Origin of the sequence: Rhodococcus koreensis (assembly GCF_900105905.1) — a bacterium.
GTDB lineage: Bacteria > Actinomycetota > Actinomycetes > Mycobacteriales > Mycobacteriaceae > Rhodococcus_F > Rhodococcus_F koreensis.
In genome coordinates this window covers 8,955,557-9,010,230 of record NZ_FNSV01000005.1, presented here as the reverse complement: position 1 = coordinate 9,010,230, position 54,674 = coordinate 8,955,557, and the positions used below count along the sequence as shown (strand labels likewise).

Genomic DNA, 54,674 nt, shown 5'->3' with positions numbered 1-54,674 from the left:
GGTCAGCGCGGCGACACCCTGGTGAGCGGCGATCGCCAGCCCCGCCTCGATGAGCTGTCCGCGGCGAACATCTGCGGGAAGCGTCTGCGACATCACCAGATCGTATGCGCCCGAGCCCCACCGGGAGACGCATCGGACCACACAAGGGCTACCGGTCGTCGGCCGTGACGGCGAGTCCTATGGTGCCGGTCTTCCCTCGGCGCACGAGGCTGCCTTTCATCGTGAGCCAGCCGAGGATGCCGTACTTGCGGGCGATCACGTCCCGGGTGTGATCGGTGTCCGCGGCGTCGAGGATGACGGCGCGGGCCGGTACCTCGGGGCCCTTCGGCTTGCCGCGCGCATCGCACGCGGCCACCGTCACCTCCGGATTGCGGCGGATGCGTTTGACCTTGTAGGAGTCGGTGACCGTCCACATCAGCAGACGGTCACCGTCGGCGGCGGCCCACAGTGGCGTCGCCACCGGGGTGCCGTCTTTCCGAAACGTGGTGAGCAGGACATACTTCGCGGACGACACCCGATCGAATTCTGTGGTCACCCGGCCCATGCTAGCCCCGATGCCGGTCAGTCCCCTTCGAGTTCGCCTTCGGTTTCGAGGTACACCTGCCGCAGGCCGTCGAGGGTCTGCTGCTCGGGGTGCTCCCACATGTCCCGCTCGGCCGCCTCCAGGAGTCGTTCGGCGATGCCGTGCAGGGCCCACGGGTTGGACTGTTCCATGAACTTGCGGTTCTGCTCGTCCAGCACGTACGACTCGGCGAGTTTCTCGTACATCCAGTCGGCGACGACGTTGGTGGTGGCGTCGTATCCGAACAGGTAGTCGACGGTCGCCGCCATCTCGAACGCGCCTTTGTAGCCGTGGCGGCGCATCGCCTCGAGCCACCGCGGGTTCACGACCCGGGCCCGGAAGACGCGGGACGTCTCCTCCGACAGGGTCCGGGTGCGCACCGACTCGGGCCGGGTGCTGTCGCCGATGTACGCCTCGGGGGACTTCCCGGTGAGCGCCCGCACGGTCGCGACCATCCCGCCGTGGTACTGGAAGTAGTCGTCGGCGTCCGCGATGTCGTGTTCGCGGGTGTCGGTGTTCTTGGCCGCCACGGTGATTCGCCGGTACGCCGTCCGCATGTCGTCGGCGGCGGGTGCGCCGTCCAGTCCGCGGCCGTACGCGAACCCACCCCACGTGGTGTACACGTCGGCGAGGTCGGCGTCGCCGCGCCAGCTCTTGGAGTCGATCAGCTGGAGCAGTCCGGCCCCGTAGGTGCCCGGCTTGGACCCGAAGATGCGGGTGGTCGCGCGACGTTCGTCGCCGTGCTCGGCGAGATCCGCCTGCGCATGGGCGCGCACGAAGTTGCTCTCGGCCGGTTCGTCCAGTGCGGCGACGAGCCGGACGGCGTCGTCGAGCAACGCCAGGACGTGCGGGAACGCGTCCCGGAAGAAGCCGCTGATCCGGACGGTGACGTCGATGCGCGGACGGCCCAGTTCCTTGAGGTCGATCACCTCGAGGTTCACCACGCGGCGGCTCGCCTCGTCCCACACCGGGCGCACGCCGAGGAGCGCGAACACCTCGGCGATGTCGTCGCCGGACGTGCGCATCGCGGACGTGCCCCACACGGACAGCCCCACCGACCGCGGCCATTCGCCGTGATCGGACTTGTAGCGGTCCAGCAACGATTCGGCCATCGCCTGACCGGTCTCCCAGGCGAGCCGCGACGGCACGGCCTTCGGGTCGACGGAGTAGAAGTTCCGGCCCGTCGGGAGCACGTTGATCAGCCCACGCAGCGGCGACCCGCTCGGCCCGGCGGCGATGAAACCGCCGTCGAGCGCGTGCAGCACCTGGGCGATCTCGTTGTCCGTCTCCCGCAGCCGGGGCACCACCTCGGTGGCCGCGAACCGCAGGATCTTCGCGACCGTGGCGTCGTCGGTGAGGGTGTCGGCGGCGTCCGGGTTCCAGTCGGCGTCGTGCATGCCCTGCACCAGCCCGTGCGCCTGCTGCTCGATCTCGTCCACACGGGTGCGGGATTCGTCGCCGTCCTCGCTGAGGCCGAGAGCCTCACGGAGTCCGGGGACGTTCTGCTCGCCGCCCCACATCTGCCGGGCGCGCAGCATGGCGAGCACCAGTTCGACCTCGGCGGCGTCTCGGGGCGCCGCACCGAGCACGTGGAGCCCGTCCCGGATCTGGACGTCCTTGATCTCGCACAGCCAGCCGTCGACGTGCAGCAGCATGTCGTCGAACACGTCCTCGTCGGGACGTTCCTCGAGTCCGAGGTCGTGGTCCATCTTGGCGGCACGCATCAGCGTCCAGATCTGCTGGCGAATGGCGGGCAGCTTCGACGGGTCGAGTGCGGAGATGTTCGAGTGCTCGTCGAGGAGTTGCTCGAGCCGCGAGATGTCGCCGTAACTCTCGGCGCGGGCCATCGGCGGGATCAGGTGATCGACGAGGGTCGCGTGGGCGCGGCGCTTGGCCTGCGTGCCCTCCCCCGGGTCGTTGACGAGGAACGGGTAGATCAGGGGCAGGTCGCCGAGCGCGGCGTCGGTGCCGCACGAGGCGGACATGCCGAGTGTCTTGCCGGGCAGCCACTCGAGGTTTCCGTGCTTGCCGAGATGGACGACGGCGTCGGCGCCGAAACCGCCGGCCGCGGCGTCCGCCGCGATCCACCGGTATGCGGCGAGGTAGTGGTGGCTCGGCGGCAGGTCCGGGTCGTGGTAGATCGCGACCGGCTTCTCCCCGAATCCGCGGGGCGGCTGCACCATCAGGACGAGGTTTCCGAACTGCATTGCGGCGATGACGATTTCGCCGGCGGGATCCTGCGATCGGTCGACGTACAGTTCGCCGGGCGCGGGTCCCCAGTGTTCCTCGACGCCCTCGCGCAGTTCCGCGGGCAGCGCCGAGAACCACTCGCGGTAGCGGGCGGCGGAGATCCGGATCGGGTTCCCCTCCAGCTGCTCCGCGGTCAGCCAGTCCGGGTCCTGGCCGCCTGCGGCGATGAGGGCATGGATCAGCGCGTCGCCGTCCTGGGCCGCGAGGCCGGGCACGGAGTCCGGCCCGTCCGCGGGGCCCAGGTCGTAGCCGGCGGCCCGCATCTCGGTGAGCAACCTGATCGCGCTGGCCGGGGTGTCGAGACCGACGGCGTTGCCGATGCGGGCGTGCTTCGTCGGGTACGCCGACAGCATCAGGGCGATCCGGCGTTCGGGTGCGGGGATGTGCCGGAGCCGGGCGTGCCGGACGGCGATGCCCGCCACCCGGGAGGCGCGCTCGGCGTCGGGAACGTAGGTGGACAGGCCGTCGGCGTCGATCTCCTTGAACGAGAACGGCACCGTGATCAGCCGGCCGTCGAACTCGGGGACCGCGACCTGGGTGGCCACGTCGAGGGGGGACAGTCCGTCGTCGTTGGACTCCCACGACTCCCGGCTGCTGGTCAGGCAGAGCCCCTGCAGGATCGGCACGTCCAGCGCGGCCAGCGCGGCGACGTCCCATGCCTCGTCGTCGCCGCCGGCCGACGCGCCCGCCGGCTTGGTGCCGCCGGCGGCGAGCACGGTGACCACCATCGCGTCCGCTCGGCGCAGCGTCGTCAGCAACTCCGGTTCGGCGGTGCGCAGCGACGCGCAGAAGATCGGCAGCGGAGTGCCGCCCGCCGCGTCGACGGCCTCGCACAGGGCCTCGATGTAGCGGGTGTTCCCGGCCAGGTGCTGGGCGCGGTAGTACAGAACGGCGATCGTGGGGCGGTCCGCGTCGGCGTCGGGGGCGAACGGCGCGACACCCCAGCTCGGCAGGTGGACCGGCGCCTCGAAACCGTGACCGGTCAGCAGCACGGTGTCCGACAGGAAGTGGTGCAGATGGGCGAGGTTGTCGGCGCCGCCCTCGGCGAGATAGTTGTGCGCCTCCGCCGAGACACCGGCCGCGACCGTCGAGCACTCCATCAACTCGGCGTCCGGGGCGTGCTCGCCGCCGAGGACCACCACGGGCAGTCCGCTGGCCAGGACCGCGTCGAGTCCCTCTTCCCACGCCCGCTTGCCGCCGAGGATGCGCACCACGACCAGGTCGGCGCCGTCGAGCAGTCCCGGCAGATCCTCCTCGACCAGCAGCCGTGCCGGGTTGGCCCAGCGGTAGTCCGCCCCGCTGGCGCGTGCGCTGAGCAGGTCGGTGTCGGAGGTGGAGAGCAGCAGGATCACGTGTGGAGCCTTCCTGGGGGTGTCGCGCCCCGTGGCGGTGGTTCTGTGCGGAACCGGAGGTCGGAGGACGGCAGGCGAGGGTCTGGCTCGCCCACCGGTTTCGGCGAGCTCACAGTGGCGCGACCGCACCGGATTCGCACCGGCTTCCTCTCCTGCTGTCGCAAGTGCTGGTGATGCTACCCGGGGCCGGACGTAACCTGGGACCATGGTCGACTACCGTTCCCGCCCCGATGCATGCCCCGGCGCGCTGCAGGTCCATCAGGCGGCCGACGGTGCGCTCGCCCGGGTGCGCCTCCCCGGCGGTGTGCTGACCTCCGCCCAGCTGCAGACACTCGCGGAATCGGCGCGCGACCTCGGCAACGGCGAGATCGAATTGACGTCCCGCGGTAATGCGCAACTGCGGGCGGTCCGCGATCCGCTGGAGTTCGCCCGGCGCCTCGCCGACGCGGGCCTGCTGCCCTCGGAAACGCACGAGCGGGTCCGGAACATCCTCGTCTCGCCGCTGACCGGCCGGATCGGGGGTCTGACGGACCTGCGCGATCTGATCGGTGTACTGGACCGGACGTTGTGCGCCGACCCCACGTTGGCGGACCTGCCCGGCCGCACCCTGTTCACCCTCGACGACGGCCGGGGCGACGTCTCGGCGCTCGGCGGCGATTTCGGGGTCCACGCTGTCGGTGGGTCGGAGGTCGCGCTGATCCTCGCCGGTCGCGACAGCGGCGTCCGGATCCCGACAGCGGACGCGGTGTCGATGCTCGTCGATGCCGCCCGCGTCTTCCTGGAGCTGCGCGAGCGGCACTGGCGGCTGTCCGAGATCGCCGACGGGGTCGAACGGACGCTGTCGGCACTGACGCTGGCACCGACCGCCGACCCGGTTGGCGGGTTCGACGAGCACCGGCCGCCGATCGGGTGGCTCGACCAGCCGGACGGCAACGTGACCCTCGGCGGCGGTCTCGCATTCGGGGTCCTCGACGCCCGGCTGGCGGAATTCCTCGCCGCGGTCGAGAAGCCGGTAGTCGTCACGCCGTGGAAAACGGTGCTGCTGTGCGATCTGGACGAGTGGTCCGCCGAGCAGGTGGTCCGGGTCCTCGCCCCGATGGGCCTGATCTTCGACGAGAACTCCCCGTGGCTGAACGTCAGCGCCTGCACCGGGCAACCCGGGTGCGAGAAGGCGCTAGCCGATGTGCGGACCGATGCGCGGGACGCCGTCGCGAGCGGCGAACTCCCGGTGGAGGGCCGACAGCACTGGTCGGGCTGCGAGCGGTGCTGCGGCCGCCCCAAGGGCGAGGTCGCCGACGTCGTCGCCACCGAGACGGGTTACCGGGTGGAGGAGCGGTGAACCCGGAGCCTCTATCGTGAGCGGATGATCGAGTACATCCGAGACGGCGCGGAGATCTACCGCCAGTCCTTCGCCACGATCCGCGCCGAGGCGGATCTCAGTGCCTTTCCCGAGGACGTCTCACAGGCCGTGGTCCGCATGATCCACGCGAGCGGTCAGGTCGATCTCGTGGACGACGTCGCGTTCACCCCCGGCGTCGTGAAGGCCGCCCGCGCGGCGCTGGCGGACGGCGCCCCGATCCTGTGCGACGCGCAGATGGTCGCCGCCGGCGTGACCCGCAAGCGTCTCCCGGCGGACAACGACGTGATCTGCACCCTGCGCGACCCCCGGGTTCCGGTGCTGGCGGAGCAGATCGGGAACACCCGCTCGGCGGCCGCGCTCGAATTGTGGGGCAGCAAACTGGAGGGGGCCGTCGTCGCGATCGGCAACGCCCCGACCGCCCTGTTCTACCTGTTGGACATGATCGAATCCGGTGCACCCCGGCCCGCCGCGATCGTGGGCGGCCCGGTCGGGTTCATCGGCGCGGCGGAGTCGAAGGAAGCGTTGATCGAGCACCCGAGCGGACTCGACTATCTGGTGGTCCGCGGCCGCCGCGGTGGCAGTGCCATCACGGCTGCGGCGCTGAATGCGATTGCGAGCGAAGTCGAATGAGTTCCAACGAGCAGTCGACCGGCAAGCTGTGGGGCGTCGGCATCGGACCGGGCGACCCGGAACTGGTGACGGTCAAGGCTGCGCGGGTCATCGCCGAGGCCGACGTAGTGGCGTTCCACAGCGCCAGGCACGGCAAGAGCATCTCCCGCGCGGTCGCGGCGCCGTACCTGCGTGAGGGCCAGATCGAGGAGCACCTCGTCTACCCGGTCACCACCGAGACCGTCGACCACCCGGGCGGATACCAGGGGGCGATGGACGAGTTCTACGAGGAAGCGTCGCAGCGGCTCGCCGCGCACCTCGACGCCGGCCGTACGGTGGCGCTCCTCGCGGCGGGCGACCCGCTCTTCTACAGCTCGTACATGCACATGCACAAGCGGCTGGCGCAGCGCTTCGAGGCGGAGGTGATTCCCGGGGTGACGTCGATCAGCGCCGCCTCGGCCGCGCTGGCGATGCCCCTCGTCGAGGGCGAGGAAATCCTCACCGTCCTGCCCGGCACCCTGCCGCGCGGCGAGCTGACGCGGCGCCTGCGGGAGACCGACGCCGCCGCCATCCTGAAACTCGGACGCACCTACCCGGCGGTGCGGCAGGCGTTGAAGGACTCCGGTCGCATCGACGAGACGTGGTACGTCGAGCGGGCCAGCACGACACGGCAGAAGATCGACCACGCGGACGACGTGTCGGACAGCGACGTCCCCTACTTCTCGATCGCCATCGTGCCCAGCCCGTCGAACGCCCGCCGCGACGATGCGCCTCCGCAGGGCGAACTCGTCGTCGTCGGGCTCGGCCCCGGCGATCAGGCCTGGACCACCCCGGAAGTGCAGCACGAACTGTCGCTGGCCACCGACCTCGTCGGATACGGGCCGTACATCGACCGGGTCCCCGAACGTCCGGGACAGCGCCGTCACTCCAGCGACAACCGGGTCGAGGCCGAACGGGCCGCGATGGCGCTCGACCTCGCCAAGAACGGGGCCCGCGTCGCCGTCGTGTCCTCGGGCGACCCGGGTGTGTTCGCGATGGCCGCCGCGGTGCTGGAAGTGGCCGCCGAGGAACAGTGGCGGGGCGTCCCCGTCCGCGTGCTGCCCGGCATGACTGCCGCGAACGCCGTGGCGAGCCGGGTCGGCGCACCCCTCGGCCACGACTACGCCGTGCTGTCCCTGTCCGATCGACTCAAGCCGTGGGACGTTGTGGCGCAGCGTATCTCGGCGGTCGCGAGCGCCGACATGGCCTTCGCCGTCTACAACCCGGCGTCGAAGTCACGGACCTGGCAAGTCGCCGCGATGCGTGACCTCGTTCTCGAGCACCGCTCCCCCGACACCCCGGTGATCATCGGCCGCGACGTGGCCGGCGCGCAGGAGTCGGTGCGGGTCGTGCGGCTCGCCGACCTCGACCCGGCCGAGATCGACATGCGGTGCCTGCTCATCGTGGGCTCCTCCATGACGACCGTCGTCGAGAACGAACACGGGACGAGGGTCTTCACGCCCCGGCGCTATCCGGGTTGAGTGGATCGAGCTCCACCAGGATTCCGCTCTCCCGGATCCAGGGACCGTCCCGCGGCGCCACCATCTCGACCCAGCCCGTTCCCGCGAACGGCCCCGACACAGGTGGCGGCGCGGGAACCAGACCCGTGCGGAGGCCGGCCTTTCCGTCGGGAACCTCGCTCAGCGTGTAGGTGCCTGCGGAGCGGTACCGCCCGTCGGGATCGGCGTGACGCGTGTGCGTGATCAACTGCCGGCGCCGGATTGATCCCGTCACTCGTGCGGACTCGGGGAGCAGCGCGGCGAAATCCGCCTCGAAGTAACCACGGAGGTGGACCGGACCGCGCAGCTCGTCGGCCGATTTCACGAATGCGGTGAACCCGGCGCCACGAAACAACATCGAACGCACCGGCCTGTCGTCGAGATTCTCGATCTCTCCCGTCACGTCCGATCCGAAGTCCGGCAAGTCGCCCGGACCGGTATCGGTATCTCCGCGCGGGTAGAACCTCAGCGCGTACTCCGCGACATCTCCGACCACGGGAAACGCGCACTGGCCATCCATGATCAGGTCCTCGGGAACGACGATTCTCAGTGCCATGTCCTTGCTGTTCCCGATCGAAAGTGTTTTCACACCGATCAGGCGACGCGGCCGGAGCGGAGTTCGGTCACCGCGATCCGGGCGACGTGCCCGATCGCGGCATCGACCACCGGCAGCACCGGGTCCGTCCGCGCGGCGCGGGTGAAGACGGCGACCGCGACCGGAATCTCACCGGGAAACGTCACGACGGCCACCTCGTTGCGGATGGCGCCGATGGTCCCGGTCTTCCCGGCGACGTCCACCCCGGAGTGCGGAAACCCGGAACGGATACGGTGCTGCCAGATCTGCGCGGACATCACCTGCCGGACAAACTCGCCCTGCGCGCCGGGCACCGCCCGTCCGGTCCAGATCGCGTCGAGAAGCGACGTCATCTCCCGCGGCGTCGTCGCGCTCGCGTACGACGGGTCGTAGGCGGACACCGTCCACGCCTCGTCGTTGTCCGCAAGCGCCGCGAATGCTTCGGCGGTGGTGTGCGCATGGGCGTCGATCACCAAACTGCGGTGCGCATCCGCGGTGCCGCCGATGATGCGCGTGCTCGTCAGGCCCAGGTCCGACAGTGACCGCTCGACGCTCTCGAGTCCCACCCGCCCGAGAACCAGGTCGGCGGCCGCGTTGTCGGACACGGTCATCATCGACAACGCCAGATCCCGCCAGCTCAGCACCACCGGGTCGCGGAACGTCGACACTCCCGTCGGTCCAGGAGTGCAGTCGGCCGGATTGACCCGGACGGTCGCGGTCGGCGACAACTCCCCGGATTCGAAAGCGCGGCACAGGGCCACGAGCAGCGGAAGTTTGTAGACGGACGCGAGCACGACGACGTCGTCCGCGCCGACTGCGATGTCGCCGGCATCGCCGACCGGCGTATCGACGCGGCGGGCGTGCAACCATCCGGTGCACCCGGCGTCGGCGAAGACGTCACGGATCCGCTTCTCCGCCGATGTCATCGATCGGCCCTGATCAGCACTCGGTCGAGGGCGGCGGCAGACGATGCGACATCTGCCCCGGAGCGCCAGACGATGCGCACGCGCAGCGAGAGGTCGTCGCGCAGCAGATCGATCCACGCCACACCGGGCATCACCGTGGGCGGCGACGCCGTCACTCCGAAATGCCCGCCGGCGGACACGCGCGTGAGGAGTTCCCGCTGCCCCGACGCGATCACGATGTCCGGGTCCAGACCCCGCACCCGCCACAGGTCGATGAACAGGTCGTGGGCAGGCGGATTGTCCGAGCGCGGACCGGTGGCCAGCATCAGCCCGCGCAGCATCCGGACCTGCGCCTTCTTCGCGGCTGCCACCGGGTGGTCGTCAGGCACCACCACCCACCGCCGGAGCTTGACGACCGGGCCGATGTCGAGACCAGTCAGTAGGGCCGGATGCTCGACCACGGCGACGTCGAGACTGCCTGCGCGGACTGCGTCCACGAGTTCGGTGGTGGACGCCGTGGTCGTCACCACCCGGGTGGGATGCGTGGCGTCGACGTCTCGCAACGCACGAACACAGCGCACCACCACGGCGTCGGCCACCGAGTGCGGGACACCCCACCGCACCACCGCGTCGCGACCACCCGCGATGCGGTGCGCCTCGTCCTCGAATCGGGTCGCGTCGTCCACGAGAAGCCTCGCACGCGGGAGCAATTGGCGTCCGGCGTCGGTGAGTCCGACGCCGCGGGCACTGCGCTGAATCAACTCCGTGCCGAGTCTCTGCTCGAGCCGACGCACCCCCTGTGACAGCGGCGGCTGCGTCATGCCGAGTCGCGACGCGGCATTGCCGAAGTGCCCCTCTTCCGCAACGGCGACAAAGAAACTCAGATGGCGCAGCAGATCCATGGCGCCCATTGAACCAGTTCCGATCACCCGCTTCGGGCGAGCCCGTCACTTCGCACACACAAAACGTCCTGCCGACCTGGGGCAATAGCGCACCCGACTCGCCGCGACGGCGGATTCGTCTTTGCGCTATGGGCGGGGGCACCCCCACATTGGGTCCATGCTGATACATCGACATCACCCGAAGCCCAGGTGCACCGGTCGTCGCGGCGCCGTTGCACTCGCACTGGCTCTGCCGTTGCTGGTCGGGGCGTGCACGGCCACCGCGGAGCAAACCCTGCCCACGACGTCGGAGGTGGCTGCGTTACCGGATCAGCAGTCCCTCGACGCGAAAATCGAGGCACTGGAAGCGCAGTACGCCACGCGGATCGGGGTGACGGCCGTCTATCCCGCGACCGGCGCGGTCTACAGCCACCGGGGCGACGAACGATTCGCGATGTGCTCGACGTTCAAGGCCTACGCGTCCGCCGCGGTCCTGCGCAAGATCGAGGACGGGTCGACCGCCCTCGACAAGACGGTGGTGATCGAACCCGGCGATCTCGTCGAGAACTCGCCGGTCACCACCGCTGCCGTGGGCACCCCGATGACGTTGGGGCAGATCGCCGAAGCGGCGCTGACGCAGAGCGACAACACCGCCGGAAACTATCTGCTCCGCGAGATCGGCGGTCCGCAGGCGGTCACCGCCCTCGCCCGCGACCTCGGCGACGAGAGCACGCGACTGGACCGGTGGGAGACCGAACTCAACACCGCTTTCCGCGGCGATCCCCGGGACACGACGACACCGACCGGCCTCGCCCGGGGTTTCCGGGCGCTGCTCCTCGACGACGCCCTCGACGCGGCAAGCCGCGATCAGCTTCTCGAGTGGATGCGGGCGAGCAAGACTTCGGACAAGCGGATGCGCGCCGGTCTTCCGCCCGGATGGACCGCCGCCGACAAGACCGGTGGCGGCGGGTTCGGGACCGCCAACGACGCCGGCGTCGCCTGGAGTCCGGACGGCTCCCCCATCGTTCTCGCCGTCCTCACCGACAGCCTCACGAATCAGGAAGACGCGCAGGGAAACAACCAGGCGATCGCCGACACGACCGCGGCTGTCATCGAGGGTGTGACCGCGCCGTGAGCCATCTCTGCAGCGACACCGCCAGTTCGACGGGAGCGTCGAACTGGATCAGGTGCCCGGCGCCGTCGATCACCTCGAGTGTCGCACCGGGGATGAGGCGCGCCAGTTCCTCGGCCCGGTCTACGGGGATCCAGGCGTCGTCCCTCCCCCACACGACCGCGACGGGAACCTCGATCGACGCGTACCGGTCCTGGATCTCGTCGGTGTACCGCTCGTCGGCCTGGGCGATCTGCCGGTAGAACGCGACCTGACCCTCCTCCGACAGCCACGGCGTGGTCAGCACGGCCATCTGAGCGGGGGTCAGGCCGCGGTGGGACGCACCCGCGATGTACGCCTCGAGAGCACCACGATGCACGGAGGCCGGTTGCGCGGCGAAGACGTCGGCGTTGTCCGCGACGAGCCGGAAGTAGCCGGATCCCCACGGCCGCAGTGCCACCACGTCGATCAGGGCCAGCGAGGTGTACCGCGCGCCGTGCAGGAGATGGGCGCGGAGTGCGACGGCACCCCCGTAGTCGTGCGCGACGACGTGGGGTGCCTCGAGGTTCCAATGCCGCAGGAGGTCGGTGAGCAGTTCACCCTGGATGCCGAGATCGACGTCGTGGGCAGCGTCCTTCGACGACTGCCCGTACCCGGGCATGTCCCACAGGTAGACCGAGAACTCGGCGGCGAATGCGCGTGCGAACGGCCACCACAGCTGCGAAGACCACGGCGTCCCGTGGCACATCACTACGGCGGGGCCGTTCCCGAACTTGTCCCATGCCACCGACCTGCCGCGCCATTCGAGGGTCTGCGAAAGCTCCACACCCGCAGTGTGCCATCCCGCACGTGAGTGGCACGGTGTACTGACGCACACCGTGCCACTCACCTGTGACTAATGCACGAGGCCGCGTTCGAGGACCGAGTGCCCGCCCTCGACATCGTGACGGCAATCGACTGGGCGCAGCGACCTTCCGCCCTCGGCGACCCGCCGCCCGGCGACCGTCAGCATCGGGCGCGGAATCCCGATACCCATCACCGGCACGCCCGTCACATACCCTTCCTTGTAGAGATGATTCGATGCGTCGGCCACTTCGTCCCGGGTCAAGGGCGACGGCGCCCAGCCGACGGTCTCACCGATGGCGTCCGCGTCCAGAATCGGACTTCGATAACCTTCGCCAGCCTTCGCCAGAAGCCAACGCAGAACAGCGTCACGAACCGCCCATTGACGATCGGTAGCTGCATTCACATTTCAGTCCTCCGGTAATTGGCGTTGATGCCCGCGTGCACCATAGCCACCCGCAGGGAACAAGCAAGTTCGTGAGCTTTACTGCGCTTCTTGGGATCTCACGACTGCGACTCCGGTGGACTTTCCCATTTTCCCGGGTATGGTCGGGACGATGATGCCGGACCTCGAGGTGGGACGTGAATTTCTCCGTGCCCGCCCGTGAATCGCCCTACGATGGGTGAATGGAGAGCGGAACCGACGCGACCAAGACCTGTTCGTCCTGCCACGGTCCGATCGGATACGAGATCAAGGACGCCCACGCCGGATTCGCGTCGCTGCCTCCGGGCAAGCGGTACCGGGTCTTCCACTGCATGAATCGGTGCTCACGATCGGCCCCCGACGGCCTCGAATGCGGACACCGCCACGAATACCTCTGAAACACGTGATCGTTCAGTCCTTCGGTCCAAAGACAATGCATCGTCCCCTTGACCTCGAGTCCACTCGAGCTTTTAGCGTGGAGTGCATGACAACGACCGCCACGTCACAGGCCGGCTGGTCCGAATTGCTCGGACCCCGGTATCGCTCGACCTCCGCTGTCCTCGCCGGCGGCGTCGGACTGCACGCCGTCAACATCTTCCTGACCACGAGTCTGCTGCCCACCGCCATCGGCGAGCTCGGGCGCGAATCGCTGTACGCGTGGAGCGCGACCGTCTTCATGGTGGCGTCGGTGATCTCGTCGATGACCGTGAGCCGCCTCCTCGCACACCGCGGGGCGCTCGGTGCGTATCTGTTCGCGCTGGCGCCGTTCTTCGCGGGCACGATGATCTGCGCGATCGATCCGTCAATGGAGGTGCTCCTCGTCGGACGTGCAGTGCAGGGGATCGGCGGGGGACTGCTCGCCGGCCTGAGTTACGCCGTACTGCGCGAGGCGCTGCCCGAACGTCTGTGGGCCCGCGCGACCGCATTGGTGTCGGCGATGTGGGGCGTGGGAACTCTCGCCGGACCGGCGATCGGCGGCCTGTTCGCCCAACTCGGCCATTGGCGACTCGCGTTCGTCGCGCTGGCGGTGGTCGCCGCGGTCATCGCAGTGATCGCGCCCCGCGCGTTGCCGCGCACCGAGCGTGTGCGGGGCGGCGAACCCGTCCCCGCCACATCACTCGCGCTGCTCACCCTGGCGACGATCGCGATCAGTGTGGCCGGCATCCTCGGCAACCGCACCCACATGCTGATCCTGATCGCAGTCGGAGTCGTGTTCGTCGCTGCGTTCCTGGCCTGGGAGCGGCGATCACCGCGCCGAGTGCTGCCAAAGTCGACGTACAGCGGGGCGTCGTCCCTGAAGTGGATCTACCTCACCATCGCGGTCCTCGCGTCCGGAACCGTGTCCGAGGCCTTCACACCGCTGTTCGGTCAACGGCTCGCCGGACTGGCGCCGTTCGCCGCGGGATTCCTCGGCGCCATGATGTCGGTCGGATGGTCGGTGACCATGATCTTCAGTTCCGACATCTCCCGGCGGCGCCCGAAGACGGTGGCCATGATCACCGGACCACTGGTCCTCGCCGCGGGCCTGCTCCTCACGGCGGCCCTCTGGCGCGACGTCTCCGGACTCGCCGTGGTGATTCTGTGGGCTGTCACGCTGGCCGCCGCGGGCGCCGGCATCGGACTCGCCTTCCCGCACCTGATGGTCGCCGCCATGCAGAGCACCGACGACGCGCACGAGGGCGCCAAGGCGGCGGCCGGGCTCAACACGGTCGAGTTGATCGCCATGGCCGTCGGGTCCGCGGTCGCCGGTGTGCTGGTCAATCTCGGCGCGCCCTCGACCCTCACCTCGGCGCAACTGCTGTTCCTCGGTCTCGGCGTCATCGCGACGGCCGGCGTGTTCACTGCGTACCGCGCGACCCGGCAGGCCGACCGAGGGAACGCCGACCCGTCCTAGTAGACCGTCGCCACTAAGTGTTGGGATATAGGTGGCGGAGTTTGATGCGGGCGTCGTCGGTGGTGAAGTGCCACTGGACCTGGCGTTGATCGGCGTTGGTCTGTCGTTGCCAGGCGGCGAGTTCGGCGCCCAGGGTCTCGAGGTCCTCGATGCGACGGTCCAGGCACTGGCGGGTCAGCACCGAGAGTTCGATCTCGGCAATGTTTAGCCACGAGCCGTGTTTGGGGGTGTGGTGGATCTCGAGTCGCTGCGCGAGCGCGAACGCCTCGGCCGGCTCGAAGGCCTCGTAGAGCGATCCGATGCCATGGGTATTGAGGTTGTCCATCACCAGCACCACTGTCTCCGCGTCCGGGTAGTCCACGCACAGAAGCTCTTTGACCTGCCGGGCCCAGTCGATCTTGGTGCGCCGGGGCTGGGCATCGACACGCCTCCAGCCGGCCAGGGGCTCGACCCAGCAGAAGATCGAGCAGGTCCCGTGCCGCACGTACTCCGAATCCTCTCGCCGGTCGCGGCCCGGGGCTGCAGGGATCGGGTCGCGAGCATGGGCCAGCAACTGGTAGGGCTTCTCGTCCATACACACCACCGGGCGTGAGGGATCGTGGGGGCGGGCGTAGACCGACAGAACATCTTCCATCCGGGCTGCGAACTCCGCGTTCGCTTTTGGTGGGATGGTCCAGCACTTCTTCAGGTGAGGACGAAGTTTCGTTTTTTTAAAATCCGGCCGATGGTCGAGTGGTCCAGGTCTGGGATGTCCTCGACCAGGGCGACGTGCTTCTCCAGCAATCGCAGCGACCACCGGGCATGACCCTCCGGCGGCGTCGAGCAAGCCAACGCAATCAACCTGGCCTCGACCTCCCCGGTGATCTGCGACGGCACCGGTGGCAGGTCACGCTGCTTGCGCCCGATCGTGGCCTCCACGTCCTGACCGGTTTCAGCGAACCGCTTGGCCACCAGCCGCACCGTCTCACCCGAGACCCCCAACCGTGCTGCGATCACCTTCTTCTCATCGACCGCCCCGACCGAGGTGTCCAGTGCCAGCAACACCCGGGCCCGCCGGATCATCGAGGCCGGATGCACCCCGGTGGTGGTCAACCGTTCCAAGAACTCACGATCAGCCGAGCTCAACGTCACCGGACGCTTCTTCTGCGAAGGCATTGACAACAGTCCTGACCGGCAGAGGGGAAGGGGAAGTCTGCCGCCACAACCTTGCAACGAAAACAGGCCGGAACTAAGCAGCGACACGCTACTAGGCCCGCGCTGCGAAGTGGTGCGCGCGACGGAGGATGTCGTGGGCACGGGCGAGTTGCGGCGGATGCCCGCCGTGCGTGACATGGCTACCGTCCGGGCCCAGTCGCTCGATCGTCGACTCGGCCCAGGAGATGTCGTCCGAGTCCGGCGCCATCGCGGTGTTGATCACGGGTACCTGCTCGTTCGCGAGCGTCAGTTTTCCGGTCATCCCCATCTCGCGGGCAAGTCGAGTGTCGTCCCGGACGATCTCGGCGCTCTGCGCCAGCGTCGGCCCGTCGATCGGAGCCGCGATCCGGGCTGCCCGGCTGGCGTTGACGAGCCGGGACCGGGCGTATGCCAACGCCATCGGGGTTCGTCCGGCGCCGGTGTCGCGGCAGTAGTCGCCGATCCCGAACGCGAGCCGGGTGACGGGAGCGGTGCGAGCAATGTCGTCCACGGCGACGACGGCCTCCGCCGATTCGATGAGGGCGACCAGCGGGACACCGGGGATCTCCGCGGCGGTGTCCCGGACCTGTGCGGGTGCTTCGGTTTTCGACAGCATCAGCCCGCGCAGCCCGGGCAGGCCCCGGATCGCGTCGAGGTCGCGCCGCCAGTGCGGGGTGGTTACGTCGTTGATCCGCACCCAACCCGGATTCCGCTCGAGCCATCCGGCGGCGCAGGCACGACCCTCATCCTTCGCGGCGAACGGCAAGCCGTCCTCGAGGTCGAGGATCAGCGCATCGGCGCCGGAGTCCGCCGCCGCGGCGAAGACCTCGCTCCCGACCGCAGGAACCAGAAGCCAACTTCGCGACATCGCGAGGTCGATCTCGCTGTGCTGGGCTGTCTCGACACTCATGCTGTTTTTTCCTCGGCCATACCGAGGAGTCTGCGCTTCACCGGGAGGCGGCACACTCGACGAAGCGGAGTGCAGCGAAGGGGTTCGGGCACCGCTTCGTCAGGTGCGGCGCCCGACCCGTCCGGTCCGGCTCAGAAGTCGAAGCCCCAATTGGCCGGGTTGAAGACGACGCGGTACCAGACGGCGGTGACCGAGTCGAACGTACACGGCACGATCACGACCCCGGACGTCTGTTCGAGCGCCGCGGCCTTCCCGCAGAAGTACTCCGCGCCTTCGCCGGACGTCTCGGCACGGTAGACGGGTCCGACGTGCCACGGTTCGGCACTCGCGGTACCGGCGCCGACGGTGGCTCCGAGGACGAGAGGTGCGGCCAGTATCCCGGCCAGTGCTGCGGCACGCCGGGCGGACTTCTTCTGCACGAGAGCTCCTTCGTAGGCGACGACACGACAGTTCTGTGTGGTTAGTTCGCACAAGAAGCGTCGGACGTTACCGCGGTGCTGCGGCCCTCTCCTCGAACACCTCGCTCGACCCGTTCTGCGCGGCGAGCGCGCGGGCTCTGTCCAGGGCCTCCTGAGCGGCCGCCTTCACCGTCGCGGGATCCTCGGCTGTCGCAGGCGCTTCGACCGGTGCGGGCGTCTCGACAGCGTCGGGAGTCTCCGCGGGATCGGGGGTTTCGACGGCATCAGGGGTCTCCACTGCGTCCGGCGTCTCCACTGCATCCGGCGTCTCCACTGCATCCGGCGTCTCCACGGGGTCGGGAGTCTCGATTGCCGGTGCGGGCGCCTTGGTGACGGGGGGTACCTCGACGGGCGCTGTGCCACCCTTTTTCAGATACTGGCCGCACACCGGCCACGCGCCGGGGCCTTGGGTTTTCAATACGTTCTCGGCGACCCGGATCTGCTCGGCCTGACTGGCTTCCGAGGGCACTCCTGTTCCGCCGTGGGATTTCCAGGTTTCCGGTGTGAACTGCAATCCGCCGTAGAACCCGTTTCCGGTGTCGGTGGTCCAGTCGCCGCCGCTTTCGCACTCTGCGACTTCTTCCCAGTCGTGCGGCGCGCCGAACGCGGTTCCCGCGCCCAGCCCCAGTAGAATGGTGGCGGCCGCGCCGATCAGGGCGATCCAGCCGAACGTGCGTTTCTCCATGTTGCGAGTGGTCATGCTGGCTCAATCCTCTCCGCGCTTGCGGACGCGGCATGCCGGCGACGACACGTCGATTGCCGGCCATCCTTTCGGTGCCTCGTCCCGCGCCTCGAAGGTGTCGGGATCACGAACCCGCGTCGGCAGATTTGCAGCGGCGGGCCCCCGAACGTGGCCTCCTCCCGAAATTCACACGGCATGAACAAGGTACGGATGTTCGACTATTGAGAAACGCGAGTGAAAATTGTGCAGTTCTGAGGTTTCGATACCCGTTCGAGTCCATGTCGTGACAATTCCGACATCTGTTGAACAGGTATGCGAATGCTGGATGACGGTGCAGTGAACGCACGCTCCCGTCCTTCGACGGTGGCGGTGGACTGGCTACCCTGACGATCCCGACACCGCCGGAGTCCACCGGCGCGGGGACGAACAGGACAGTGCCGACATGTCGCATTCCTCAGCCGATCCGTGGCGCTCGAGCACCACCCTGGCGCGGTTGCGCGCCGGCCTGGCCACTCTGGGCCCCGGGGAGCAGCGAGTCGCGCGGGCCGTGCTCGCCGAGCCCGCGGCGGTGGTGGAGTTGTCGACGGCGGAACTGGCGGCGGCGTCGGGTACGTCCCCGGCGACGGTGGTGCGGGCGTGCCAGCGACTGGGATTCCGCGGATTCCAGCACCTTCGGCTCGAACTGGCCCGTGTGACACCGGATCCCGAGTGGGCGGCGGCCACCCCGGTGGACACGGCGTTCGGGGCCGCCGCCGAGGCGCTCGCCGCAACTCGCGCGACCATCGATCCCGCCGGGTTCGCCGCCGTCGTGGACCTGATCGTGCGGGCCCGGCGGATCCTGCTGGTGGGCAACGGATTCTCGTCCCCACCGATCCAGGATGCCGCCTTGCGCTTCACCACCGCGGGTCGCAGTGTGGAGGCGCCGCTCGACATCTTGGGGCAGCAGTTCTCGGCGCGGCTGCTCACCGACCGGGACGTATGTCTCGCCGTCAGCTACTCCGGTGCGAACACCCACACCTTGCGGGCGTGCGCGGCGGCGCGTGACCGGGGCGCATCGGTCGTGGCGATCACGAGTTACTCCACTACCCCGCTGACCCGGCTCTCCGACCACGTCTTGTGGGCAGGCGCAGGCGTTCACGAGAACGAGGCGGATTCGTTCTCGGCGCGGATCAGCCAGTTCACGATCCTGTATGCCCTGCAGCGCGCGGTACTCGGCCATCCCGAGCAGCAGGCGGACGACACCGGAGCACGTGACGTCGTCGCGGACGCACTCAGCGATTCACTTCCCGACGAACCGGGTCATACGAACGAGTGCGGCAACCGGAACATGATCGACTGTTAGCGTTCCCGCCGCCCGTTGTTCCGATTCGCGGTCCCACCTGTTCAATCCCGCCCCACACGATGTCACCGACGGAACGCCGTTCCGCAACAGATGGAACGTTGAGTGACGAAGGATGAGTCGTGGAATCGATGGAGGTGGCCGGCACGTTCAACATGCGGGCGGTGGCGGGCCCCGGACTGATGCCGCACACACTGTTCCGCTCCGCGGCGCTCGACCACCTCCACACCGAGGGCCGGGACATGCTGTGCGCATACGGCATCCGCACGGTGATCGATCTGCGCGACGCCACCGAACGCGCCACGGCCGACACGACCGGCGACTGGACGGTGGCTCACCACCCGCTGTACGACCCGCGCACGGGGCCACCGCAGGCCGGCGACATCGCCCACGTATACCAATCCCTGCTCGACGACCGTGGCGGCGCACTCGTGGAAGCGCTGCGCGCGCTCGCATGCTCCCCGGCCCCGGTGCTGGTGCACTGCACCGCTGGTAAGGACCGCACCGGGTTGCTCGTCGCTCTGGCGCTCGCGGAGGTGGGTGTGCCGGACGCCGTGATCCTCGACGACTACGCCCGGTCCGGAACGCAGGTGCGGCCCCACCGCGAGGAAGCGGTACGGCGCCTGTTGACGGAGCTGGCACTCGACTCGGCCGAGCACGCCCGCGCCCTCGAATTGCACCTGGATTCGCCGCCGTCGGTACTAGCCGGCGCCCTCACCCACGTCCGTTCCCGGCATGGAACCATGACGAACTACCTTCGTGCCCAGGGATTCACGGACAACGACCTCGCCGCTCTGCGCACACGACTGCTCGACGCCACCACCCTCACCGTGCTGCACCTGAGCGACGTGCACGCCTCCGCGTCCGCGCCGCTCCACTCCCGCGTCGACGGGATTGCCCGGGTGCGACGGGTCGCCGACCGCGTCGAATCGTCGACGCTGCGTCCCGACGTCGTCGTGGTCACCGGAGATCTGTCACACCACCGCGACGGGTCGAGCTACCCGGCTCTCGCCTCGGTATTCGACGAGCTGCGCGGCCGACTCAGGTGCCCGGTGGTCGTCGTCCCCGGAAACCACGACGAACCACGCCGCTTTGCAGCGGTTTTCGGACGGAACCCGGTCGAACACGTGCACGGTTTCCGGGTGATCGGGCTCGACACCGCGGCGGGATCGGTGTCGCGGGAGGATCTGGACCTGTTGCGTTCCGAGTTGCGCTCGCCCGCACCGAACGGCACGGTCCTGGCGCTGCACCACCCGCCGGTGCCGTCGCCCGCGGCCACGCTCGCCGGACGTGAACTCGCGGCCCCGGAGGAACTTGCCGCGGCGCTCGCCGATTCCGACGTCGTGGCGATCCTCGCCGGCCATTTCCACCACCCGATGAGCGGGGTGTTCGCCGGGATCCCGGTATGGGTGGGTGGTTCGCTCGCCTACCTGCAGGACACCGGGACGCCGGCCGACACCGTCATCGGGTTCGACGCCCCGATGTACTCGATAGTCCGCTGCTCCCGGCACGGAGTCAGCGCGCTGCCGATTCCCCTGCACACCCCCGACGTGCTGTTCCGGTCGAACCCCACGCTCACTGCCGCCGCATCCTGAACCGACCTCGTCATCCCCTCATCCCCCTTCGACCAGGAGAATTCGTGAAAACCCTGTCCCGCCTCGTATCGGCTGCCGCGCTCGGCACGGTCGCCGCGCTCACCCTCGCCGCGTGCTCCGAGCCCGCCGCACCCGACGCCGAACAGACCGGCAACGCCGACAGCGGCGCCGGGACCCTGACGGTGTACACCTCCGAACCGCAGGCCAAGATCGACGCGCTCGTCGCCGCATTCACCGCGGAGACGGGCATCGACGTGGAGGTGTTCCGCGCGGGCACCGGCGACCTGACCGCCCGCATCGAGGCCGAACGCACCACCGGCACGATCGGCGCCGACGTTCTGCTCGCGGCCGACGCCCCGACCTTCGAGAGCTACAAGACCGAGGGTCTGCTGCAGCCGTACACCCCCGCCGACGTGAACGCACTGAATCCGGACGTCGTCGATCCGGACGGCTACTACATCGGCACCCGCATCATCCCGACGGTGATCGCCTACAACACCACGGCAGTCGACGCGCCTCCCACCGCGTGGAAGGACCTGGCCGACCCGAAGTACCGCGGCCAGATCACGCTGCCGAATCCCGACGTGTCCGGTGCCGCCGCGTTCAACACCGCGGTGTGGCTCAGCACGCCCGAACTCGGCGAGAGCTGGCTCGAGGCCCTGGCCGCCAACGACCCGGTGGTCGCCGAGAGCAACGGGCCGGTCGGGCAGGCCGTCGCGGCCGGAACGCAGCCGGTGGGCATCGTCGTCGACTACCTGGTACGGGAACTGGCGGCGAAGGGATCGCCGATCGCGCTGGCCTATCCCACAGACGGCATTCCGTACATCTCGCAGCCGGCCGGCATCTTCACCGGTTCGGACGACACCGAGGCGGCGCGCAAGTTCGTCGACTTCCTCGTGAGCAAGCAGGGTCAGGAACTCGCCGTGAAACAGCAGTACCTGCCGGTGCGCGGCGACGTCGGCACCCCGGACGGGGCACCGGCACTGGCCGACCTGGCGTTGCTCACCCCGGATCTGCAGGAGATCACGAAGATCCAGGACGACGCGGTCCGGAAGTTCAATGGTCTCGTCGGTTAGGTCCGCATCCTCTCCCGCCGCCCGGGTCCTGCCCGGGCGGCGGTTCGATCCCGTCGGGGCCGTGCGGGTGGCGCTGTGGTTGTTCGTCGCCGCCGTGATCGTCGCGCCGCTCGCCACGGTCGTGTCACTCGGGCTCGGCGGCAACCACATTGCGCAACTGATCGACGACGACATCGTCGGCGCCGCGACCCACAGCGTGGTCTCGGCCGGCCTGTCTGCGGTGTTCGCGGTGGTTCTCGCGACCGCGATGGCGTTGCTGCTCGACCGAACCGATCTGCCCGGCCGCGGCGTTCTGCGCCTGATCCTGTTGTCGCCGTTGCTGATCCCGCCGTTCGTCGGGGCGATCGCGTGGACCGGCCTCCTCGGCCCGAGCGGCCTGGCGAATCGGTTCTGGGGGGAACGGTTCGGCGGTCCGTTGTGGAACATCTACGGCGGTGACGGCGTCGTCTTCCTACTGACGGTGCACGCGTACCCGCTGGCGTATCTGATCATCGCGGCGGCGCTGCGGAAGGTGCCGGGCGACCTCGAGCAGATCGCCCGGATCGGCGGTGCCTCCCCGTGGCGCGCGATGCGCACCGTGACGCTGCCGCTGTTGCGTCCCGCCCTGCTCGCCGCGTTCACCCTCACCGCGGTGTCGAACCTGGCCGACTTCGGGATTCCTGCCCTGATCGGGCTGCCGGAGCGATACGTGACGTTGTCGACGATGGTGTACCGCTACATCCAGTCCGGCACGGTGGACCGGCCGCTCGAGGTGGTCTCCACGATCGGGATCGTGCTGCTGATACTCGCCGTCCTCGCGGTGTTCGTCGATCGGCGACTGTCTCGGCGCAGCAGGCAACTCGACGGTCCGGTCACCGCCCAGCAACCGTTGCCGCTCGGCGGTGCCCGCATCCCGACCGGTGCACTTGCCTGGACCGTCGGTCTCGCGCTGACGGGGCTTCCGCTCCTCACGCTCGCCTCCCAGGCGCTGCTCCCCACCCCGGGCGTGCCGCTGACCTGGGACAACCTGACACTCGAGAGCATCGTGGCTGCCGTGACCGCACCGGGCACCGTAATGGGCGTGCAGAATTCGCTCCTCCTCGCCGTCGGCGCGGGAGTCGTGTGCGCTGTCGCAGGCCTGGTGATCGGAGTGCTCACCACCCGCACCCGGTCGCGGGACAACACGAGCCTCGATCTTCTCGCCATGCTGCCGCAGGCGGTGCCCGGACTGGTCATCGCGGTGGGCTGGCTGATCGTCGGCCGCTACACGGGCCTGTTCGACTCTCGTTGGGTGATCCTGTGCGCCTATGTCACCGCGTTCCTGGCGATCGTCGTGCAGGCGGTGCGTGCACCGCTGTCCACCACCCCCACGTCGCTGGAGGAGGCGGCACGCGCATCCGGCGCGTCCCGCCTGCGGACGCTGCGGGACGTGCCGGTGGCGATGACCGTGCCTGCCGCGGCGACCGGCGGTGTGCTGGTGGCGTTGACCGCGGTCCGCGAGCTGACCATGTCGGTGCTGCTGGTGGCACCCGGCACCCAGACTCTCGGGGTGTCCATCTTCAACCTGCAGCAGGCCGGCGACTACAACGCCGCGTCCGCGCTGTCCCTGCTCGTCGCGCTCGTCGGCATCGTCGGTCTCGGCCTGTTCGCCGGCACCCGCGCCGGGCGCTGACCACTCCACAGATCGGAGTCCTCTTCATGTCCGCGATCACCCTCACCGGTGTCGACCTCCGCTACCCCGACGGCACCGCGGGACTGTCCGGTATCGACCTGGACGTCCGCGACGGTGAGTTCGTCGCACTCGTCGGACCGTCGGGTTCGGGTAAGACCACCCTGCTGCGCACGGTCGCCGGGTTTCTCGCCCCCACCGTGGGGCTCGTGCGGCTGGGCGACGAGGTCGTCGCCGACGGCACCCGCGCCGTGCCCCCCGACAAGCGTGGACTGGGAATGGTGTTCCAGCAGCATGCGATCTGGCCGCACCGGAGCGTCGGGCGTAACGTCGCGTACCCGCTCGAGGTTGCCAAGGTGCCGCGCGCCCGGCGCGCCGAGCGGGTCGCGGACGTGCTCGATCTGGTGGGGCTGCCCGGGTTGGCGAAGCGTGATCCGGCGACGCTGTCCGGTGGGCAGCGCCAGCGTGTCGCGCTCGCCCGGGCGCTGGTGGCGCAGCCCCGCGCGCTGCTGCTCGACGAGGCGCTGTCCGCGCTGGACGAACCGCTGCGCGATCGGTTGCGTCTGGAATTGCGCACCCTCACCCGCGCGCAGAACCTGACGGTCGTGCATGTCACGCACGATCGCGCCGAGGCCCTCGCCCTCGCCGACCGGGTCGTCGTGCTCGACGGCGGGCGGATTCAGCAGGTCGGGACACCGGAGGAACTCGTGCAGCGACCACGCTCGGCGTTTGTCGCGAAGTTCCTCTCGGACGCGAACCTGCTGCCCGGCACCGTGTCCGACCATGGCTTCTCGAGCGCCGACGGCGGTGTGCACGTGGGTCGGGATCGGCTGGCGGACATGTCATCCGGAACCGGCATCCTCGCCGTGCTGCCCTCCGACATCGAGGTGACGTCGACGGACAGCGCGGGTACTACCCAGGGGATCGTGATGTCGTCGCTCTTCGGGCGCGAGGCAAGCGACGTCGTCGTGTCCTGCCGCGGCGCCGAATTCCGGTGTGCGGTCCGCGGAACCCGGCCGGTGGTCGGCGACCGCGTCCGGCTGACGATCCGCCGAGCCCTGTTCTACCCGGCCCCGACGAAGGCCGACGTGCCCGCTCCCAGTGCGGCGGCGCTCGCCGGATCGCGGCGATGAGCGAGACGACCCGGTTGGCGCTGGTCCGCCACGGCCGCACCGACTGGAACCGGCGGGGGCTGTTGCAGGGCCACACCGACGTACCGCTCGACGACGTCGGCCGCGGGCAGGCTCGCGATACCGCGCGGATACTCGAAGCCGAGGCGTGGGACACGGTGGTCACCTCCCCACTGTCTCGCGCGGTCGGCACCGGCCGGATCATCGCGGAATACCTCGGGATCGGTGTCACGGGAACGCATTCCGGACTCGCCGAACGAAGTTACGGCGCCGCCGAAGGGCTGACCCGCGAGGACGCCGAGCGTCGGTGGCCGGACGGCGCCTTCCCGGACCTCGAGTCACTGCAATCGGTCTCGGCGCGGGGTTGCCGCGCCCTCGGCGCGATCGCCGGGACCTACCCCGACGGCCGAGTCTTAGTGATCACGCACGGGGCGCTCATCCGCGCGGTACTCGGTGACCTGTCCGACACGGTGGTGCCGCGCATCGTCAACGGCGCGGTCTGCGAGATCGAATGGGCGGGAGGGTGGCGGGTCGTGTCGGTCAACCGCACCGTCTTTCACGGTGTCGCGGACCCTGCGTAGTCCTTCACTCCGGGCGCCGAGCGTCATGACCTGCGCCGTCTCACCGTCGTATCGGCCGACGAACCGATCATGGGTTCAAGCCGCCACAATCCGGCGGCGGCGAGCACGTGCCACAGCGCGTGGCCCGGCAGGAGAGTACCCGGCCTGCAGATCGGCGTCCGGTCGCCCACGGCGCCGAGCAGCGCGCCGGACGCGACAAGCACTGCCGCGACGATCGTCGTGCGCCGCAACTCCGGTCGGACGCGGGCGCGTTCGAGGCAGAGTCCCACCGCGGCCGCGGCGAGGAATGCCTGCACGATCGTCGACGCCGTCGGGCCGGCAGCCACGGTGGGAATCATCAGGAGCGAAACAACGAGCCACCACACCGGCGACAGCCGTCGGCCGAACCGATCGGACGCGGCGTCGACGGCGATGTACGCGAGCAACGTCGCGATCGGGATGTCGTGCGCGTATCCCTGCCACGGAGGGTCGGGTCCGTGCTGGACGAGCGACCCGACACCGACCGCGACGATGAGCAGGCCGTAGGTGATGGACGGCGCGTCGCGCCGGCGACCCACGAGGACTGCGAGGCCGGCAACCACGAAGGCCAGGCTGGTGACAGCGGCCGCGTGCTGCGCGATGAAACCTCCCATACTCCGAGGTTTCCAAAGCCGCCGACGCACCGCAAGCACGACCGGGGCGGTCGCACGAGTGGACGCGGGATAGGGCAACGGCGCGCCGAAAGCGCGAACAAAACCTTCCAGTCGGACTTTTTCTGTGGCATCGTAACGATCCATGGGGGAATCAGCAGTCGCCGCCGTCGCCATCTACCACGCGCCCGCAGCGGACCGACGGGGTACACCGATGGTGGCGCTGGACTACGACGTCCAGCGCGGATCGCGGCATACGTTGTTGCAGAACCTGGCTGGGCGCGGGTGGCGGGACCCCAGCCCTGTCTTCGACGGCGTCGACGACCTGACGTCGGCCGTGCTGTCGTTGCGCTCGGCCGACGGACGCACCCTGTTGATCGAGGACGACACGGACGTTCTCTTCGATGTTGTCGTCGTGCCTCCGCACGGGTGGCTCGAACACGTTCGCGCACTCGGTGCGGTCGGCGTGATCGCCGGAGCCGGAATCACGGCCGCGCCCGACTGGCAGCGACAACTCCCCCGCCTGGCCCGCGAGAGCGAACTTCTCGGGTCGATCGCCACCGTCACGTTCACCAACGCCTCCGGCCGGGAGGATTTCCACGCGTTCGCATACGAGGTGGTCGCCGCGTTGCGGCCGGCACTGCCTCCCGAGGCTGTGCACGATGCGGGGTTTGCGCTCGAGGACGACCGGCCACACCGCGCGGTCCTCGAGGTCGTGGACAGTGCGGTGCGGCACCGAGTCGCCGTTCCCGCGCAGATCGTGGACATGCTCCAACGACGTGCCACGGACCGCACGTCGTTCGGGTGGCGGGACGCCCGAACGCTGACGCGTCTTCTGCGGAAGATTCGCACACGCTGACGGTCGACACCCCGCTGTGCAAGACTCGAATTTGCACGGACGACAGTGATGCGCCGGACCACCCTGATGCGGAGGGCGTCATGTCCCGATCGGTACCCGGAGATGCTCCGGACGACATGGGGCACACGGCGTACGCGCGTGTGCGCGCCGGCCAGCTGAATGCGGTTCAGGCGGCCCTCGAGGACCACACGCGACGCCTGGACTGGCCGCGAGAACAGATCGAGCGCTACCGGACCGCACGGCTGCGGGCCCTGCTCTCGCACGCCCGTGAGCGGTCGCCGTTTCACGCCCGGCGGCTTCGTGGTCTCGATCCGTCGACGGCCACGGTCGCCGACCTGGCGTCGCTGCCGATGATGACCAAGCAGGACGCGCAGGACAAGTGGGATGCGATCGTCACCACTCGTGACCTCGATCGCGAGCGTGCCGAACGGATTCTGGCCGAGCAGCAATGGTTTTCGTACACCCCGGGCGACGCACAGATCTTCAGCTCGGGTGGGTCGAGTGGTGTCCGCGGCGTGTATGTCTGGGATTGGCAGTTCTCCGTGTCGGCCGCGTGCCTGGCCTGGCGGATGCAGGCGCGGGAGGAACGGCGGGCGCCGGTGCAGTCTCCTTCGCGCCTCGCCGTGCTCGCGGCCGGTGTCCCTCCGCACGCGAGCACCCCCTTGTTCGATGTGCCGACCGCACCGGGGATGGAGACCGTTGTGATCCCGGCAGGCGCACCGTTCGACGAAATCGTCGCCGCCGTGGCCGCGGCTCGCCCCACGCACCTGGTCGGATATGCGTCGGTGATCGGACGGCTCGCCCGAGCATCCTTGGCCGGCGGTCTGCAGGTTCACCCCGTCCGGGTGAGCACCAACTCCGAGCCACTGCTGGATGAGGATCGGCAGGCCATCGGCGAAGCCTGGTCGGTGCCGATCCACAACCTGTGGGGGTCGACCGAGATCGGCGTGCAGGCAGTGGGTTGCGGACACGGCGAGGGACTGCACGTGTGCGAGGACGAGGTCGTGCTCGAACGCGTCGACGACAGTGGCACCCCGGTCGCCGCCGATGCGCCGGCCGCGCGAACACTCGCCACGGGCCTGGCCAACCGGACGTTTCCCTTCATCCGCTACGACCTCGGCGATCAGGTCACGTTGCTCCCCGGCACCTGCCCGTGCGGAAGTGCCTTCGTGCGCGTCGCCGACATCGGCGGGCGGCGCGACGACGATTTCCGATACGGGACGAAGACGGTGCCCGCGAGCACGTTTCGTTACGTCCTCGGCGCAGATCCGCGTGTCTCCGAGTACCAGGTCAGGCAGACCGTCGACGGTGCGGACATCTTCGCGGTCGGCGACCCCGACGTCGCCCGGCTGACGTCGGCTGTCGCCGGGGCGTTGCGCCGGCAAGGATTGTCCGATCCGCAGGTCCGGATCGAGGTCGTCGACCACCTGCAGCGCCATCAGGCGAGCGGGAAACTGCAGCGGTTCATCGCACTGCGGTAGCGCGCAGTCGGTTCGCGGCACCCGCCCGGTCGGCCGGGCCGGACAGGGGTCGCCATTCCTCACCCCAGGGTGTCTGTCGCTGCGGCCGCTCCCGTCCGACGATGGTCGTACACGGTCACCCAGTCGAGGAGCAACGATGACGGACAGTGATTTCGGGGCAGTCAGCGAAGACGCCACAGGCGCAGTCTCCGACGGCACGGATCTGAATCGCGTTCACGCCGAGATCGCCCGCCTCGACGCGGAGATCCTGGACGCGGTCCATCGCCGCCTCGTTCTCGCACAGCTCGCGGCTCGTACCCGGGTCGAGTCCGGTGCACCGATGGTCGCGCTCGGCGGGGAGACCGACGTGATCCGCCGCTATCAGGACGAATTGGGCCCCCGAGGTTCGCTGCTGGCGCTGGAATTGCTCCGGCTGGCGCGGCCACCCTTTTCGTCGACGTACCGAACACGGTAGCCGCACCGACACTCACCTCGGTCGACACCGATCGCGAGAGCAGTGCCCAGCAGTCTTCGCGACGCTGGGCACTGTTCGCCTGTCCGGGGCGACTCAGCGCCGTCACGTGGGGAAACCCGGGCCAGATGTGGCAGGCATCATATTCGCGACACTGAAGTTGCGGCGTTCACCCATCGCATTCGGCACCGGCAGAGCCACTTCGGGTGCATCATCAACTACCCTGTCCTGAAGGACGCGGGTTTGCTGCTCACGTTCTCACTGGCTGTGAGAGGGGTGGCTGCTTTAGGCACGGTTGATTGGGCGGCCCGGTAGTTGTCGTGCCCGAGTGCGGCAATGTTGGCGGCGGCGTTATGGTCGGCGTGACCGGTCCATCCGCAGCCGCGGCACCGGAACAGTGCTTGACTGTGCCTGTTCGCGGTGTCGCAGTGCCCGCAGCGGTGGCACGTCTTAGCTTGATCTTTAACCTGGGCAGGCGGCCCCGACGGGTTTTCTAGCTTTGGTTTCGGCGCGTTTGCCCACGTGGTGATGCGGTGCGCGGTGGGTGTTTTTCGATCCGGGTGGGCGTCCGGGTCCGGGTCGACTGGGTTTCGGTGCACTGGCCGGAACAGGCATCGTCGCGCGGGTGCGCGAAAACCCTCGACGAACCTGTGCCGGCGTCAATCGTGTTGGTGGGACAGGCCGTTCCCACGGGCGGCGTAGGTCCTCGGCCAGAGGACGGGCGAGCCGGAGTTGGGCGTAGGCCACCAGCACGATCCAGGTCCAGCGGTCGGCCGCCTCGGGGCTGCGGAGCTTCGGGGCGGTCCACCCCAACGTCTGCTTGAAGAAACGGAACGTGTGTTCGAGGTCGAAGCGCCGCAGAAACATCTGCCACAATCGGTCGATATCGGCGGTTCCCGCACCAGGATGTGAGTACCAGAGCCACACCGGTTTGGGATGCCGGTCCCCGGGCAGGTGATCGACCGTCAGCCGGATCACCGTGCCTTCGACGATCGGCGGCGGTCCCGGGTGGTCCGCCCACGAGCCACGATGGACGAGCCTCGGGTGCAACCGATTCCACGCCGCAGCGGTGGCTGTTCCGTAGCGATCGGTGTCGGTGCTGGTGGTGGTCTCGGGTTCGGGCCAGGTCTGGGGGTCGGCGAATTTGAAGTCGGAACCGTGCCGGGGTGGGCGCCCGGTACGGCCCGGTGGCGGCGCCGGGAAGCACAGCACCCGGTCCGAACGCATCCGACCCAGCACCTGAACCGGGAGATCGGCGAGCACGAACGCCAGCCGGGCCAGCTCGTACCCGGCGTCGAACACCAGCAGAATGTCCGGGTCGCCGTCGCGGTGGTGCCCGGCGTCGCGCAACCGCGTGATCACTTCACGCACCTGGGTGGCCGTCACAACGGTTTCGTCGTCGTCGGGGCGCAGGCGGACCGCGTCGAGCACCGTCGTCCACGAGGTACGGCCGGTCTCGAGGGCGGCGACAAACGAGTACGGCCACCCCGGGATCAGCTGTGCCTGATTCTTCCCGCGGCCGTAGACGTGGCAGAACCCCCGCTGCGGACTCGTCGGTGCATCCGGGCGCAACCAGGCACTGATGTCGACGGCCAACACGATCCGGCCGCCGCGATCACGCGGGATCGTCAGTCCGCCGAGGGCGCGGCGCAGCCGAGCGAGATCTATTCGGCCGCAATTGATTGCGTCGTATAAGGCGCCGTGACCGCGCCGATGCTCGGCGGCCAGTGACAACTCGACCAGGGTGCGAACCGCGGTGCCGGAACACAGCAGCGCATCGGTCAACTCGAACAAAGCATCACCTCGGGCCGGCAGACACCGGTGGAACTCTTCGCGGAACGACACCAGGCCGACACGCGGATCGGGGACCGATTCTTCCCCGACCGCCCGCCGATCGGGCACACTGATACTCACGGCCACCGCCTGTCTTCGTCTCGAAAGTTCTCTGGAAGGAACCTCAAGATGATCAGGCGGTGGTCGCCTCATGCCGCTGCGACACGCCGAACAACACCAGCACCAACTGCCTCACGCCACGGCAGTGGTTAAACGACAAGCTTAGAGCGCATCTGAAAACTCGGGGTGATCGGCGTGTGACTGGTGAGGAATGGGTGAACTCCTGGTAGGTCAGTAGGTGCTTACGCCACGACCCGACCAGGAGTTCACTTGCCATCATCGCTCATCGCACTGTGTCCGTCATGCCCTACCCCGGATCCGGGGATCGGGCATCGGTGCGCGGTCTACTCGTCATCCTCGGTGACCGACGCTCAATGGGCGATTCTCGAACCACTACTACCGCCACCCGGCAACACCACCGGCAGCGGTGGTCGACCCGAAAAACACTGCCGCCGTCTCGTACTCGATGCAATCTTCTATGTCGTTCGAGGTGGGATCGCCTGGCGGCAGTTGCCGGCGGAGTTCCCGCCCGCGACCACGGTGTACGCGATCTTCGCCCGCTGGGTCCGCGCGGGAGTATGGCAGCGGATTCACGACGCGTTACGTGATCGGGCGCGGGTCCAGGGCGGTCGACACCCGCTGCCGTCCGCGGCGATCGTCGACTCCCAGTCGGTGCAGGGTGCCGACACGGTGGCCCGGTCGAGCCGGGGATACGACGCGGGCAAGAAGATCAACGGCCGCAAACGTCATATCGCGGTCGACACCAACGGGTTGCTACTGGCGGTCGTGGTAACCATGGCCGGGATTCAAGACCGCGACGGTGCCATCCGACTGCTGGCCGCGTTGCGTGCCCGATTCTCGACGATCAGCCTGGTGTGGGCGGACGGCGGCTATGCCGGTCGGCTGATCGAATGGTCGAAACGGGTTGTGTCCCTGACAGTTCAGGTCGTCAAGCGAACCGACGATGTCAAAGGGTTCAAGGTTCTTCCCCGGCGTTGGGTAGTCGAGCGAACCTTCGCCTGGATCTGTAAACACCGACGCTGTGTCCGTGACTACGAGACGCGGCCCGACCATCACGAAGCGATGGTCTACATCGCCATGATCGCCACCTTGTCACGCCGACTCGCCCGCACGGCGTGACTCACCCCGGAGTTCTCAGACGCGCTCTTACGGGTATTGCGAGGGTTGATCACCTGCACCGGCACCCCTGCCGCGTGCGCCTTATAGGTGATCTGGTCGCGCAGTTGCGCGTATGCCCAGGAGTGCAATTGTTGCCGTTGTCTGCGTGCGAGCCGTACCCGGTCCCGGATTCCCGACAGGTCTTCTACCGCGATTCCTTGACCGGTGCGTTGCGCCTGGGCAACAATCGTTTTCGAGAGTTGATGATTGATGTCGGTGGCGTACCGAGTCTCCTTCCTACGCCGTTTCTTCAGTGTCCGTTTCGCGGACCTGGTCCCCACCTTCTGCAGCGCGGACCGGATGGTTCCGTTCTTTTTCCGGCGGGCGGTGACCGCACCACCGGACCACCGGACGTCGAGTTCGGCCGGGTCGTCTGCGGTGGTCACAGCCAGGTTCACGATCCCCAAGTCCACACCCAGCCACCCGGTGGGGTCGTCGGCGGGGACCAGCTGCTGCGGTGCGTCGGTGTCGACGGTTGCATGCAGGTAGAAACATCCGTCCCGGAAAATCAGATCCGACTCGCCTGTGCGGTCGGCGAGCATTGTCCGCTGCCACGGCGCGCACACGAATCCGACGTTGCGCATCCGGCCCGCGCTCGTCCAGATCGACACCGTCGATCGATCGATCTGCCACGACAAGCACCGATCGTCGAACGGTTGGCCCGCGTCCTGACGGAACACGACCGCCTTACCCGCCACCTTCGCATACCGTGTCGATCCCGGCGTGCCGTAATTCCCGTTACGCAGGTTCGCTGTCCGGGTCGCGTACGCATCCGCCGACTTTCTTGATGACCCGGATCGCCGGTTGCGCCGACAACCCGCACGCCTTGAGCTGGGCATAGACCTGCTTTTGCAGCGCGAACGGGCGCCGATCAGCGGCGGTGTGCGCGAGCTGCGCAACCATGTTCGCCCCCGCATTGCACAACTCCAGTGTCGATTTCAGCGCCACATACTGCTCCGGGGTGGGAGCCAGCTTCACGACAACGATCCGCTTCACACCCTGCGCCTTTCCCTGCGGATACTCTTTGGTCTATGTCACCGACCCGATGCGGGCAGATCATGGCAGAGGTGTGTGACAAGTTCGGCGCAACGTTGACCGAGTTCACCGGAGAAACCGACCACGTCCACCTATTGATCCACTACCCACCTACCGTGCAACTCTCCACCCTGGTCAATAGCCTCAAGGGCGTCTCCGCTCGATACCTGCGCCAAGAGTTCCCCGACCACATCCAGAAATACCTGTGGGGCAATCACTTCTGGTCACCGTCCTACTTCGCCGCCTCCGCCGGCGGAGCCCCGCTCGCCATCGTCGCCGAGTACATCACCAACCAGAAACGACCCGAACCCACACAAGAAAGCGACCCCGCTACGCGCGATCGCGCAATACAGAATCAGCTTCCTCCCGGCCCCCAAGGGCCAGGCTTCCTCTGATCAATCCGGTGAAGTCCATGCGCGATTTCCGATTCTCGTTCAACATTTTCGGTTTCGACTCCCGAGATGCCCTTCTCGACCGATGCCGTCACGGCGAGAGCGCCGGCTACGACACCGTGTTCGCCGCCGACCACCTCGGCGCCCCGGCACCGTTCCCCCTCCTGGTGGCCGTCGCCGGCGCCACCGGACTGCGGGTCGGAACTCTGGTGCTCAACGCACCGTTCTGGAACGCCGCCCTGCTCGCTCGCGAGATCGCGACGACGGACATCCTCACCGACGGAAAGCTCGAGGTCGGTCTCGGTGCCGGGCACATGAAGTGGGAGTTCGACGCCGCGCGTATCGAATGGAAGCCGTTCGGCGGCCGAGTCGAGCAGTTGTCGGAGATGGTCGACGGCCTCCGCACGTCCTTCACCATGGACTTCGACGAGCTACCCGAGGGCCGCACTGTGCCACGACCGTTGCAGCGGCGTGGATTCGGCGGCTCGGGTCCACCCCTGATCATCGGCGGTACCGGGGATCGCGTGCTGCGGATCGCGGCCGCCCACGCCGACATCGTCGGTGTCGCGGGCACATTCCAGATTCCGGGGCGACCCCCCGGCACATTCCGCCTCGCCACCGCGGACGAGGTGGCCGAGCGAATTCGCTTCGTACGGAACCACGCCGGTGCGAGAGCCAAGGACATCGAGTGGCATCTACTGGTCCAGTTGGTCGTCGAGACGGACGACCGCCGGGCCGCGGCGAACGAGATCGCGGACCGGCTCGGCGGCACCATGTCGGTGGCAGACGTCCTCGGCACCCCGTACGTCCTCGTGGGAACCGTGGAGGAGATGACCGAGCAACTCCGGAGCCATCGGGAGCGTTTCGGCTTCTCGTACGTCACCGTCCACGAACCGTATCTGGAGGTGTTCGCCCCCGTGATCCGTCGACTCCGCGAACAGAGTTGACGGACAACGACTCACGGCGTGTTGATGTACTCCTGGATGGCCTGCTGCGCCTTGGGGTTGCCCTGTCCCATACCGACGATCGCACCGGTGATCGCGCCGATCGGCGTGCCGATGATACAGCCGGCGAGACTGCCCGGGAACATCGAGACACATCCGACGCCGAGACCGATGAGCGCACCGATCGCGGTGCCGGCCGCTCCCCCGTTGGCCCAGCCGACGCCGAGTTCGTTGAGCATGTTCTCGAGGGCCTTCTGCTTGTCGACCTCGTGCCGACCGGGGATCGCCAGGGCCGGCGTTCCCGTGTTCGGCACGACGGGGTCGGCATGTGCCGTGCCCGCTCCGAGTGTCACCGTCGCTGCGACGAGGACCGATGCTGCCGATTTCTTGATCAAGTTCATCGCGATCCCACCCTGCTGAAGAAGGAAAAACCGGTTCCGACTGTAACCTGCGGCTGCATCATCGGTGGCGAAACCGCGGCATCGGAAGAGTACCGCGGTGAGCGCCCGTCGGCACGGGTGAAAGCCGTCAGTTCACGCGCCGGTTGAACAGTCTTTTCGCCCAGAGGTAGCCGAGCAGCGCGATGCCGGCGCTCCAGCCGACCGCGAGCACTGCGCTGCTGCCGACGGGACCGCCGAGAAGCAGTCCGCGGATGGTCTCGATGACGGGGCTGAACGGCTGGTACTCGGCGAACCACCGGAGACCGGCCGGCATCGAGTCGGTGGGGACGAACCCACTGCCGAGGAATGGCAGCAGTATCAGCACCATCGGGAGGTTGCTCGCCGTTTCGACGCTCTTGGACACCAGCCCGAACGCAACGGACAGCCACGTGAGTGCGAACGTGAACATCGCGAGCACGGCCGTCGCCGCTACCCACTCGCCGAGTCCGGCGGTGGGCCGGAAACCGATGAGCACGGCGACACCGACGACCAGGACGAGGCTGATCAGTGTCTGGATCATGCTGCCGATGACGTGCCCGGTCAGCACGGACACCCGTGCGATGGCCATAGTCCGGAACCGGGCGATGATGCCCTCGGTCATGTCGGTGGCGACCGAGATCGCGGTTCCCTGGGCGGCGCTGGCCACGGTCATCAGGAGGATTCCGGGTGCCACGTAGTCGATGTAGGCGCCGCGTCCGCCGTCGGGATCGCCGAGTCCCGCTCCCAGCGTGCCGCCGAACACGTACACGAAGAGCAGGAGGAGGATGATCGGCATCCCGACGAGGAGCACAGTCACCGACGGGTACCGGATCATGTGCCGGAGGTTGCGTCGCAGCATCGTCGCCGAATCGCTCAGCGCGTAACCCATGGTCGTCATCGCACGCTCTCTTTCCTGGTTGCGGCGCGCTCGGTGAGCGCGAGGAAGACGTCGTCGAGATCGGGTGTGTGGACGGTCAGGTTCTCGACCTCGATCGACGCGTGGTCGAGCCGATCGAGCAGCGCGCGCAGCGATTGCACGCTGCCGTCGCCGGGAACCTGCAGGGTGAGCGCTTCCTCGTTCCGTGTCACGTCGCCGAGCAGCCGGGATGCGGCGTCGAGTTCGCGCACCCCGGGCAACGCCAGGGTGATGTGGCCGCCCGGAACGAGCCTCTTCAGCTGTTCGGGGGTTCCCTCCGCGACCAGCCTGCCGCCGTCGAGGAGTGCGATCCGGTCGGCGAGCCGATCTGCTTCCTCCAGGTATTGGGTGGTGAGGAAGATCGTGACCCCGTCGGCGACGAGTTCGCGGATGATCTGCCACACGGCGCGGCGACTGCGCGGATCGAGACCGGTCGTCGGCTCGTCGAGGAAGATGATCCGGGGATCGCCGACGAGGGTCATCGCCAGGTCCAGCCGGCGGCGCATGCCACCGGAGTAACTCCCGGCCGGCTTCGCGCCCGCCTCGACGAGATCGAACCGGGCCAGCAGTTCCGTGGCCCGGGCGCGGCCCGCGTCGCGCCGCAGGTGGTGCAGATCGGCCATCAGCATCAGGTTCTCGCGACCCGTGAGGAGGTTGTCCACCGCGGAGAACTGGCCGGTCACACCGATGGTGGACCGAACCGCGTCGGGCTCGCGGGCGAGATCGTGACCCGCGATCCTCACCTTGCCGCCGTCGGGAGCGATGAGGGTGGACAGAATCTGGACCATGGTGGTCTTGCCTGCGCCGTTGGGCCCGAGGAGCGAGAAGATCGTTCCCTCACCGATGTCGAGGTCGATGCCGTCGAGGACGACTTTGTCGCCGTAGGACTTTCGCAGCCCGGTGGTGGTGATTGCGGACCGGGTGGTGATCGATGCTGTCATCACTCTGCCTTTCGACTGGTCGACTTCTGGGAATCGGGGCGGCGAATCACGATGTCGCCGAAACCGGTACGGGCGCGCACCTCGACCGTGTCGTCCGTCGATTCGGGCCGGTCGACGGAGTCCAGACGGTTCTGGACCTTCCCGAAGGACGTGTGCGCGTCGAGCCGGGCGGCGGTCCCGGAGCGGATGCCGATCTCGATTCGACCGTGACCGGTTCCGAGCGACGCCGCGCCCTGCGTCACCTGCCCGATGCGGATGTCGCCGTTCGCGGTTGCGGCGGCGAGGTCGGCGCGGGCGTCGTCGACGGAGATGTCCCCGTTCGCCGTCTTCACCCGCAGTCCGCCGCCGATCGTGCCGATCCAGTTGTCGCCGTTGGAGTTCTTGATCACGGCGCTGCCGTCGATCGCGCCGACGCGGAGTTTTCCCGACCCCGTGCTCAGGTCCGCATCACCTGCAACGTGGTCCACGGTGACCGTGCCGGCCCCGGTGTGCACGTCGAGCGGGCCCGTGTCGCCGAGTTGGACGTCCCCCGCCGATGTCTTGACGCGGCACGCGCCGAGCCGTCCGGCGCCGCGGAACGTCGCCACCGACGCCTCGCCCTCGAACTCGGAGCCGGTCGGCAGCGCGATGGTGACGTCGACGGAACCGGCCTTGCCGAACAGGCCGAGACCGCGCTGCTTCGGCGCCTTGACCAGCAGTCTCCCTGCGGAGTACTCGACGCGGGTCTGCTCGGCGGCGCGAACGTCCGATTCCCGCGAGCCGTCGCTGGGGCGCACGTCCACGACCGTGTCGTGGCGGTCGCTCGCCGTGATCCGTGCGTCGCCGACGACGAGTTCGACCGTGGCCGAGATCGGCGCCGGGGTGCTGAAAGTGGGCATGGTTGTCCTCCGGAATGTGGTGGTGGCGAATGAAAGGACGGGCCGGTCGGGTCAGCGCACCCAGCCCGTGAAACGGTCATTGCCGCGTGGGGCACGCCGTTCGGAACGATTACTGCCGCCGTCGGACTCCAACCCCGCGGCCGCGGACCGGACGAGCCAGGCGTTCACGGACAGCCCTGCCTCCCGAGCGGCCTCCTCGACGCGATCCTTGAGGTCTTGCGGGAGACGAAGGTTGATCCGGGTCATGGCGCCGTCTTCCACTTCCGGGATCCGAGGCGGCGACATGTCCGGACCGGATGCGGCCTGCTCCTCGAACAATTGCTCGACCGGCGCGGGAGTGACGACGAACGTGGGCTCACGTCCGCGGAGACGAAGATCCACCGAACCCGGTGCGAGGTCACGGGTGATTTCACTGGCGGCCGCCGACAGCGCGTCGAGTAGCGCGAGCCGGACCCCGGACTCCAGTGGTGCGGTGAGTCGCTCGGCGAGGGCACGGGCGTCCTCTCCCCCGGCCTCGGCGGCTACGGCGAGTTCGTGACGGAGGGACGCGACATAGGGCGTGAGATCCATGGTGCCATCATGGCATCACATTGGCACCATCGCAAGACTCGGCCGAGGATCGATGTGCCACCGTGGTGTCACGGCGGCGCAATCGGTCACCGCGCGCGCAGGTCACGGCAGGAATTCAGGCAGCCCGAACGGCTCGAAGTGTTCCGCACCGATGAACGAGGTCAGCTCCGCGATCTTGGTGCCACGCAGGGTCAGCACCGTGATCGACCAGCGGAGGTGGGTGCCGGCGTCCTCGTCCCACAGATAGAAGGCCACGGCGGGCTGGCCGTTGGCACCGACCGGCAGGTGGCGCCACGAACCACACCCCGTGAGCGGGACCCGGACCGCGAAATCCGTGACCGCGGCCATGCCGCGATACCAGTGCGCCATCGGTGGCATCGACCAGGTGACGTCCTCGGTCAGCAGAGCGACCAGAGCATCGGCATCACCGCGTTCCAACGCGGTGGAGTACCCGGCGACCAGGGCACGCAGATGCGCGTCGTCGATTTCTCGCAAAGTTCGAGACTGGGTCACCGAGGGAATCTTCTCCGCCACGATCGCCCGGGCCCGCTGCAGCGCGCTGTTCACCGACGCCGTCGTCGTGTCCATGGCGGCGGCGATCTCGGCGGCGGAGAACCCCAGGACCTCGAAGAGCAGCAGGGCCGCCCGCTGATTGCCCGGCAGATGTTGCAGTGCCGCAACGAATGCCAGTTCGACGGCCTCGCGCTGCTCGTAGCGGGCGGCCGGCCCCACCGCACCGGCGGCCAGTCCCGCATCGGCGTAGGGACCCAGCCACGCCACTTCGGTGAGCGGGACGTCGCCGACGACGGCGCGATCACTGGACGGACCCAGGTCGACGGGCAGGGCCCGCCTACCGCGCGATTCGACGGCGTCCAGGCACGTGCGCGTCGCGACGGTGTACAGCCAGGAGCGCAGTGCGCTGCGGCCTTCGAATTTCGCGAATCCGCGCCACGCCCGCAGCAGAGCGTCCTGCAGGGCGTCGTCGGCATCGTGGCTGGAGCCGAGCATGCGATAGCAGTGGGCGTGCAGCTCCCGGCGCAACGGTCCGACCAGCCGCGTGAACGCGGCGTCGTCTCCGTCCCGGGCTCTGGCCAGGTCGGGATCGTCGGCATCTACCGGCGCGTGCGGTGTTCGAACGGAGTTGTCGCTCACAGGGGACGATTCTGCCCCACCGACGACTCACGCACCTGGCATCACCTGGTGGGGGTAGGGGCCGGTGTCGGCGCCAGCGACATCCCGGCGTAGATCTCGTCGAGAACGGTGGGCAGCAACGCGTTCGCGGTGGTTTTACCCTCGGGCGACAGAGTCAGATTCGCCCAGATCACGAGCGCGACGCCGTTGTCCGGGTCGTACCCGATGAACGAGTTGAAGCCCGGCAGCTCACCGCCGTGGTAATACATCGACGCGTTCGGCCCGAAACGCTGGTAGCTGATCCCGTAACCGTATTGCTGCCCGTCGGGTGCGTCCGGGTCCTCGGGTTGCAGACTGTCCCGCCATTGTTGCTGGTATTCCGGATTCAACACTTCGCCGGAGACCAGCGCCCGGATCCACGTGGCCAGGTTGTCCGCGGTGGAGATCGCGCCCCCGGCGGCAGTGGCGTAGGACGGATTCTGGTTGGTGTAGTCGAGGGGTTGCAGTGTTCCCGCCCGCGCGGCGGCCTGCATGTCGGCGGGATACGGCTCGTCCACCAGGGCGTAGGCCGATTCGCCGTACATGTAACCGTGCGAATACGAATCCGGGATCGCCGTATCGTCGGCGGCGGGTAGCGAGGTCTGGTTCAGCCCGAGCGGCCCGAGCAACCGTTCCTGGAACTGCTCGGCCAGTGGGCGACCGCCGACCTTCTCGGCGATCAGACCCAGCAACGCGTAGTTCGTGTTGTTGTATTCGTACGACGTGCCGGGTGGGAAGTTCGGCGGCCGGCTGAACGCGATGTCCAAGACCTCCTGAGGCGTCCAGGCCTTCGCCGGGTCGCTGTCCAAAGTCGCCGCCAACTCGGGCGAACTCGTGTAGTTGTACAGCCCGCTGCGCATCGTCAACAGCTGTGCGATGGTGATGTTCTCGCCGTTGGGCACGTCGGCGACGTACGTCGACACCGGGTCGCTGAACCGGAGCTTGCCGTCCTGTGCCAGCAGGACCGTCAGGGCCGCCGTCAAGGTCTTGGTGTTCGAGGCGATCCGGAAATGAGTCTGCGCAGCCGGCGGTGTGTCCGCGCCCAGTTCCGTGGTGCCGACCGCCGCGACGAAGTCTCCCTGCGGGGTGCGGAGCTGCACCACCGCGCCGGGGATCATCAGCTCCTCGGCGGCAGCGTCGACCGCAGCCTGGAATGTGGCCGGATCGATGGAATTGAGCGCCGAACCCGAAGCAGTGGTCCCCGTCGCCGTCGTCGCGGCAGGCAGTGAACCGTTCTCCGAGGTCGTCGGCTCGGACGTCGGCGAGCACCCAGCGATCACGAGTGCGCCGCACGCCGCGATCACAACGAGGCGGGTGGCGCGCAGTGTGCGGAACCGACCCACTCCATTTCTCCGGCCCCGCATGTACTCCACCGGGAAATCCCTCATCGTCGCCATCACCGCCTCGGCGCCATGGTTCGAGTACCGCGCCGACGGGCGGCACCAGCTGGCAGGCCTTCTTCGAATCCTAGCCCGAGAGCCCACTCACTCCGTCGCGATCACCGGAACATTTCACTGCGGAAAGACATACTTCTACCTGTATGCGCGAACTGCTTCCCACCGCCGAGGCCGTCCCAGGCAACCGTCCGACACGGAAGGCACATCCATGAGCACGCGACGCAGCATTCACAACACCTCGTTGACCGACGGCGAGATCGTCGAGCAATCCGACCTCGGCTCCAACACCCGGGTGACAGCGGACACCTTCCCGATCCTGAAGGGTCTGTCGTTGACTTCCTCTCGGCCGTGAACGACCGAGATTCCCCTCCAGACTCGCGTCCCGAGGTTCCTGTTTCACCGACAGTCGCCACCCCACACGTTAGGTGCGGGGCGGTCTCACACCGTCTCCGCAGGCTGCCACCGTCAGTCCGACGGCCAAAATGTTCCTTGCCGCGTTCACGTCGCGGTCGTGGACGACGCCGCATCGGCACGTCCACTCCCGCACGTTCAGCGGCATCGCCGAGGCGACCGCCCCGCACACCGAGCAGGTCTTCGACGACGGACAGAACCGGTCGATCGCCACCAGCCGGCGCCCGTACCAGTCGGCCTTGTATTCGAGCATCGACCGGAACTCGGACCAACTCGCATCCGAGATCGCCCGAGACAACGACCGATTCTTGACCATGTTCCGCACACTCAGATCCTCGATGGCGATCACTTGGTTTTCGCGCACCAGTCGAGTGGAGAGTGTGTGCAGATAATCGCGGCGCCGATCGGCGATCCGACCATGAATCTTCGCGACCTTCAGTCGGGCCTTGGCCCGGTTCCGGGATCCCTTCTGCTTCTTGGCCAGCATCCGTTGCGCCTTCGCCACCCGCTCACGATCCGTGCGCTCGTGGCGCGGGTTGGTGATCTTCTCCCCCGTCGACAGCGTGTACAGGCTGGTGATCCCGGCATCGAGCCCGACCACCCGATCCGTCGACGGGGGCTCGGCGATCGTGTCCTCGACGAGAATCGAAATATGGTACTGACCACGAGCGTTACGCGACACCGTCACCTGCGACGGCACCGCCCCCTCCGGCAACGGCCTCGACCACCGAATATCCAGCGGTTCGGACTGCTTGGCCAACCGGACCTGCCCACCCCGGGTGAAGCAGTTCGAGTAGTAGGTCGCCGAATCCTTCGACCGCCCCTTCTTCTTGAACTTCGGGTATCCGGTCTGCGTGCGCCAGAACCTCTCGAACGCGCCCTGCAACTGCCGCAGCGATTCCTGCAACGGCCCCTTCGACGGCTCCGCCAACCACGCGGTCTCGGGGTCCCGCTTCCATCCGGTGAGCATCTTCGAGGTGTCCGCGTAGGTGACCCGTCGCTGCTCCTGCGACCAGGCACGCGACCGCTCGGCCAACGCCCGGTTGTAGACATACCGGGTACACCCGAACGTCCGAGCAAGCTGTTCCGCCTGCACCGCAGTCGGATAGAAACGAAACTTGAACGCCCGCTTCACCACCCTCCCCGCCATAACCCAGACACTAGCCACACAGTCCGACAAAACCAGATCGGCCATCCCGGCCCTGAAGGACCGGGTTGCGCCGAAAGACTCACGGATCAACCCCGGAGCGATGCGCACCTCGCATTGGCACGCCAACGCCAACGAACTCACCTATTGCCTGTCCGGAACGTCACTTGTCTCCGTGCTCGACACCGGCAGCGTGTTCTCCACCTTCACTGTCGGCGCCGGAGAGATATTCCACATCGATTCGGGATCGCTGCACCACATCGAGAACATCGGCGACGAGGTCGCGGAATTCTCATCGCCTTCCGGAGCGAGCGCCCCGAGGACTTCGGTCTCGGAGCCGCGTTCGGCGCGATGACCGATGCCGTCCTCGGCAACACCTACGATCTCGACGCCTCCGACTTCACCGCTCTCCGACGCGACACCGCGGACCGCCCTGGCGGCGCGAATCGGCGATCCCGTGGTGCCGTCGGCGGCGAAATGTGTTATGTGCGGCACGGATCGGCGCGGATGACGGTCATGGACCCGGACGGCTCCCTCGACACCTGGTATCTCGAGCAGGGGGACGTGTATTTCATTCCCCGCGCATACCCACACCACATCGAGGTCGCGGGGTCCGACGACATCCATTTTCTGATTTTCTTCGACCAGCCGACGCCCGGTGACATCGGATACCGCGCATCGGTCAGCGCGTACTCCCGCGAAGTCCTCGCCGCCACGTTCGGCACCCACATCGGCGATCTGCCGAATTTCCCGTTCACCCCCGCCGACCCGCTCATCGTCACCCGCAACAACCCGCTCGACGAACGCGGAGAGCGGTAACCCGCCGTACCCGGATTGCCGCCGTTCCCGCTCCGGTTTCAAGAATTTCCCCGAGGGTAATTGGGGTGTATGGGCGCACGAGAGAGGACGACGACACGGTCGACGGCGCTCGCCGACGCTCCCCCGGGTCGACTGCCGCGGAGGCAGCCACTCCCGCCCAGGCGGCCGGCAGCCTCGACATCGGCATCGGCCGGATCGCGGCACGGCCTTCCCCGGCGGACCGAGACGGCGGCCCGGCCGACGCGTACGGATGCCGGCACCGAATCCGCGACTAAGCCGACGGGGAAGCGTCCCCGGGACACGGGGTCCCCCGCACCGGCCCACACCCGATCCTCCGGCGCCGGCCGCTCGCGCCTGCCCGATCCGGTTCCGCAGGACTTCGGGGACGTCACCGAGTGGCTGAAGGACCAGGTTCGCCACCTCGTGGACGCACTGCGGGACCGCGGCGAGATGGAGGCGCAGAATCTTCGGCAGAAATTCAAGAAATGGTTGGCGTCGCTCGTCCACGAGGTGATACACAGCAACGCCGGGGTCGGCGCCGGACTCGAAGGCATTCGCGCCGCCTTGACGGGTAAGAATCCGGTGTGGGCCGCGATCAAGGCGCTGGTATCCGGCTTGAGCGGAAAGGCCAAGTTCGGCCTTGTTCTCCTTCTGATCGTCGCGCTGCTGCTCGGACCCGTATTACTCGTGGTTCTTCTGCTGGTGCTCCTTGTCGCAGTGATCGTCGCTGCGGTACGAGCCGCCGCCCAGTGACATTTTCCCGCTGTCACAGGGAACGCGTTGCAACTCAACGACTCTCGAAATACGACAACGACGCGTCGATATCGCCACCGCCCGTGTAAATACGCAGAAAGCGTGCTCCGCGGCACGCCGGCCGAACCGACTTTTCTGCCGCTGGTTGAGCGTCGTGCGGCTGGGGTAGTCGGGAGACGGCGCCCCCTTACCGCGCACGGTATTGCGACACATTGCCGAAGTTGGCGAGAGGTGCGCCGGCGACTACTCGGTAAAGGGGTTCGACGATGAAAACCAAAGGTCAGGTGGCGTTGGCCGTCGGCGCGGGGTACATGCTGGGCCGAACACACAGGATGAAAATGGCACTGATGCTGGCGGCCGCGGGTGCGACCGGACGCTTCCCCGGCGGGCCACGCGACTTGTTGGAACGCGGCACGAAGGTGCTCGCGAACTCCCCCGAGTTCGCCAAGATCAGCGATTCGGTTCGACAAGAGCTGGTCAGCGCGGCGAAGGCCGCGGCGGTCACCGCAGCAAGTCAGCGCATCAACCAGCTCAACAACCGGATTCTGTCGGGCGGCGGCGAAGCCGTCAGCGACGTGGGCGACACAGTCGACGACACTGTGGGTGGTGTCGGTAACTCGGTCGGCAAACTCAGCAGTCTCGGAAAACTCGGCCGCAAGCGACGCGGTCGGTCCAAGGACGAGGAGTACGACGAATCCGAAGTCGACGAAGAGCCGGACGAACAGTACGCCGACGAGGACGAGGACTACGAGGAGCCCGAACCCGACGAGGAGGAAGCCGCCGACGAGGAGGAACCCGCTCCACGCAAGCGACCCGCCGCACGTCGACGCGCGTCCAGCAACAATGGCAGCTCCCGGCCGTCGAGCAGGTCGCGCAGCGCGAAATCCGACGAGGACGACGAGGAAGCCCCGACCCGCGGCCGCCGGACACGGGCCAAAGCGACGACTGATTCCGCGCCCGTCCGGCGCGGCGGACGGTCAGCACGATGACGAACGCCGCGAACAAACTGCGAGAAGCCGCACCGGGAGACGGGGGCGGATCGTCGGGTGTGCTGCAGGACGCACTGCAGAAGCTGGTCGGCACGGTGACGGAGAAGGCGCTCACATCGGTCTCCGACAAGGTGCAGAACGCGTCCGGCAGGCTCACCGATTACGCCGAGGGCGGCGGAGGCGGGCTGCTCGCCGCCGTGACCGGTTCCGAGAAGCTGGCCGAGGGTGAATCACCGATCAAGTCGGCGGTGAGCGGTGGCTGGCAGGGCGCCAAGCAAATGGTCAAGGACACCGCCTCTGACGTCAAGGAGGCCGTCACCGGTGGTGGCGGCAGCAAGGGCAAGAAGCTCAAGTTGACCAACATCGTCGAAACGCTCGATGTCGGGGTCCCGGTCCAGCTCGCCTACAACCAGTGGACCCAGTTCGCCGACTTCCCCTCCTTCATGAAGAAGGTCGAGCGGGTGGAGCAGGAATCGGACGAAAAGCTCGAGTGGAAGGCGCAGGTGTTCCTGTCGCACCGCACGTGGGAAGCGTCGATCATCGAGCAGGTTCCCGATGAGCGGATCGTGTGGCACTCGAAGGGTGCCAAGGGTTATGTCGACGGCGCGGTGACGTTCCACGAGGTGACTCCCGATCTCACCCGCATCGTCCTCATCCTCGAGTATCACCCGAAGGGTCTGTTCGAGAAGACGGGCAACATCTGGCGGGCCCAGGGACGACGAGCGCGACTGGAGTTGAAGCACTTTGGACGCCACGTCATGACGCAGTCCGTTCTCCATCCCGACGAGGTGGTGGGCTGGCGCGGGGAGATCCGGGACGGCGAGGTGGTCGAGCCCGACGAGGAAGAGACGCAGCCGGACGAGTCGGACGAGCTCGACGAAACCGACGAAACCGACGAAACCGAAGGCGAGGAGAGCGAAGACGAGGAGCCCGAGCAGGACGAGTCGGAGCAGGACGAGTCGGAGCAGGAAGAGCCCGAGGAAACCGACGAAGACGAGTCCGAGGAGGAAGAGGAAGAGGAAGAGGAAGAGGAAACACCCCCGCGGGCACGTCGAGGTCGCCCACGCAAGACCGCTGCGGCCGCCGAGGACAAGGCAGCCCCGAAGAGGCGGGGCCGCCCGCGTAAGACTGCCGCCAAGAAATCCGCCGGCTCGCGTCAAGGAGCGCGGCAATGACGGCAATACAACCGGCGGGAGGCGGCGGAGGTGGTGGAGTCAGCGGCGGCCCCAGCTCCAGTAGCCTCGCCGACGTCATCGACACCATCCTCGACAAGGGCCTGGTTATCGATGCCTACGTGCGGGTGTCACTGGTCGGTATCGAACTGCTGACCATCGACGCGCGCGTCGTCGTCGCCAGTGTCGACACCTATCTGCGGTTCGCGGAGGCCGTGAACCGGCTCGAGATCGGCAGTGGCGAGCCGAAGGGTCTGACGGACCTGGTCGGCGACGTCACCGAGGGTGGCGCCAAATCGAAAACCAAGGGTGCGCTCGAGGCCGCGGGTGACAAACTCGGCGACATCCTCGGCGGCGGGCAGGAAGAACCCGAGCGCGAGCGGGTTTCGCGCAAGTCCAGTCGAGGGGACAAGTGATGTCTACGTCAGAAAAGTCCAACGACGCACCCGAGGAGCCGCGGACCAGCGGTGTCTACGTGTACGGCATAGTGCCCGCGGATGTGGAAGCCGAAGAGGACGCGGTCGGCGTGTGTGACGGACCGGTCAGCATCGTCAAGCACGGCGACATCGCGGCGCTCGTCAGCGAGATCTCGGTGGACAGGCCGCTCGGCAAGCCCGAGGACCTTCGAACCCATGCGCACGTGCTGGACGGTACCTCGCGTGTGGCACCGGTGCTCCCGCTTCGTTTCGGGGCGGTCATGACCGATGAGGACGCCGTCGAGAAGGAACTGCTCGAAGCACACGCCGACGAGTTCGCGGCAGCGTTGAAGGAACTCGAGGGTCGAGCGCAGTACGTCGTGAAGGGGCGGTACGTCGAGGAAGCGATCCTCCGGGAAATAATCGAGGAAAACCAACAAGCGGGCGAACTGGTCGACGCGATCCGAAATCAGCCCGAGGAGACCACCCGCGACGCCCGGATGGCGCTGGGCGAGATCGTCAGCAACGGCATCGAGGCCAAGCGGGACGAAGACACGCGCACGGTGGTCGAGGCGCTCGAGTCGCTGTCCGATTCGGTCAACGTGCGGGAACCGACTCACGAGGAGGAGGCCGCGCAGGTGGCCGTGCTCGTCGAGGTCGCCCGGCAGGACGAACTCGAGAAGGCAGTCGGAGACCTGGCCGAACGGTGGGACGGCCGCGTCGAGATGCGCCTGCTCGGACCCCTCGCCGCCTACGACTTCGTGGTGACGCAGAAGCCGGAGGGCTGACCGATGGGCCTGCTGTCGTTCATCGCCACGCTGCCGCTCGCCCCCGTTCGTGGGGTGATCTCGCTTGCCGAGCTGATTCAGCGGCAGGTCGAGGAGGAACTCCACAACCCCGCGAGTGCGCGGCGCGCGCTCGAGGAGTTGGAGGACGCACGCGCGGCGGGCGAGATCTCCGCCGAGGAGGAAGAGCAGGCCCAGCAGGCCATCCTCGACCGCATGACCGGAACGACACGGCCCAGCAGTACGGAGAGGGAGTGATCGGCGATGGCAGAAGAGGAGCCACCTCCGTTGCCGGCACCCGAGATCGCGGAGATCGCAACGCGTGACATTGCGCAATTGACCGGCAAGAAACCCCTGGGTGCCACATCGGTCATGCCGACCGACGACGGCTGGACGGTCGAGGTGGAAGTAGTCGAGGATCGGCGGATCCCGTCGTCGACGGACATGCTCGCGTTGTACGAGGTGGTCGTCGATCTGGATGGAGAACTGTTGTCCTACCGCAGAACCCGCCGCTACATCCGCGGTGTCGGTGACAGCGGGAGCACGCAGTCATGACGATCGCCGGCGGCGGTACGAGCAACCTTCCGCAGAGTTCGGGCGGCGGATTCGGCGGCGGGCATCAGTCGACGAATCTCGGCGAGATCCTCGAGCGGGTGCTCGACAAGGGGCTCGTGATCGCCGGAGACATCCAGGTCAACCTGCTCGACATCGAACTGTTGACCATCAAGGTGCGGTTGGTCATCGCCTCGCTGGAGACGGCAAGGGAGGTCGGGATCAACTGGTGGGAGAACGACCCCTGGCTGACCGGCAAGAGCAGCGACCTCGAACTCGAGAATCGAAAGCTCAAGGAGCGGATTGCCGCACTCGAGTCCGACAGGTCGGTCCACCCTGCCGTCGAGGCCGCCGACACGGTCGAGGTGGAGGCGAGGCGTCAGGAGCGCGACGATGACCGCGGATGACGGTGTCTGGCTCTACAGCATCACGACGGACGGCGTCGGCGATGCGCAACTCGCCGGGGTCACCGGCGTGGCAGGCGAGCCGGTCCGGGCGGTGACGTCGTCGGGTCTGGTCGCGGTGGTGGGGACGGTGAGCCTCGGCGAATTCGGGCAGGAGCCTCTGCAACGCAAACTCGAGGACCTCGACTGGCTCGCCGCAACCGCGAGAGCCCACGACGCCGTGGTGGCGGCCGTGTTGCGCAACGGCCCCACCGTTCCGTTGCGATTGGCGACCCTCTATCTCGACGACGAGCGCGTCCGCCGCCTCCTCACGGAACGACAGGAGGAGTTCGGTGCGACGCTGCGCCGGGTGACCGGTAGGAGCGAATGGGGCGTCAAAGGATACGGCGACGCCAAGACGCTGTCGCAGGACGTGAAGGAGGAGCCGCCCCCGACGGGTGCGGCCGGAAAGGGAACCGCGTATCTACTGCGACGCCGTGCGGAATTGAGCGCGCAGCAGGACGTCGAACGCAAAGCGGCCAGCCACGCGGGAGAAATTCACACCGCGCTCCTGGACCGGGCCGTCGACGGGGTACGCCGGCAAGTCACCGACCCGGTGCTGACCGGCAAGCGGGCCTGGATGATCTTCAACGGCACCTACCTCGTCGACAATGATCGCGTCGAGGGTTTCGCTGCACTCGTCACGGCACTCGACACCCAACGTCCGGGCATCACATTGGAATTGACCGGACCGTGGCCGCCGTATTCGTTCGCCGGGATCGACGGGTGAGCCATGAGTGAGATGGTCCCCGCGGACGACACTCGACGCATCGCGCTCGTCGATCTACTCGACCGGGTGCTGGGCGGCGGTGTCGTCATCACCGGTGAGATCACGCTGTCGCTCGCCGACGTCGACATGGTCCGCATCTCCCTGCGCACGCTCATCGCGTCGGTGAGCGCACTTGTCCCAGATCCGGCCGAGCAGGATTCCACCGATGGCTGAGCCCGAGCCTGTCGATTCGGATGTCCCGAGCGACATCGGTCGCCGGGTATTGCCGCAGCGGATCGACGCGGATCCCGAATCGGTCGAGAAGGGCCTGGTCACCCTCGTGCTGACGATCGTCGAGCTACTGCGGCAGTTGATGGAACGGCAGGCGCTGCGCCGAGTCGAGCACGGCGATCTCAGCGACGACCAGATCGAACGCATCGGGACGACGCTCATGCTGCTCGAGGAGCGCATGGCGGAGCTGCGTGATCATTTCGATCTCACACCCGAGGACCTGAACATCGATCTCGGACCGCTGGGGCCGCTGCTGTCGAACGAATAGGCCGGACCCTGAAAGCGTCGTCGATATCAATGTTTGAGGGCGTTCTTGATCTTCTTTCCGGCGTCCTTGACCTTGTCTCCCATCTGCTTGGCGTTGCCCCTGGCCTGTTCTTTGCTCCCCTCTGCTTCGAGGTGGGCGTTGCCGGTGGCCTTGCCGACCGCCTTCTTGGCGGCGCCCTCGGCGGTTTCGACCTTGTGCCGGATCTTCTTTCCCATGTTCATGACGCTGTCCTGTCCTCTGCGGTCCCTCCCGATTGCCCTGCGCCACCGGTTTCAATCACGCCCCGTGCGGCGTCGCATCCGATCGTGCGATCACCGCCGCAGCAACAGCGCGCTGTCCCCGAACTCGTGCCACAGGTATCCGCGCGCGAGTGCCTCGTCGTAGGCGCGTCGGACGGCCGCCGCGCCCACCACCGATTCGAGCAGCATCAGGTGGGAAGCCCCGGGCGCGTGCCAACCCGTGATCAGCCCGTCCACCACGCGGGCCGGCCGCCCCGCGCTCAGCACCAGGTTCGTCCAGCCCCCGCCCGCCACCGCCAGCCCGTCCGGCGTTGCCCGGGTCTCGAGAGCCCTGGTCACCGTGGTGCCGACCGCGATCACGCGCCCGCCCGCCGCGCGACGATCATTGATCAGCCGCGCCGTGTGCTCCGGCACCTCGTACCGCTCGGGGATCGGCGGCTCCCCGCGCTCGGGCGAGGACACACCCGTGTGCAACAGGATCGGCGCTGTCACCACCCCCGAGGTCGCGAGATCGGTGACGATCGGATGCGTGAACGGCCGCGCGGCGCTGGCCATCTCGGCGCTCCCACCGGTCCGGCCGAAGATCGTCTGGTAGTAGGACAGGGGCCATCGCTCGTGGACGTACGCGTACGTGATCGGACGGCCCGCGGTGGCGAGCAGTTCCGCGGCTACGTCCGTGACGCCGTCGACCGAGGCCCGCCACAGCCGGGTCGAACCACGGGGCCAGGGCTCCTGGAGTGTCGCAACGGCGCCGCGCGACAGCCTGATCCGCGTTCCCTCCGTGACCGAGTCGAGGGCTCCGGATACCGGGCCCGGCGCTCGCACCTCGACCGCCCAGTCGCCACCCTCGAGTTCGGTGGAGAAGTGCACGACCACCGGTCCTACCGTGTCGACGGTGCCGTCCATTGCCGCGGCCAACGTCGCCGACGCGTTCACCACCACCACGTCGCCCGGCCGGAGAAAGCGGGGCAGGTCGTGAAATGTGCTGTGCACCAAGTTGCCCCGGTCGGACACGAGCAGCTTCACCGAGTCCCGCAGCAGGCCCCGCTCCTCCGGCGGGCCGCTCGCCTCCAACCGCTGCGGCAGGACGAACCGGAATTCGGTCACGGAGTCGCTGCCCGACCGGGTCACGACGACACTCCGGTGTTCGCGGCCGCGACGTCGGATGCACGGTACCGGCCGCTGGGCGGTCTCGTGTCGAGCAGCCTCAGCAGGGCCGGGACCACGGTCTCCGGCTCGGGCCGATCCGAGATGTCCTCGCCGGGGAACGCCGCCTGGTGCATCGCGGTGCGCATGTCGCCGGGATCGAACGCGTAGATCGCGAGATCCGGCTCCTCGACCGCCAGTACCGCGGTCGCGTGGTCGAGCGCCGCCTTCGCCGCACCGTAGCCGCCCCAGCCCGCATAGGCCTCGACCGCGGCGTCCGACGAAATGTTGATCACGGTGCCGTCCGCGGCCTTTATCTGCCCGATCAGCGCGCCGATCAGCGCGAGCGGGGCCAGTACGTTCGTCGTGAAGACCTGGGCCAGTGCGTCCTCCGGGTACCGGGTCAGTGCGGGCATGGGGCTGGGGCCGAGCGCGCTGGCGTTGTTGAGGAGCAGGTCCAGTCGCCCCTGCGCCTCGATCACCTCGGCGATACGCTCGCGATGCCGCGGATCCGTCACATCACCGGGGACGGCGGTGATGGTGCTCCCCCGCGAGGCGACCCGATCGAGCGGTTCGACCCGCCTTCCGGTGACGATCACCTCCCAGCCGCGCTCCGCGAGCGCGAGTGCGCTCGCCCGTCCCAATCCTGCCGATCCCCCAGTGATCAGCGCCGTTCTGGTGCCGTTCATCGCGGACTCCTTGCCTCCAGTGACATCTGGCACCATCTTGAAACCTGAAGTCCACTTCATGTCAAGGGCCGCTGTCCTGCGGGGCCGGTCCGAGCGGGACGCCCGCACCGAGGGGTGGGATTCCGAGGTCGATCGGACGATAATGAGTCCCTACCGTGAGACGAACGCGCCACGTGCCACGACCCGCGCGGAAGCCTGCGAGCCGAACCCGGGCGCCAACAGAATCGAGAGTGACTTCGCATGAACACAGTCGCAGTGCGCTCGGCGATCGCAGCGGCCGCTGCATTCGCCGCCTTCGCCGCACCCGGTATCGCGGCCGCAGCACCGAACCTGCACGGGGATCCGACGACTCCCGGCACCCAGGTTCAGGTGGAGAGCGAGCCGGGCGACTCGAACAGCTACACCTGTGGGGCAGTCGGCGTCGCGGGAGCCGGAGTCGGATCGAATTCCTCCGGTAGCGCCGGTTCGGTCAACGGCGCCTATTTCGGACCCGGCCCCGTCCAGGGCGGCTGCGTCGGTAGCGACGGGTCGGTCTACTTCCCGACCGGCAACGCCGAGTAACAGCGCGCCGCACGCGATATCTAGCTCCGCGTGACGGTCGCGAGCCAGGCCGGTGCGCCGTCGTCGTGGAATCGCGTATGAATCCGGTCCGGTTGGATGTCTGTGATGGTCCATCCGGCTCCGGGGTTGAACGCTGCTCTCAACTCCTCCCGGCTGACGGGGTGCGGGCCGGCATCGGGTCCGTCATCACTGAAGCACAGCACATACAGGATCCCGTCGGGTTCGGTCACCGAGGCCAGACTCGCCACGTAGCCCGGCCGCTCGCCGGCGTCGAAGGTGTGGAACAGTCCGCAGTCCAGCACTGTCGCGAACCGGCGTCCCAGCGTCTCCAGCCGGAGTGCGTCGGCCGCGGCGAACTCTATCTCGATCCGACGATCCTCGGCCTTTGCCCTAGCTATCGCCAGCGCCGTCTCTGCCACATCCACGCCCACAACCGACAGTCCCAGCGCGGCGACGTGAAGTGCGTTTTCGCCGGTTCCGCAGCCCGCGTCGAGGACCGCTCCGGCGAATCCGCCCTCGGATACCACCCGCACGATCGCCGGCTGGGGCCCGTCGATATCCCAGGGCGCACGGCCCTCGTGGTACGACGCATCCCAGGGCAGCCCCGTCATCCGCTCGTGGCTGGTCGGTTCCCGACCGCCGAACGGATCGTCGGCTGGAGGTCCTGATCGCTCCGACACCACCGCCCCCTTCCTGCACCCGATCGCGCCAACCCATCGTGACACAGCAATGCGTGACACTCGGCCGGTTCCTCGTACACGCGATCCGCTCATTCGCCACCGTCGCACGCCGTCACATTCCTCACAAGGTCACGGCCCGCACCCGGAGGTTCGGGTGCGGGCCGTGCACGAAGGGATGAACGAACCGCACCTTCGGCGTCTGGGTCAGAACGTTCCTACCGATACGGTCCGACGACCCCCTTGATGCTGATCTGAACTCGAGTTGTTCGGTGAAGGGTGAGATCCAGCCGTCAGGTCTGCGTAAGCATTTGGGCGGCGGTCGCGGAACAGGCCCCAACTCGCTCGCTGAGTGCGCAGCTGCTCCAAATCGTATTCGTGAAGGATGACGCCCTCGCCGTCGCCGCTGAGTTCCTCGACGACTTCTCCCCGTTGATTTGTCATGAAGGATTGTCCGAAGAAGTCGATGTGCGTGGAACCCTGGCTTTCGCAGCCAACCCGATTTGCGGCCACTACGGGCATCATGTTCGCGGCAGCGTGTCCGCGTTGCACGTTCTGCCAATGGGCGTGTCGCAGAGCAGTGTCCTGCAGGTCTCCCGGTTCCGTGGCGTGTTCACCGTGACCGTCATCGGCGATGGGACTCGATCCGATTGCCGTGGGGAAGAGCAGGATCTCTGCGCCCTGCAACGCCATGATCCGTGCCGATTCGACGAACCACTGATCCCAGCAGATGCCGACGCCGATGGTGGCGTAACGCGTGCGCCACACCGACAAGCCGGTGTCGCCGGGATTGAAGTAGAACTTCTCGTGATATCCGGGACCTTCCGGTATGTGAGTTTTCCGGTACGTTCCGAGCTTCCTGCCGTCGGCGTCGATGATGGTGACGCTGTTGAAGTACTTCTGGCCGTCACGTTCGAATGTGCTCACAGGGAGGACGATCTGCAGTTCATGGGCGAGGTGACGGCACAGTTCGACGGCCGGATTCTCGTCGATGGGCACAGCGAGGGCGAAGTACTCGTCGCCGAGGGTCTGGCAGAAGTACGGCGTTTCGAACAGCTCAGGGAGGGCTACGATCTGAGCACCCGAGTCGGCTGCGTGGCGCACGAGTCGTTCGGCCGTCTCGAGGTTCGTGTGCGGGTCCCAGGTGCAGGCGAACTGGGTGGCCGCCACGGTCACCGACCGTGGGTTCGTTGCGAGGGTGTGTCTCATTGGGCGTTGCCTTCTACTGGTGGGTGTACTGGCTGGTGGTGTCGGAATCGGATTCGGTGTCGGGGCTCGACCGGCTTTCGGGGTCCGGATCGGCCTTCGATTCGCTCAATCGGTCGAACAGCTGGCCGACTCGGTTGCGTTCGGTATCGTTCATCGGCGCCGAGTAAGTCACCGCCACATAGACGGCAGCGTTGACGGCCAAGGCTGCGACGCCGGAGGTCAGGCCCCCGAGCCATGGGATCGACACCGGGTAGAGCCACTGCAGCACGGCTGCCGTAGCGAAGCCACTCGACATCGCGGAGACTGCCGCGGCTGCAGTGCCTTTCCTCCAGAAGATGCCCAGGAACAGGGTCGGGGCGAGTTGGCAGATGCCCTGGTATGAGATGAGAGCGAGGGTGATCAGTCCGGAGGAGATACCGACGGTGGCGGAAGCGCCGAGGGCCGCCAACAGCGTCAGCACCCCCACCGCGATGCGTCCGATCCTTGGATCGGTGACCCGAACCCCCTTGGCGACACCGATGATATCGTTCGCGGTCTGAGTGCCGAGCGCCTGGAGGTTGGCGCCGACATTGCCCATGGTGGCCGCGACCACGCAAATGCCGGCGACGGTGATCAAGCCGATGCCGCCGACACCGGCGGCGATGAACCATACATCGTCGGGTGCCTCCGCGACACCGGGGACGCTGGACGCTGCGATCGCCATCAGGGTCAGTGCCGCCCCGAAGATCAGCAGGACCGGCGCCGCCTGTACCGCCGAACGTTTGATCGTCGCGGCGCTTCTCGCAGTGAAGAGTCGAACAAAGATGTCCGGCCAACACCACCCTCCGAGCGCACCGGTCAGTATCAGCGACGAAAGGTACAAAGGCCCCAAGGCGCTCCCCGGACCCGGCAACTCGAAGTGGGTCGGGTCGACGTCACCGAATCCGTGGCCGTTACTGACCAGCCAGGTGAGCAGGCCGAGAATGACGAGGGTGCCGACGAAGTAGGCGACGATTCCCTGCACCATGTCGCTGATGATCACACCGCGCATCCCGAATCGGATTGTCCAGATCTGTCGCAGCCCGATCACCATGATCCCGATCAGAACGGCGGTCGCTCCGCCGATTCGCCCGAACGACAGGTACTGGAACACCAGTGCCAGCGACTGCATCCCCAGAACGATCCACGGGAAGGATGCAGCGATGCCGATCAGCGCTGCGACCACCCGCACGGCTCGTGAGTTGTAGCGGGCGCCGAGGAGATCCGCCTGAGTTCGCAGGTCGTACCGCTTACCCCAATCGTGCACGGGTTTGGCGAGGAAGAACATCAGCACGACGGCGAGCAGCGAATAGATCAGTGAGTAGAAGCCA

The 54,674-nt window shown here is 67.7% G+C and carries 60 protein-coding genes, 4 pseudogenes and 1 riboswitch (2 of these 65 running past the window's edge); of the genes and pseudogenes, 33 read left to right on the top strand and 31 right to left on the bottom strand.

The genetic code is table 11. The annotated features are described in order from the left end of the window. The 3 genes in view from BLV94_RS45875 to BLV94_RS45865 are tightly spaced (at most 55 nt apart) and all read right to left on the bottom strand, a layout consistent with a single transcriptional unit that may run on beyond the window. A protein-coding gene (locus BLV94_RS45875) for a TetR/AcrR family transcriptional regulator (protein WP_072950553.1) crosses the window boundary here: on the bottom strand, positions 1–93 show its 5' end (the start). Its footprint begins 552 nt before the window's first position; 93 of the gene's 645 nt are visible here — the first part of the coding sequence; its start codon is at positions 91–93; the stop codon falls past the left edge of the window. A 55-nt stretch (positions 94–148) separates the two neighbouring features. Next, positions 149–544, bottom strand: a complete 396-nt coding sequence (locus BLV94_RS45870) for a PPOX class F420-dependent oxidoreductase (RefSeq protein ID WP_072950554.1) — start codon at positions 542–544, stop codon at positions 149–151. A gap of 17 nt (positions 545–561) precedes the next feature. Then, positions 562–4,164 (bottom strand): cobaltochelatase subunit CobN, encoded by a 3,603-nt coding sequence (locus BLV94_RS45865; RefSeq protein WP_072950556.1) that lies wholly within the window; start codon positions 4,162–4,164, stop codon positions 562–564. Between the two features lie 56 nt (positions 4,165–4,220). Further along, positions 4,221–4,363, bottom strand: a riboswitch (cobalamin riboswitch). 6 nt (positions 4,364–4,369) lie between these two features. Between BLV94_RS45865 and cobG the strand changes: the two genes are divergently transcribed. From cobG to BLV94_RS45850, 3 genes are read left to right on the top strand one after another with little or no spacing between them, the layout of a single operon-like run. After that, positions 4,370–5,503, top strand: a complete 1,134-nt coding sequence (cobG, locus tag BLV94_RS45860; RefSeq protein ID WP_072950559.1) for a precorrin-3B synthase — start codon at positions 4,370–4,372, stop codon at positions 5,501–5,503. A gap of 24 nt (positions 5,504–5,527) precedes the next feature. After that, positions 5,528–6,154 carry a precorrin-8X methylmutase gene (locus BLV94_RS45855; protein ID WP_072950561.1) on the top strand — a complete coding sequence of 209 codons (627 nt, stop codon included), beginning with the start codon at positions 5,528–5,530 and terminating at the stop codon, positions 6,152–6,154. Further along, entirely contained in the window at positions 6,151–7,653 is a 1,503-nt protein-coding gene (locus BLV94_RS45850) for a precorrin-2 C(20)-methyltransferase (protein WP_072950564.1), read from the top strand. The genes BLV94_RS45855 and BLV94_RS45850 overlap by 4 nt, the downstream gene beginning before the upstream one ends. On the opposite strand, the gene BLV94_RS45845 is transcribed toward BLV94_RS45850, so the two are convergent. From BLV94_RS45845 to BLV94_RS45835, 3 genes are read right to left on the bottom strand one after another with little or no spacing between them, the layout of a single operon-like run. Beyond that, positions 7,628–8,227: a hypothetical protein gene (locus BLV94_RS45845; protein ID WP_143051477.1), complete on the bottom strand. Its 600-nt coding sequence runs from the start codon at positions 8,225–8,227 to the stop codon at positions 7,628–7,630. The genes BLV94_RS45850 and BLV94_RS45845 overlap by 26 nt on opposite strands. 38 nt (positions 8,228–8,265) lie before the next feature. Further along, positions 8,266–9,171: a serine hydrolase gene (locus tag BLV94_RS45840; RefSeq protein ID WP_072950568.1), complete on the bottom strand. Its 906-nt coding sequence runs from the start codon at positions 9,169–9,171 to the stop codon at positions 8,266–8,268. Beyond that, positions 9,168–10,061 carry a LysR family transcriptional regulator gene (locus BLV94_RS45835; RefSeq protein ID WP_072950569.1) on the bottom strand — a complete coding sequence of 298 codons (894 nt, stop codon included), beginning with the start codon at positions 10,059–10,061 and terminating at the stop codon, positions 9,168–9,170. The genes BLV94_RS45840 and BLV94_RS45835 overlap by 4 nt, the downstream gene beginning before the upstream one ends. A gap of 148 nt (positions 10,062–10,209) precedes the next feature. On the opposite strand from BLV94_RS45835, the gene bla reads away from it, so the two are divergent. Beyond that, positions 10,210–11,166, top strand: a complete 957-nt coding sequence (gene bla / locus BLV94_RS45830) for a class A beta-lactamase (RefSeq protein ID WP_072950570.1) — start codon at positions 10,210–10,212, stop codon at positions 11,164–11,166. Here bla and BLV94_RS45825 read toward each other — a convergent pair. Then, on the bottom strand, positions 11,141–11,968 hold the full coding sequence (locus tag BLV94_RS45825; protein ID WP_072950571.1) for an alpha/beta fold hydrolase: 828 nt from the start codon (positions 11,966–11,968) through the stop codon (positions 11,141–11,143). The genes bla and BLV94_RS45825 overlap by 26 nt on opposite strands. 69 nt (positions 11,969–12,037) lie before the next feature. Then, a complete protein-coding gene (locus BLV94_RS45820) occupies positions 12,038–12,391 on the bottom strand; it encodes a serine recombinase (RefSeq protein WP_072950572.1) in 354 nt (117 codons plus the stop codon). 221 nt (positions 12,392–12,612) lie between these two features. On the opposite strand from BLV94_RS45820, the gene BLV94_RS45815 reads away from it, so the two are divergent. Together BLV94_RS45815 and BLV94_RS45810 are read left to right on the top strand one after the other, a co-directional pair. Continuing rightward, a complete protein-coding gene (locus BLV94_RS45815; protein ID WP_072950573.1) occupies positions 12,613–12,807 on the top strand; it encodes a hypothetical protein in 195 nt (64 codons plus the stop codon). A gap of 86 nt (positions 12,808–12,893) precedes the next feature. Next, positions 12,894–14,303: an MFS transporter gene (locus tag BLV94_RS45810; protein ID WP_072950575.1), complete on the top strand. Its 1,410-nt coding sequence runs from the start codon at positions 12,894–12,896 to the stop codon at positions 14,301–14,303. A 13-nt stretch (positions 14,304–14,316) separates the two neighbouring features. Here the strand turns inward: BLV94_RS45810 and BLV94_RS49065 are convergent, their stop codons facing one another. From BLV94_RS49065 to BLV94_RS45785, 5 genes are all read right to left on the bottom strand, one after another. Then, complete coding sequence (locus tag BLV94_RS49065) at positions 14,317–15,099, bottom strand: IS630 family transposase (protein WP_208613706.1); 783 nt, start codon at positions 15,097–15,099, stop codon at positions 14,317–14,319. Next, positions 14,988–15,458, bottom strand: a complete 471-nt coding sequence (locus tag BLV94_RS50105; protein ID WP_072951821.1) for a helix-turn-helix domain-containing protein — start codon at positions 15,456–15,458, stop codon at positions 14,988–14,990. The genes BLV94_RS49065 and BLV94_RS50105 overlap by 112 nt, the downstream gene beginning before the upstream one ends. Before the next feature lie 91 nt (positions 15,459–15,549). Continuing rightward, positions 15,550–16,386, bottom strand: a complete 837-nt coding sequence (locus BLV94_RS45795) for an HpcH/HpaI aldolase/citrate lyase family protein (protein ID WP_072951303.1) — start codon at positions 16,384–16,386, stop codon at positions 15,550–15,552. A gap of 131 nt (positions 16,387–16,517) precedes the next feature. Beyond that, on the bottom strand, positions 16,518–16,805 hold the full coding sequence (locus BLV94_RS45790) for a hypothetical protein (RefSeq protein WP_072951301.1): 288 nt from the start codon (positions 16,803–16,805) through the stop codon (positions 16,518–16,520). Between the two features lie 67 nt (positions 16,806–16,872). Then, positions 16,873–17,544 carry a transglycosylase family protein gene (locus BLV94_RS45785; protein ID WP_072951299.1) on the bottom strand — a complete coding sequence of 224 codons (672 nt, stop codon included), beginning with the start codon at positions 17,542–17,544 and terminating at the stop codon, positions 16,873–16,875. Between the two features lie 424 nt (positions 17,545–17,968). Between BLV94_RS45785 and BLV94_RS45780 the strand changes: the two genes are divergently transcribed. From BLV94_RS45780 to BLV94_RS45750, 6 genes are all read left to right on the top strand, one after another. Beyond that, on the top strand, positions 17,969–18,868 hold the full coding sequence (locus tag BLV94_RS45780) for a MurR/RpiR family transcriptional regulator (RefSeq protein WP_072951297.1): 900 nt from the start codon (positions 17,969–17,971) through the stop codon (positions 18,866–18,868). Positions 18,869–18,996: 128 nt separating this feature from the next. Further along, positions 18,997–20,460, top strand: coding sequence for a tyrosine-protein phosphatase (locus BLV94_RS48155; protein WP_244163875.1), 1,464 nt, complete (start codon positions 18,997–18,999; stop codon positions 20,458–20,460). A 44-nt stretch (positions 20,461–20,504) separates the two neighbouring features. Beyond that, positions 20,505–21,536 carry an ABC transporter substrate-binding protein gene (locus BLV94_RS45765; RefSeq protein ID WP_072951295.1) on the top strand — a complete coding sequence of 344 codons (1,032 nt, stop codon included), beginning with the start codon at positions 20,505–20,507 and terminating at the stop codon, positions 21,534–21,536. Continuing rightward, a complete protein-coding gene (locus BLV94_RS45760; protein ID WP_244163819.1) occupies positions 21,520–23,187 on the top strand; it encodes an ABC transporter permease in 1,668 nt (555 codons plus the stop codon). Before BLV94_RS45765 ends, BLV94_RS45760 begins: the two co-directional genes overlap by 17 nt. 26 nt (positions 23,188–23,213) lie before the next feature. Continuing rightward, entirely contained in the window at positions 23,214–24,317 is a 1,104-nt protein-coding gene (locus tag BLV94_RS45755) for an ABC transporter ATP-binding protein (RefSeq protein ID WP_072951293.1), read from the top strand. Beyond that, positions 24,314–24,895: a histidine phosphatase family protein gene (locus tag BLV94_RS45750; protein WP_072951292.1), complete on the top strand. Its 582-nt coding sequence runs from the start codon at positions 24,314–24,316 to the stop codon at positions 24,893–24,895. The genes BLV94_RS45755 and BLV94_RS45750 overlap by 4 nt, the downstream gene beginning before the upstream one ends. 23 nt (positions 24,896–24,918) lie before the next feature. Here BLV94_RS45750 and BLV94_RS45745 read toward each other — a convergent pair whose 3' ends face one another. Further along, a complete protein-coding gene (locus BLV94_RS45745; RefSeq protein WP_072951290.1) occupies positions 24,919–25,527 on the bottom strand; it encodes a hypothetical protein in 609 nt (202 codons plus the stop codon). Positions 25,528–25,669: 142 nt separating this feature from the next. On the opposite strand from BLV94_RS45745, the gene BLV94_RS45740 reads away from it, so the two are divergent. The 3 genes from BLV94_RS45740 to BLV94_RS45730 all read left to right on the top strand — a co-directional run bounded on the left by BLV94_RS45740 (position 25,670) and on the right by BLV94_RS45730 (position 28,318). Then, positions 25,670–26,383: a hypothetical protein gene (locus BLV94_RS45740; RefSeq protein ID WP_072951288.1), complete on the top strand. Its 714-nt coding sequence runs from the start codon at positions 25,670–25,672 to the stop codon at positions 26,381–26,383. 80 nt (positions 26,384–26,463) lie between these two features. Then, positions 26,464–27,864: a phenylacetate--CoA ligase family protein gene (locus BLV94_RS45735; protein ID WP_072951284.1), complete on the top strand. Its 1,401-nt coding sequence runs from the start codon at positions 26,464–26,466 to the stop codon at positions 27,862–27,864. A gap of 136 nt (positions 27,865–28,000) precedes the next feature. Further along, positions 28,001–28,318, top strand: coding sequence for a chorismate mutase (locus tag BLV94_RS45730; RefSeq protein WP_072951282.1), 318 nt, complete (start codon positions 28,001–28,003; stop codon positions 28,316–28,318). 215 nt (positions 28,319–28,533) lie between these two features. Here BLV94_RS45730 and BLV94_RS48150 read toward each other — a convergent pair whose 3' ends face one another. Next, on the bottom strand, positions 28,534–28,845 hold the full coding sequence (locus BLV94_RS48150; RefSeq protein WP_083395977.1) for a zinc ribbon domain-containing protein: 312 nt from the start codon (positions 28,843–28,845) through the stop codon (positions 28,534–28,536). Further along, positions 28,778–30,229: an NF041680 family putative transposase gene (locus tag BLV94_RS45720; RefSeq protein ID WP_244163818.1), complete on the bottom strand. Its 1,452-nt coding sequence runs from the start codon at positions 30,227–30,229 to the stop codon at positions 28,778–28,780. The genes BLV94_RS48150 and BLV94_RS45720 overlap by 68 nt, the downstream gene beginning before the upstream one ends. Positions 30,230–30,532: 303 nt before the next feature. On the opposite strand from BLV94_RS45720, the gene BLV94_RS45715 reads away from it, so the two are divergent. Beyond that, complete coding sequence (locus tag BLV94_RS45715) at positions 30,533–31,348, top strand: IS5 family transposase (protein ID WP_072951830.1); 816 nt, start codon at positions 30,533–30,535, stop codon at positions 31,346–31,348. Here BLV94_RS45715 and BLV94_RS45710 read toward each other — a convergent pair. Continuing rightward, positions 31,327–32,383, bottom strand: a pseudogene (locus BLV94_RS45710) (RNA-guided endonuclease TnpB family protein); the annotation flags it as partial. The gene BLV94_RS45715 and the pseudogene BLV94_RS45710 sit on opposite strands and share 22 nt — an antisense overlap. A gap of 44 nt (positions 32,384–32,427) precedes the next feature. On the opposite strand from BLV94_RS45710, the pseudogene tnpA reads away from it, so the two are divergent. Next, a pseudogene (gene tnpA, locus BLV94_RS45705) lies at positions 32,428–32,817 on the top strand (IS200/IS605 family transposase); the annotation flags it as partial. Positions 32,818–32,834: 17 nt separating this feature from the next. Then, on the top strand, positions 32,835–33,761 hold the full coding sequence (locus BLV94_RS45700; protein ID WP_072943518.1) for an LLM class F420-dependent oxidoreductase: 927 nt from the start codon (positions 32,835–32,837) through the stop codon (positions 33,759–33,761). An 11-nt stretch (positions 33,762–33,772) separates the two neighbouring features. On the opposite strand, the gene BLV94_RS45695 is transcribed toward BLV94_RS45700, so the two are convergent. From BLV94_RS45695 to BLV94_RS45665, 7 genes are all read right to left on the bottom strand, one after another. Next, entirely contained in the window at positions 33,773–34,159 is a 387-nt protein-coding gene (locus BLV94_RS45695) for a hypothetical protein (RefSeq protein WP_072943487.1), read from the bottom strand. Positions 34,160–34,286: 127 nt separating this feature from the next. Beyond that, complete coding sequence (locus BLV94_RS45690; RefSeq protein WP_072943485.1) at positions 34,287–35,075, bottom strand: ABC transporter permease; 789 nt, start codon at positions 35,073–35,075, stop codon at positions 34,287–34,289. Beyond that, the gene (locus BLV94_RS45685) at positions 35,072–36,034 is read right to left on the bottom strand and encodes an ATP-binding cassette domain-containing protein (protein ID WP_072943483.1); all 963 of its coding nucleotides are present in this window, start codon (positions 36,032–36,034) and stop codon (positions 35,072–35,074) included. Before BLV94_RS45685 ends, BLV94_RS45690 begins: the two co-directional genes overlap by 4 nt. Continuing rightward, positions 36,034–36,912 (bottom strand): DUF4097 family beta strand repeat-containing protein, encoded by an 879-nt coding sequence (locus BLV94_RS45680; protein ID WP_072943482.1) that lies wholly within the window; start codon positions 36,910–36,912, stop codon positions 36,034–36,036. The genes BLV94_RS45685 and BLV94_RS45680 overlap by 1 nt, the downstream gene beginning before the upstream one ends. A 51-nt stretch (positions 36,913–36,963) precedes the next feature. Then, positions 36,964–37,482 (bottom strand): toxin-antitoxin system HicB family antitoxin, encoded by a 519-nt coding sequence (locus BLV94_RS45675; protein ID WP_072943480.1) that lies wholly within the window; start codon positions 37,480–37,482, stop codon positions 36,964–36,966. A gap of 102 nt (positions 37,483–37,584) precedes the next feature. Beyond that, positions 37,585–38,634, bottom strand: a complete 1,050-nt coding sequence (locus tag BLV94_RS45670) for a sigma-70 family RNA polymerase sigma factor (protein ID WP_072943478.1) — start codon at positions 38,632–38,634, stop codon at positions 37,585–37,587. Between the two features lie 41 nt (positions 38,635–38,675). Continuing rightward, positions 38,676–39,878 (bottom strand): serine hydrolase domain-containing protein, encoded by a 1,203-nt coding sequence (locus BLV94_RS45665; RefSeq protein WP_072943517.1) that lies wholly within the window; start codon positions 39,876–39,878, stop codon positions 38,676–38,678. 379 nt (positions 39,879–40,257) lie between these two features. Here BLV94_RS45665 and BLV94_RS49060 point away from each other — a divergent pair. Further along, positions 40,258–40,383, top strand: a pseudogene (locus tag BLV94_RS49060) (cupin domain-containing protein); the annotation flags it as partial. 87 nt (positions 40,384–40,470) lie between these two features. On the opposite strand, the gene BLV94_RS45660 reads toward BLV94_RS49060, so the two are convergent. Next, positions 40,471–41,610, bottom strand: coding sequence for an RNA-guided endonuclease TnpB family protein (locus tag BLV94_RS45660; RefSeq protein WP_072943476.1), 1,140 nt, complete (start codon positions 41,608–41,610; stop codon positions 40,471–40,473). Between BLV94_RS45660 and BLV94_RS48145 the strand changes: the two are divergent. From BLV94_RS48145 to BLV94_RS45595, 13 genes and pseudogenes are all read left to right on the top strand, one after another. Beyond that, positions 41,609–42,426, top strand: a pseudogene (locus BLV94_RS48145) (cupin domain-containing protein). The gene BLV94_RS45660 and the pseudogene BLV94_RS48145 overlap by 2 nt on opposite strands. A gap of 65 nt (positions 42,427–42,491) precedes the next feature. After that, positions 42,492–42,701 carry a hypothetical protein gene (locus BLV94_RS48140; RefSeq protein WP_083395885.1) on the top strand — a complete coding sequence of 70 codons (210 nt, stop codon included), beginning with the start codon at positions 42,492–42,494 and terminating at the stop codon, positions 42,699–42,701. Between the two features lie 148 nt (positions 42,702–42,849). Then, positions 42,850–43,179, top strand: a complete 330-nt coding sequence (locus BLV94_RS45645) for a hypothetical protein (protein WP_083395884.1) — start codon at positions 42,850–42,852, stop codon at positions 43,177–43,179. 266 nt (positions 43,180–43,445) lie between these two features. Next, on the top strand, positions 43,446–44,168 hold the full coding sequence (locus BLV94_RS45640; protein ID WP_072943473.1) for a hypothetical protein: 723 nt from the start codon (positions 43,446–43,448) through the stop codon (positions 44,166–44,168). Beyond that, positions 44,165–45,343, top strand: a complete 1,179-nt coding sequence (locus BLV94_RS45635; protein WP_072943471.1) for an SRPBCC family protein — start codon at positions 44,165–44,167, stop codon at positions 45,341–45,343. The genes BLV94_RS45640 and BLV94_RS45635 overlap by 4 nt, the downstream gene beginning before the upstream one ends. Then, positions 45,340–45,756, top strand: coding sequence for a gas vesicle protein GvpJ (gene gvpJ, locus BLV94_RS45630; RefSeq protein ID WP_072943470.1), 417 nt, complete (start codon positions 45,340–45,342; stop codon positions 45,754–45,756). Before BLV94_RS45635 ends, gvpJ begins: the two co-directional genes overlap by 4 nt. Next, positions 45,756–46,544, top strand: a complete 789-nt coding sequence (locus tag BLV94_RS45625) for a GvpL/GvpF family gas vesicle protein (protein ID WP_072943468.1) — start codon at positions 45,756–45,758, stop codon at positions 46,542–46,544. The genes gvpJ and BLV94_RS45625 overlap by 1 nt, the downstream gene beginning before the upstream one ends. A gap of 3 nt (positions 46,545–46,547) precedes the next feature. Beyond that, the gene (locus BLV94_RS45620; RefSeq protein WP_072943467.1) at positions 46,548–46,799 is read left to right on the top strand and encodes a gas vesicle protein GvpG; all 252 of its coding nucleotides are present in this window, start codon (positions 46,548–46,550) and stop codon (positions 46,797–46,799) included. Between the two features lie 6 nt (positions 46,800–46,805). After that, positions 46,806–47,096, top strand: a complete 291-nt coding sequence (locus BLV94_RS45615; RefSeq protein ID WP_072943466.1) for a gas vesicle protein GvpO — start codon at positions 46,806–46,808, stop codon at positions 47,094–47,096. Then, positions 47,093–47,500, top strand: a complete 408-nt coding sequence (locus BLV94_RS45610) for a gas vesicle protein (protein ID WP_072943465.1) — start codon at positions 47,093–47,095, stop codon at positions 47,498–47,500. The genes BLV94_RS45615 and BLV94_RS45610 overlap by 4 nt, the downstream gene beginning before the upstream one ends. Further along, a complete protein-coding gene (locus tag BLV94_RS45605; RefSeq protein ID WP_072943464.1) occupies positions 47,487–48,266 on the top strand; it encodes a GvpL/GvpF family gas vesicle protein in 780 nt (259 codons plus the stop codon). Before BLV94_RS45610 ends, BLV94_RS45605 begins: the two co-directional genes overlap by 14 nt. 3 nt (positions 48,267–48,269) lie before the next feature. Further along, the gene (locus BLV94_RS45600; RefSeq protein ID WP_072943463.1) at positions 48,270–48,479 is read left to right on the top strand and encodes a gas vesicle protein; all 210 of its coding nucleotides are present in this window, start codon (positions 48,270–48,272) and stop codon (positions 48,477–48,479) included. Further along, on the top strand, positions 48,472–48,804 hold the full coding sequence (locus tag BLV94_RS45595) for a gas vesicle protein K (RefSeq protein WP_072943462.1): 333 nt from the start codon (positions 48,472–48,474) through the stop codon (positions 48,802–48,804). The genes BLV94_RS45600 and BLV94_RS45595 overlap by 8 nt, the downstream gene beginning before the upstream one ends. Positions 48,805–48,830: 26 nt before the next feature. On the opposite strand, the gene BLV94_RS45590 is transcribed toward BLV94_RS45595, so the two are convergent. The 3 genes from BLV94_RS45590 to BLV94_RS45580 all read right to left on the bottom strand — a co-directional run bounded on the left by BLV94_RS45590 (position 48,831) and on the right by BLV94_RS45580 (position 50,878). Further along, entirely contained in the window at positions 48,831–49,025 is a 195-nt protein-coding gene (locus BLV94_RS45590; RefSeq protein ID WP_072943461.1) for a CsbD family protein, read from the bottom strand. A 90-nt stretch (positions 49,026–49,115) separates the two neighbouring features. Further along, complete coding sequence (locus BLV94_RS45585) at positions 49,116–50,174, bottom strand: S-adenosylmethionine:tRNA ribosyltransferase-isomerase (RefSeq protein WP_072943460.1); 1,059 nt, start codon at positions 50,172–50,174, stop codon at positions 49,116–49,118. Continuing rightward, the gene (locus BLV94_RS45580) at positions 50,171–50,878 is read right to left on the bottom strand and encodes an SDR family NAD(P)-dependent oxidoreductase (RefSeq protein ID WP_072943459.1); all 708 of its coding nucleotides are present in this window, start codon (positions 50,876–50,878) and stop codon (positions 50,171–50,173) included. The genes BLV94_RS45585 and BLV94_RS45580 overlap by 4 nt, the downstream gene beginning before the upstream one ends. Before the next feature lie 240 nt (positions 50,879–51,118). Here BLV94_RS45580 and BLV94_RS45575 point away from each other — a divergent pair, with 240 nt between their 5' ends. After that, positions 51,119–51,439 carry a hypothetical protein gene (locus BLV94_RS45575; protein ID WP_072943458.1) on the top strand — a complete coding sequence of 107 codons (321 nt, stop codon included), beginning with the start codon at positions 51,119–51,121 and terminating at the stop codon, positions 51,437–51,439. Positions 51,440–51,459: 20 nt separating this feature from the next. Here BLV94_RS45575 and BLV94_RS45570 read toward each other — a convergent pair whose 3' ends face one another. The 3 genes from BLV94_RS45570 to BLV94_RS45560 form a co-directional block, all read right to left on the bottom strand. Next, the gene (locus tag BLV94_RS45570) at positions 51,460–52,050 is read right to left on the bottom strand and encodes a class I SAM-dependent methyltransferase (RefSeq protein WP_072943513.1); all 591 of its coding nucleotides are present in this window, start codon (positions 52,048–52,050) and stop codon (positions 51,460–51,462) included. Between the two features lie 273 nt (positions 52,051–52,323). Then, entirely contained in the window at positions 52,324–53,325 is a 1,002-nt protein-coding gene (locus tag BLV94_RS45565; RefSeq protein ID WP_083395883.1) for a nitrilase-related carbon-nitrogen hydrolase, read from the bottom strand. Between the two features lie 13 nt (positions 53,326–53,338). After that, on the bottom strand, positions 53,339–54,674 hold the 3' portion of the coding sequence (locus tag BLV94_RS45560; protein WP_167372228.1) for a sodium:solute symporter family protein. It continues 218 nt past the right edge of the window; the window shows 1,336 of its 1,554 coding nt (coding positions 219–1,554); its start codon lies off the right edge, out of view; its stop codon occupies positions 53,339–53,341.

Coding starts and splice junctions, on each gene's coding strand:
- BLV94_RS45565 (WP_083395883.1), bottom strand. CDS start 53,325: ATGAGACACACCCTCGCAACGAACCCACGGTCGGTGACCGTGGCGGCC.
- bla (WP_072950570.1), top strand. CDS start 10,210: ATGCTGATACATCGACATCACCCGAAGCCCAGGTGCACCGGTCGTCGC.
- BLV94_RS45615 (WP_072943466.1), top strand. CDS start 46,806: ATGGCAGAAGAGGAGCCACCTCCGTTGCCGGCACCCGAGATCGCGGAG.
- BLV94_RS45735 (WP_072951284.1), top strand. CDS start 26,464: ATGTCCCGATCGGTACCCGGAGATGCTCCGGACGACATGGGGCACACG.
- BLV94_RS48155 (WP_244163875.1), top strand. CDS start 18,997: ATGGAGGTGGCCGGCACGTTCAACATGCGGGCGGTGGCGGGCCCCGGA.
- BLV94_RS45570 (WP_072943513.1), bottom strand. CDS start 52,050: ATGACGGGGCTGCCCTGGGATGCGTCGTACCACGAGGGCCGTGCGCCC.
- BLV94_RS45780 (WP_072951297.1), top strand. CDS start 17,969: ATGTCGCATTCCTCAGCCGATCCGTGGCGCTCGAGCACCACCCTGGCG.
- BLV94_RS45750 (WP_072951292.1), top strand. CDS start 24,314: ATGAGCGAGACGACCCGGTTGGCGCTGGTCCGCCACGGCCGCACCGAC.
- BLV94_RS45810 (WP_072950575.1), top strand. CDS start 12,894: ATGACAACGACCGCCACGTCACAGGCCGGCTGGTCCGAATTGCTCGGA.
- BLV94_RS45620 (WP_072943467.1), top strand. CDS start 46,548: ATGGGCCTGCTGTCGTTCATCGCCACGCTGCCGCTCGCCCCCGTTCGT.
- BLV94_RS45685 (WP_072943483.1), bottom strand. CDS start 36,034: ATGACAGCATCGATCACCACCCGGTCCGCAATCACCACCACCGGGCTG.
- BLV94_RS45610 (WP_072943465.1), top strand. CDS start 47,093: ATGACGATCGCCGGCGGCGGTACGAGCAACCTTCCGCAGAGTTCGGGC.
- BLV94_RS45590 (WP_072943461.1), bottom strand. CDS start 49,025: ATGAACATGGGAAAGAAGATCCGGCACAAGGTCGAAACCGCCGAGGGC.
- BLV94_RS45835 (WP_072950569.1), bottom strand. CDS start 10,061: ATGGGCGCCATGGATCTGCTGCGCCATCTGAGTTTCTTTGTCGCCGTT.
- BLV94_RS45745 (WP_072951290.1), bottom strand. CDS start 25,527: ATGGGAGGTTTCATCGCGCAGCACGCGGCCGCTGTCACCAGCCTGGCC.
- BLV94_RS45580 (WP_072943459.1), bottom strand. CDS start 50,878: ATGAACGGCACCAGAACGGCGCTGATCACTGGGGGATCGGCAGGATTG.
- BLV94_RS45640 (WP_072943473.1), top strand. CDS start 43,446: ATGAAAACCAAAGGTCAGGTGGCGTTGGCCGTCGGCGCGGGGTACATG.
- BLV94_RS45600 (WP_072943463.1), top strand. CDS start 48,270: ATGAGTGAGATGGTCCCCGCGGACGACACTCGACGCATCGCGCTCGTC.
- BLV94_RS45760 (WP_244163819.1), top strand. CDS start 21,520: ATGGTCTCGTCGGTTAGGTCCGCATCCTCTCCCGCCGCCCGGGTCCTG.
- BLV94_RS45740 (WP_072951288.1), top strand. CDS start 25,670: ATGGGGGAATCAGCAGTCGCCGCCGTCGCCATCTACCACGCGCCCGCA.
- BLV94_RS45575 (WP_072943458.1), top strand. CDS start 51,119: ATGAACACAGTCGCAGTGCGCTCGGCGATCGCAGCGGCCGCTGCATTC.
- gvpJ (WP_072943470.1), top strand. CDS start 45,340: ATGACGGCAATACAACCGGCGGGAGGCGGCGGAGGTGGTGGAGTCAGC.
- BLV94_RS45815 (WP_072950573.1), top strand. CDS start 12,613: ATGGAGAGCGGAACCGACGCGACCAAGACCTGTTCGTCCTGCCACGGT.
- BLV94_RS45605 (WP_072943464.1), top strand. CDS start 47,487: ATGACCGCGGATGACGGTGTCTGGCTCTACAGCATCACGACGGACGGC.
- BLV94_RS45625 (WP_072943468.1), top strand. CDS start 45,756: ATGTCTACGTCAGAAAAGTCCAACGACGCACCCGAGGAGCCGCGGACC.
- BLV94_RS45795 (WP_072951303.1), bottom strand. CDS start 16,386: ATGAGTGTCGAGACAGCCCAGCACAGCGAGATCGACCTCGCGATGTCG.
- BLV94_RS45595 (WP_072943462.1), top strand. CDS start 48,472: ATGGCTGAGCCCGAGCCTGTCGATTCGGATGTCCCGAGCGACATCGGT.
- BLV94_RS45870 (WP_072950554.1), bottom strand. CDS start 544: ATGGGCCGGGTGACCACAGAATTCGATCGGGTGTCGTCCGCGAAGTAT.
- BLV94_RS45850 (WP_072950564.1), top strand. CDS start 6,151: ATGAGTTCCAACGAGCAGTCGACCGGCAAGCTGTGGGGCGTCGGCATC.
- BLV94_RS45730 (WP_072951282.1), top strand. CDS start 28,001: ATGACGGACAGTGATTTCGGGGCAGTCAGCGAAGACGCCACAGGCGCA.
- BLV94_RS45695 (WP_072943487.1), bottom strand. CDS start 34,159: ATGAACTTGATCAAGAAATCGGCAGCATCGGTCCTCGTCGCAGCGACG.
- BLV94_RS45855 (WP_072950561.1), top strand. CDS start 5,528: ATGATCGAGTACATCCGAGACGGCGCGGAGATCTACCGCCAGTCCTTC.
- BLV94_RS45680 (WP_072943482.1), bottom strand. CDS start 36,912: ATGCCCACTTTCAGCACCCCGGCGCCGATCTCGGCCACGGTCGAACTC.
- BLV94_RS50105 (WP_072951821.1), bottom strand. CDS start 15,458: ATGCCTTCGCAGAAGAAGCGTCCGGTGACGTTGAGCTCGGCTGATCGT.
- BLV94_RS45635 (WP_072943471.1), top strand. CDS start 44,165: ATGACGAACGCCGCGAACAAACTGCGAGAAGCCGCACCGGGAGACGGG.
- BLV94_RS45785 (WP_072951299.1), bottom strand. CDS start 17,544: ATGACCACTCGCAACATGGAGAAACGCACGTTCGGCTGGATCGCCCTG.
- BLV94_RS45675 (WP_072943480.1), bottom strand. CDS start 37,482: ATGGATCTCACGCCCTATGTCGCGTCCCTCCGTCACGAACTCGCCGTA.
- BLV94_RS45690 (WP_072943485.1), bottom strand. CDS start 35,075: ATGACGACCATGGGTTACGCGCTGAGCGATTCGGCGACGATGCTGCGA.
- BLV94_RS45845 (WP_143051477.1), bottom strand. CDS start 8,227: ATGGCACTGAGAATCGTCGTTCCCGAGGACCTGATCATGGATGGCCAG.
- cobG (WP_072950559.1), top strand. CDS start 4,370: ATGGTCGACTACCGTTCCCGCCCCGATGCATGCCCCGGCGCGCTGCAG.
- BLV94_RS45660 (WP_072943476.1), bottom strand. CDS start 41,610: ATGGCGGGGAGGGTGGTGAAGCGGGCGTTCAAGTTTCGTTTCTATCCG.
- BLV94_RS45755 (WP_072951293.1), top strand. CDS start 23,214: ATGTCCGCGATCACCCTCACCGGTGTCGACCTCCGCTACCCCGACGGC.
- BLV94_RS45700 (WP_072943518.1), top strand. CDS start 32,835: ATGCGCGATTTCCGATTCTCGTTCAACATTTTCGGTTTCGACTCCCGA.
- BLV94_RS45840 (WP_072950568.1), bottom strand. CDS start 9,171: ATGACATCGGCGGAGAAGCGGATCCGTGACGTCTTCGCCGACGCCGGG.